Source organism: Pectobacterium colocasium, assembly GCF_020181655.1.
Lineage (GTDB): Bacteria > Pseudomonadota > Gammaproteobacteria > Enterobacterales > Enterobacteriaceae > Pectobacterium > Pectobacterium colocasium.
This window is the reverse complement of the sequence record NZ_CP084032.1, coordinates 2,880,633-2,938,303: the sequence shown is the minus strand read 5'-3', so window position 1 is coordinate 2,938,303 and position 57,671 is coordinate 2,880,633. Positions and strand designations below refer to the sequence as shown.

The window sequence follows — 57,671 nt, the reverse complement described above, 5'->3', positions numbered from 1 at the left end:
CGGCTTTCAAAACGCTGCTGAATATCCAGCCAGAAGCGCTCGGCGCTCTGTTCGATATTGCCGGTATTGACGATCAGCGTATTGTCCGGGAAGTAGCTGAACAGCGACGGCAGCGGTTCGCCAAAGAATAACGGCTGCCAGTATTCGATCCCCGCGGGCCAGACGCCTTTGCTGACCTGTTGGTAAAGGTGCTCGGCGTCGCGCCGTACCTCAAACTGTTCGCGCCACTGGCTGCGAAAAAGCTCGATGGCGGCTTTATCCGTCGGGAACTCGTGGGCAGGCAGCAGATTAATGTGCGGCACTTCATTCAGCGTGCGCTGTGTATCCACATCGAACAGACGCAGGCTGTCGATCTCATCATCAAAGAAATCAATACGGTAGGGCTCTTCGCTCCCCATGGGGAACAGATCCAGCAGTGCGCCGCGCGTGGCATATTCACCGTGTTCCATGACCTGATCGACACTGCGGTAGCCCGCCTGCTCCAACTGTGAACGCAGCTTATCGCGCGAAAGACGCTGGCCTTTTTTCAACACCAGCGCATGGCCGTGCAGGAAACTGTGCGGACAAACGCGCTGCATCAGCGTGTTGACCGGCAGTATCAGAACGCCGCGTGTCATGTTGGGAAGTTGGTACAGGGTGGAAAGGCGGGTCGAAATAATTTCCTGATGCGGAGAAAAACTATCGTAGGGCAGCGTTTCCCAGTCAGGTAGCGTAGTGACGTGCTGGTCGGTAAATTGCTGAATCTCATCGCGTAAGCGCAGGGCGTTTTGCATATCAGGGGCGATAAGTACCACCAGCCCAGCGTGGCGTTCAATAATTTCTGCACATTCAACGGCGCAGGCAGCGCCGGTTAACTGGCCCAGCAGGCGCTGCTCACCGGCTTTTGATGGCAGCGAATAACGGTAATTTTCAGGCATCATCTGATTATCGGGTCTCGCCTCCCTGCATCCGGCCAGGAATAAGAAAAAGCCGTAGAGTGAGGGTGTTAGGGTTCCATAAAGCAGTACTACCCTTTATTATCCTTGATCACTTTGCTTTGGCAACCTTATCCAGACGGATTTCATGTATCAACCTGTCGCTTTATTTATTGGCCTACGCTACATGCGTGGGCGCGCATCAGACCGCTTCGGCCGGTTTGTCTCCTGGTTATCCGCCATTGGTATCACGCTGGGCGTGATGGCGCTGGTCACCGTGCTTTCCGTGATGAATGGCTTCGAGCGCGAACTGGAGGGCAATATTCTGGGCGTGATGCCTCAGGCGGTCATCACTACGCCGCAAGGTTCGCTGAACCCGGCGTTGATTCCTGCTTCCTCCTTAGACTCGCTGGAAGGCGTGACGCGCATTGCGCCGTTGACGACGGGTGATGTGGTGCTGCAAAGCGCCCGTAGCGTCGCCGTAGGCGTGATGTTAGGGATTGATCCTGACGAGCAGGAACCGCTGTCGCGTTATCTGGTTAATGTCAAACAGCAGCAACTGCAATCCGGTCAATATCAGGCCATTTTGGGCGAGAAACTGGCCGAACAACTGGGGGTCAAAGCGGGCGATCAGATTCGCATGATGGTGACGAGCGCCAGCCAACTGACGCCGATGGGGCGTATTCCCAGCCAGCGTATCTTCACCGTTGCTGGCACCTTTGCCGCGAACAGCGAAGTGGATAGCTACCAACTGCTGGTGAACCAGCAGGATGCCTCTCGCTTGATGCGCTACCCGGCGAACGACATTACCGGCTGGCGTCTGTGGCTGGAAAAGCCGCTGTCGGTTGATACGCTGAGCACGCAAACGCTGCCGGAAGGCACGGTCTGGAAAGACTGGCGCGAACGTAAAGGCGAACTCTTTCAGGCCGTGCGTATGGAGAAAAACATGATGGGGCTGTTGCTCAGCCTGATCGTGGCGGTGGCCGCTTTCAATATTATTACCTCGCTGGGTTTACTGGTGATGGAAAAACAGGGTGAAGTCGCCATTTTGCAAACGCAGGGGCTGACTCAACGCCAGATTATGGCGGTGTTTATGGTGCAGGGGGGCAGCGCTGGCGTGATTGGCGCGTTGTTAGGGGCATTGCTGGGAACGCTATTGGTCAGCCAACTGAATACGCTGATGCCAATATTGGGCGTATTGCTGGATGGTGCCGCGTTGCCAGTGGATATTGACCCCGCGCAGGTGGTGACTATCGCCATTTCCGCGATGGTGATTGCCCTCTTATCGACACTTTACCCGTCATGGCGCGCTGCCGCCGTTCAACCCGCTGAGGCTTTACGTTATGAGTGATTTACCGTTATTGCAGTGTAATAACCTGTCCAAGCGCTATCAGGACGGCAACCTGTCTACCGATGTGTTGCGCGATGTCTCTTTCGAGATGGGGTGCGGGGAGATGATGGCGATCGTTGGGAGCTCGGGGTCGGGTAAAAGTACGCTACTGCATATGTTGGGCGGGTTGGATACGCCAACGTCAGGCGAAGTCATCTTCAAAGGTCAGCCGCTAGGTACGCTCTCGGCAGCGGCAAAAGCCGATTTGCGCAATCGCGAGCTGGGCTTCATTTATCAGTTTCATCACCTGCTACCCGATTTTACCGCGTTGGAAAACGTCGCAATGCCGCTGCTGATTGGCAAAGTGCCAACATCGCAGGCGCAGGATAAAGCACGCGAAATGCTGGCGGCTGTCGGGCTGGAAGCGCGCAGCCACCACCGTTCGTCTGAGCTGTCCGGCGGTGAGCGGCAGCGTGTCGCCATCGCCAGAGCGCTGGTTAACAGCCCGTCGCTGGTGCTGGCGGACGAACCAACGGGTAACCTCGATCAGCGCACGGCGGATACTATTTTTGAACTACTGGGAGAGCTGAACGTCCGGCAGGGCACCGCTTTTCTGGTGGTGACACACGATCTGCAACTGGCTAGCCGACTGAATCGCCAACTGGAAATGCGCGACGGTCAGTTGCAGCAGGAACTGACCCTGATGGGGGCGCGGCAATGACATTTACTCCGCTCTCGTTGCTGATTGGCCTGCGCTTTAGCCGTGGCCGTCGGCGTGGCGGCATGGTTTCGCTGATTTCGGTCATTTCGACGCTGGGGATCGCCCTCGGCGTCGCGGTGCTGATTCTTGGCCTGAGCGCAATGAATGGCTTTGAGCGTGAACTGAATAACCGCGTTCTTGCCGTGGTGCCGCACGGTGAGATCGCACCGGTCAATCAGCCTTTTGACGGCTGGCAGGACATGCTGCCGAAAATAGAGCAGGTGCCCGGCGTGGCAGCCGCGGCGCCTTATATCAATTTCACCGGGCTGTTGGAGAACGGTGCCAAACTTCAGGCGGTTCAGGTAAAAGGCGTCGATCCGCAGCAGGAGAAACGTCTTAGCGCGTTGCCCAACTATGTGCTTAATGATGCCTGGCAGCGGTTCCGCGCGGGCGAACAGCAGGTCATTATTGGGCAAGGCGTGGCAAAGGCGCTGAATGTGGCTGAAGGGGATTGGGTTACGGTGATGATCCCGAACAGCGATCCGGAAATGAAGCTGATGCAGCCTAAACGTATCCGGCTGCACGTCAGTGGCATTTTACAACTGAGCGGCCAGCTCGATCACGGTCTGGCGCTGATTCCGCTTGCCGATGCCCAGCAGTATCTGGATATGGGACAGAGCGTAACGGGTATCGCGATCAAGGCTAAGGATGTTTTTTCTGCCAATAAACTGGTGCGCGATGCGGGCATGGTCACAAAGGCCTATGTCACTATTCGCAGTTGGATTGGCACCTATGGTTATATGTACCGAGACATCCAGATGGTGAGAACTATCATGTATCTGGCGATGATCCTGGTGATTGGTGTGGCCTGTTTTAATATTGTTTCAACGCTGGTGATGGCGGTGAAGGACAAAAGCAGCGATATCGCCGTCCTGCGTACGCTGGGGGCGTCAGACGGGCTGATTCGGTCTATCTTTGTATGGTACGGGTTATTGGCTGGGCTGCTGGGCAGCGTGATTGGGGCGGTGATCGGTGTGATCGCAACCTTGCAACTCACCCCGATTATTCATGGTATTGAAGCACTTATTGGCCATAAACTGCTGTCTGGTGATATCTATTTTATTGATTTTCTGCCGTCGGAATTGCACCTGATGGATGTCTTTATCGTATTAGGAACCTCACTGGTGTTGAGCCTGATTGCCAGTTGGTATCCGGCACGGCGCGCCAGCCGGATTGACCCTGCCCGCGTGCTGAGCGGACAGTAAGCCAAGCCAACGCACATGCGGCTTGAGAGATGACGGGGATAGTCCCTATCGTGTGAGACGCGATCACACCCTAAGGAGCAGTCATGTACTACGGTTTTGACATGGGCGGCACGAAAATTGAGCTGGGCGTGTTCGATGCGGCGCTGAACAACGTGTGGCAAAAGCGGGTGCCGACCCCACGCAATCATTATGATGAGTTGCTCACCACGCTGGTTGATCTGGTTCATGAAGCGGATGCACAAACCGGAGTACAAGGAAAGGTCGGTATCGGCGTACCGGGGGTACAGACTGGGCGGGAAGGGACGCTATTTACCGCTAACCTGCCTGCGGCGATGGGGAAGCCGTTACGTACGGATTTGTCACAGCGTTTGCAGCGGGATGTTCGCCTCAGCAACGATGCCAACTGTTTTGTACTGTCTGAAGCCTGGGACGCGGAGTTTCGTTCGTATCCTGTCGTGTTGGGGATGATTCTGGGCACGGGGTTGGGGGGCGGTCTGGTAATTAACGGGCGTCCGGTTGAAGGGCGCAACGGCATTGCCGGTGAGTTTGGCCATATCCGCCTGCCGTCCGATGCGTTGGATATCATCGGTGCCGACATTCCCCGCGTGAAGTGCGGCTGCGGGCAATTTGGCTGTATTGAGAATTATATTTCCGGGCGCGGTTTTGAGTGGCTGTACGAACATCTGTATGGCGAAGCCCTGCCAGCCGTGACCATCATTCGACACTATCGTGGCGGCGAGGAAAAAGCGCTGGAGTTTGTCGATCGCTTTATGGATTTATTGGCGGCCTGTCTGGGTAATCTGTTGACCCTGTTCGATCCGCATTTGCTGGTGCTGGGCGGCGGTTTGTCGAATTTTGATGAAATTTATCAAATTCTACCAACGCGTCTTCCTGCACGACTTTTACCGATTGCGAAACTGCCACGCATAGAGAAAGCGCGTCACGGTGATGCGGGCGGCGTACGTGGCGCGGCGTTGCTACACTTAATGGATAACTAGCTGGAGAAAGTATGTATACGCGTCAACGATTAGGGCGTTTTCATAAGGGAAAGCGTATGCGGCAACAGCGTCTTCGTGCGCGTATTTTCCATCGTGATTATCTGGCGGCAAGCGAAGTGAAAAAACCGCGTGTGGTGGTACTGACGGGGGCAGGTATTTCAGCGGAGTCGGGCATTCGTACCTTTCGTGCGGCCGATGGCCTATGGGAAGAACATCGCGTTGAAGATGTCGCGACGCCTGAAGGTTTTCAGCGTAACCCTGAGCTGGTGCAGGCATTTTATAACGCCCGTCGCCGTCAACTACAGCAGCCGGAAATTGTGCCGAATGCCGCGCATCTGGCATTGGCGAATCTGGAAGCGATGCTGGAAGATAACTTCCTGCTGATTACGCAAAACATCGATAACCTGCATGAACGTGCCGGTAGCCAGCGCGTCATTCATATGCACGGTGAGCTGCTGAAAATACGCTGTAGCCAAAGCGGGCAGATTTTTGAGTGGACGGACGATCTTGCCGTCGGTGAACGTTGCCACTGCTGTCAGTTTCCCGCGCCTTTACGTCCTCATGTGGTGTGGTTTGGTGAAATGCCGCTGCACATGGACAAAATTTACCATGCGCTGTCGCAGGCAGATTATTTTATTGCGATTGGCACATCGGGGCATGTGTATCCCGCTGCTGGCTTTGTCCATGAGGCGCATTCGCACGGTGCCTACACGCTGGAACTGAATCTGGAACCCAGCCAGGTAGAAAGCCAGTTTGATGAAAAAATCTACGGCCCCGCCAGTACCGTCGTGCCTGAGTTCGTCGCGGCCTGGCTGACGCGTGGTCAATGCATCACGTTTTAAACGTCAGCAAAAAGTGAAAACGTCATGAATCGTATGAGGACGGCGTTTTCTCTTTCCTATCGTTGCCGCAGCAGCATTCGTCAAGCTGATCGAACGGCAACATGGCGGTATGGTTAAAGAAACAATATTCACTCTCGCTACAGCGCGTATGCGCCGCAGTTTCTGTCGGCGAATCCGCCTGCGGCTGTTGGCTGTCATGGCGTGATGATGTTCCATGATGTGGCCGTGTTCCATGAAAAGATAAGGTTCGTCGGAAAAAGCCTAGCATAGCGTTACCCCCTCGGTATCCCATCACGGTATTAATGAGATACTTTCCTTAATGAGAGTTGTTCTCATCAATGTAAGCTAAGCGTAGTTGATTATCCGGTAAGGCGGGAATGACAATTGTCAAAATGTATATCCAAAATTGTTCTATTCACTCGTTATGCCTGAGTCGACAAAGGGTTAGATCGATTAGAACGTCCGTCTGGCTTCTGCCGCCAGCTCTTTTAGATAATGCAGGTTGCACAATTCCACCTGATGGCCCCGATAGGTAATGTGGCCTTGTCGCTTCCAGTCGGACATCAATCGGCTCAATGTCTCACCGCGCATCCCTAATGAAGTCGCAAGTTGCCCTCGGCTCACCGGTAATGTCAGTTGCTGAGTTTGCTGAATATGGTGCTGCCGCAGCAGATAATCTGCCAGACGCTGTGGCGCGGAGCTGGACGTCAGCCAGTCGATTTGGTTGATCGTCGAGTAGAGTTTCTTACCCAGATAGTTGAGTAAACGCAGCGCCAACTCCGGGCGCTGTAAACAGAACTGGTGAATATCCTGCCGTGGAATCATCAGCGTATGGCCGTCGCTCAGCGCGCGGATATTCATCGGGAAGCGGCCGTGCTCCATAAACACCGCCGCGATGGCGACAAATTCTCCGCGTTCAAACTGGCCGAAAATCTTCTCATCGCCGCCATAGGTATGGCGAAAAGCCTGCAACTTTCCCGTTTCAACCAGCAAACAGTGCTGCATTTTGTCGCCTTCGCGAAACAGGATGTCATCTTGCCGGAAAAACAGACGCTCGCTTTTTGCCAATAATTCGCACACCACATCGCTGGATTCACCGCGCATCCAGTCATGCTGAAACAGCACCTCGCCGTATTCATCGGGCGATAGCGCCTTTTTGACAAATGTCATTTGTCCTCCCAGAGAGGGGTATTACCATCAAGCTAGTAAATGAAAATAATAATCACTTGCATGGATTCGGCAAGCAAAATCACGACGCGCTGAATCGAAAATAGCGGAGCGTTTCCATGAAAGAAAGCACCCTTCCTATGGTACAGGCGCTGGCTTTGCATGAGTCGATTACCCCACTGAATTAAGGAGTGACAGTATGAGCGATCATGAAGCAGGGCATAAATTTTTAGCCCGGTTGGGGAAAAAACGTCTGCGCCCCGGCGGTAGGAAAGCAACCGAGTGGCTGCTCAGTCAGGCCGGGTTCCAGCAGGACAGCGTAGTGCTGGAGGTCGCTTGCAATATGGGTACGACGGCGATGGAAATCGCGCGCCGTTTTGGCTGTCAGGTTATCGGCGCGGATATGGATAAAGCAGCGTTAGAGAAGGCGCAGGAAAATGTCGCGGCAAACGGCCTGGCATCGCAGGTCACGATTATGCAGGCGAATGCGCTGGAGCTGCCGTTTCCCGATAATCACTTTGACGTAGTGATTAATGAAGCCATGCTGACGATGTATGCTGACAAGGCCAAAAGCCGCATCATTGCCGAATATTATCGCGTGCTGAAACCGGGTGGCCGCCTGATTACCCACGATATTATGCTGCTCTCCGAGAAGGATACCGGCGCATTACAGGCGGTGGAACAGATGCATAAAGCGATCAACGTGCATGCGCAGCCGATGCTGCGTGAGCGCTGGGTGACGCTGTTTCAGGAATGTGGTTTTAGCAAGGTCAGCTACGATAACGGTGCTATGACGCTGCTGACGCCACAGGGGCTGATTTATGATGAAGGGCTGGTTGGCGCGGCACGTATCGTAAAAAATGCGCTGAAGAAAGAAAACCGAGGCATGTTCTTCAACATGTTCCATACCTTCCGCCGCAATCGGAACCAGCTTAATTATATTGCGGTATGCAGCACGAAGTAGTGGCCGTATTCCTTTTGGCCGTGTAGCGGTAACAAGGAAAAAGCGTGTAAGGCAGGCGAAATCGTTTAACATACGTGACAGAACGTTATCTTAATTGCGCTTTTTTATTGCGCTGGATTCCTTGTTACGGTGAACAATGCAGCCATTATCGCCGGGTGATACCCCGCTAAAGCACGCGACGCCGTTGCCTCACTACAGTCAGCTAAAACAACAGCAGTACAGACGCGATCGTCGGAGTCTGGTACTGCTGTTGGCGTTTCTTGCGCTTACGCTGGCCGTCAGTCTGTGCGCCGGAGAACGCTGGATTTGGCCGACGGCCTGGCTGGATGACGCTCAGCAACTCTTTGTCTGGCAACTGCGTTTGCCCAGAACGCTGGCTGTAATGCTGGTGGGCGCCAGTCTGGCGATGTCAGGCACCGTGATGCAGGCGGTTTTTGATAACCCATTGGCGGAACCAGGGCTGCTGGGCGTCGCGAACGGCGCAGGCGTAGCCTTAGTGCTGGCGGTACTGCTGGGACAGGGATTGCTGCCCGTCTGGACGTTAAGCCTGAGCGCGATTGCAGGTGCGCTGCTGATTACCTTTCTGTTGCTCCATTTTGCCCGCCGTCATATTTCCAACACTCGTTTATTACTCATTGGCATTGCGCTCGGGATTATCTGTAGCGCGGTGATGACCTGGGCCGTCTATTTCAGTACTAGTCTTGATTTACGCCAGTTGATGTACTGGATTATGGGGGGCTTCAGCGGCATTGACTGGCGGCACGGCTGGCTGATGTTGGCGCTCTTGCCGCTGTTGCTGTGGTTGAGCCGTCAGGGAGCCGTGCTGAACGGGTTGACGTTGGGTGAGATTCAGGCGCGTCAGTTGGGCATTCCGGTCTATCGCTGGCGTACGATTCTTGTACTGGTTATGGGCGTACAAGTTGGGCTGAGCGTGGCGCTGGCTGGCATCATCGCGTTTATTGGCTTGGTGATCCCACACATGTTGCGGCTGTGCCGGTTGACCGATCAGCGTTATTTATTAACTGGCTGTGCGTTGGCTGGCGGTGGTGTTCTGCTGCTGGCGGATACGGTCGCGCGCGTAGCGCTGAGTTCAGCCGAGTTGCCGATCGGCGTGGTTACCGCTACGCTGGGATCGCCATGGTTTATCTGGTTGTTATTACGTAATCGGCTGTAGCGATAGGTCCTGTTTTATCCATTCTTATTGATCATTAAAGGGAGCAAAACGATGAGCACTGAAATCTATGCTATTCCGCTGACCACTATCGACGGGAAAGCGACAACGTTTGAGGCGTTTAAAGGGCAGGTGGCTTTAGTTGTTAACGTCGCATCGCAATGCGGCCTGACTAAGCAATACGACGCGTTGGAAAAACTCTATGAGACCTATCGTGACAAAGGTCTGGTTGTGTTGGGATTCCCTTCCAATGAGTTTGCCGGGCAGGAACCGGGCTCAGAAGAAGAGATTCAGGCATTCTGCCGTGGGACGTTTGGCGTTCAGTTCCCGATGTTCAGCAAGATTGAAGTGAATGGCGAGAACCGTCATCCGCTGTATCAGCGCCTGATTCGTGAACAGCCGGAAGCCAACGGAACCTGGAAAAGTGACTTTTTTGCGCGTTTGGTGAATAAAGGTCGTAAGCCTAAGAACCCGGAAGATATCCTGTGGAATTTCGAAAAATTCCTGGTGGATCGCGAAGGGTGTGTGATTGATCGTTTTGCACCGGATATGGCACCTGATCATGACACTATCGTGAAAGCGATCGACGATGCGCTGGCAAAATAATTGACGCGGCAGACTTCCCCGGTATTACAGCTGCGGCAGGCTGGCGTCTCGCCACGTTTGTCGCCGACAACGGCGGCGTGTCGTCGCGGTGAGTTGCTGCATATCATTGGCCCGAACGGGGCAGGGAAGAGTACCCTGCTGGCAAGAGCGGCAGGCCTGCTGGCGGGGGAAGGCGAGATCGATCTGGCTGGCACGCCGCTGTCGCAGTATACGGCGGCGGATTTAGCCGTACGACGCGCCTATCTGGCACAGCAGCAACCTCCTCTGGCGCTGATGCCGGTGTTTCAGTATTGGCAGTTGCATCAACCGCCGCTGGCTCAGGAAAACGCGGTCGAAAAGGTGGTGCATTTGCTGGCAGAACGCCTGATGTTAACCGATAAGCTGGCGCGCCCGCTCACGCAGCTGTCGGGAGGCGAGTGGCAGCGCGTTCGGCTGGTGGCGGCGCTGTTGCAGATTTGGCCGACCCTCAATCCGAATGCGTGTTTACTGCTGCTTGATGAACCGACTAATAGCCTCGATGTGGCGCAGCAGGCGGCACTGGATGTGCTATTGAACGAACTCTGCCGTTTAGGGATTGCGGTCGTGGTTTGCGCCCACGATCTGAACCATAGCGCTCACCATGCGGATCGCGTATGGCTGCTGTCGGCTGGCGCTGTGGTGGCACAGGGCGAGACGGCTGAAGTCATGCTGCCGGAGGTGCTGTCTCCCGTATTCGGTGTCGCGTTCCAGCGGCACGTGGTTGATGGTAGAAATTGGATCATCACGCGCAGCGCCTGACGGCTGATGCGAGAAAATCGGCGTCGTCAGAAAATAGGAAAAATCGCCTTTACTTGCCAGTTACCCCGATTAAACGCTAAATTAATCCAATACCTAGCATTTTCAAACGCTAGAGGCCTATGGCCTCGGCGGTTTTATGGTAATCGCGATGATACGTTTACGACATGCTTTGATCCTCGCCAGCCTGATTTTAGTCGGCTGTAGCAGTAGCCGGCATAATAATCCGCCGCCGAATGCGCGCCTGAGCGATTCGATCATGGTGATGGTGCAGCTAAACGATCAACTTGGGCAATGGTACAGAACGCCTTACCGCTATGGCGGACTGGATCGTAACGGCGTCGATTGTTCCGGTTTCGTCTATCTGACGTTTCGCGATAAGTTCGGCATGCAGTTGCCGCGCACCACGGAAGAACAAACCGAACTGGGCGAGCGCGTTGACCGCGATAATCTGTTACCGGGTGATTTGGTCTTTTTCAAAACGGGCAGCGGCAGCAGTGGGTTGCACGTCGGTATTTATGACAAAGACGACCAGTTTATTCATGCCTCCACCAGCCAGGGCGTAATCCGTTCGTCTTTGGATAACGTGTACTGGAAACGGGCTTACTGGCAGGCTCGCCGCATCTAATTTTCCTTCCTTATTCTGTTTTGTTGACAGCATGGAGCTATCCACTCATGTCCTCTCTGCGTTTACTCATCTCTGACTCTTACGATCCTTGGTTTAACCTGGCCGTTGAGGAGTGCATCTTTCGCCAGATGCCCACCACGCAGCGAGTGCTGTTTTTGTGGCGCAATGCGGAAACGGTGGTGATTGGTCGCGCCCAGAACCCGTGGAAAGAGTGCAATACGCGGCGGATGGAAGAGGATGGCATCAAACTGGCACGGCGCAGCAGCGGCGGTGGGGCGGTCTTTCACGATCTCGGGAATACCTGTTTTACCTTTATGGCCGGCAAACCGGAGTACGACAAAAGTGTTTCAACGCAGATCGTTCTGGATGCACTCAGTGCGCTTGGGTTAAAGGCCAGCGCGTCGGGTCGTAACGATCTGGTGGTGGAAACCGCAGACGGCGTGCGCAAGGTATCCGGTTCTGCCTATCGCGAAACCAAAGATCGCGGCTTTCATCATGGCACGCTGTTGCTGAATGCAGATCTCAGTCGCTTAGCGGACTATTTGAACCCGGATGTTAAGAAGCTACAGGCGAAAGGGATTACATCCGTGCGTTCCCGAGTTGCTAATCTGGTGGAATTGCTGCCCTCTGTCGATCACCAGATTATTAGTCAGGCAGTGACGCAGGCCTTCTTTACTTATTTCGGCGAACAGTGTGAACCGGAAATTATTTCGCCTTCTGCCCATCCAGATCTACCGGGATTCAGCGAACAGTTTGCACGTCAAAGCAGCTGGGAATGGAATTTCGGTCAGGCGCCGGATTTCTCGCATTTACTCGATAACCGCTTTACCTGGGGCGGCATTGAATTGCATTTCGATGTGGAACGCGGCGTGATTGTCCGTGCGCAGATTTATACCGATAGCCTGAATCCCGCGCCGTTGGAAGCACTTGCTTGCGCATTACAGGGAACGGCATATCGCCCGGAAAATATGGCTGCTACGTGTCAGACGCTGATTAGCGCTTTCCCCGAACAGCAAAATGAATTGCAGGAACTGGCCGACTGGCTGGAGCAGAGTTTGCGTTAACGCGTGACATTCGCTGCTAAACACGTCCTGTTACATAGCAGAAAGGCACTTTTCGTGCGTTATACGGACAAGTGCTATAGATTCATATATAATAATAACGTAATGTGATTATTATTAATTACTATGCAGTACAGGATCATGCGTATCCATCTTGCTGTTGACTACACCAGTGACTATGTTTTTTGGCCGATATTCAGGTTGGATGGAACGCTACTGGCTGTCGAAATGATAAGCCATTTTAATGGCCTTTCGGGCAAGTTGAGCATGCCTGCCGATATCCTCCTCATGCAATTGAATTCGCGTCAGAAGCAGGATTTGATTCATGAACAGCTGCTTTTTATCAAAGAAAAATCCGCATGGTTTATCGATAACCACATCCAATTACTGCTGAAGGTGGGGAGTGAAATAGCAGACATTTTGCTCAACTCCGACGTGCTACGCGCTGAAATAAAGCGTCTTGATTTTGTCCTGTTGGAAATTAATGAGTTTTTCCCACAACTTGCGCAGGGAAAAGAAAACGCCGCACTGCTGAATCTGAGCCAAGCCTTTCCTTTGTGGCTGGATAATTTTGGTTCTGGAAAGACAACGCTGAAACCTTTGCATGATGGCCTGGTGCAAGGTGTGAAGCTGGATCGTCAGTTTATTGGACAATTGTTATCGCGTCCGGCAAATATGTTGATGATGGAGCCGCTGCTACGGACGATTAAAAATAGCTATTCAGGCATCAGTATTGTCGCTAAGGAGATCGATACCGTAGCGATCCTGAATAAAATGAGATTGCTGAGCATTGATGCCGTTCAGGGTCAAATGTGGCCCGCCGTACATTTTGATAGGCTTGAGCAACGCACGGCACTTATTGGTTAATTCAATCGACCCAGCCGCTTTTCGGGGAGAGGGGCTTTCTGAATACTGCTCGTGAAAATAATACCCCTGCTTTTCCTCTGTGTTAATTTCATTACCATCCCTCTACACTTTCTGCATACCCGTTAGTCGATGTGTGGTGAGCGTATGGCTCTCTTCACCTGAACAGGGTGGTACTAGGGAGACAGGATGCAGCAAACACCGTTATTCAAAAATCACTACTTTGACCAACTGCCGGGGTTCTACACTGCGCTACAGCCGACGCCGCTGCATGGCGCTCGCCTGCTTTATCACAGCGAGGGGTTGGCCGCTGAACTCGGGTTATCTTCCGACTGGTTTACGCCAGAACAGGATGCCGTCTGGAGCGGCGAGCGTTTGCTGCCGGGAATGGAGCCGTTAGCGCAGGTGTATAGCGGCCATCAGTTTGGTATGTGGGCCGGCCAACTGGGCGACGGGCGCGGTATTCTGCTTGGGGAACAGCAACTGGCGGATGGCCGCAGTATGGACTGGCACCTGAAAGGTGCAGGGCTGACGCCGTATTCGCGCATGGGGGACGGTCGTGCTGTGCTGCGTTCAGTTATTCGCGAATTTCTGGCCTCGGAAGCGATGCACTATCTGGGGATTCCCACTACACGGGCGCTGACGATTGTCACCAGTACACATCCGGTGCAGCGTGAGCTGGAGGAAAAGGGCGCCATGCTGCTGCGCGTGGCGGAAAGCCATGTGCGGTTCGGCCATTTTGAACACTTCTACTATCGCCGTGAGCCGGAAAAAGTGCGTCAACTGGTGGAGTATGTCATTGCTCGTCACTGGCCGCAGTGGGAGCACGACGAGCACCGCTATGAGCTGTGGTTCGGCGATGTGGTAGAACGTACCGCCCGGTTGATCACCCATTGGCAGGCGGTCGGGTTTGCACACGGCGTGATGAATACGGATAACATGTCGATTCTGGGGCTGACTATCGACTATGGTCCTTACGGCTTTTTAGATGCTTATCAGCCTGATTTCATCTGTAATCACTCCGACCACCGCGGGCGCTACGCGTTTGACAATCAGCCTACCGTAGGCCTGTGGAATCTGCATCGTCTGGCGCAGGCGCTGTCGGGGCTGATGGACACCGACACGCTGGAGCGTGCGCTTGCCCGCTATGAGCCGGCGCTGATGCAGCACTATGGCACGCTGATGCGCGCCAAGCTGGGCTTGTTTACCGCGAGCGCAGAGGATAATGACGTGCTGGTAGGGCTGTTGCGTCTGATGCAGCAAGAGGGCAGCGATTATACCCGAACATTTCGTCTGCTGGCAGACTGTGAGAAACAGGCATCACGCGCGCCGCTCCGTGATGAGTTCATCGATAGGGCTGCGTTCGATAGCTGGTTTGCGACCTATCGCCAGAGACTCATGCAGGAAGAACAGGGCGATGAAGAGCGTCGTCAACTGATGAATGCGACGAACCCGAAGTACATTCTGCGTAATTATCTGGCGCAAATGGCGATTGAACGGGCGGAAAGCGATGATATCAGCGTGTTGACTCGTCTGCATCAGGCACTGTGCCGACCGTTTGACGAGCAGCCGGATAAGAACGATCTGGCAGCGTTACCGCCAGAGTGGGGTAAGCATCTGGAGATTTCCTGCTCCAGCTAAGCCGGAGCAGGAATGATGGCTATTGCCGTCTAATATTATTGCCGCAGATAAACCTGCGGAATGGTGTAGTCCGGGTGTGAACCGACGCTGAGGTCGGCGCGATACCAACGGGTCAACGTCTCTGCCTGTAGCACTTGCGCAGGCGTACCCTGTGCGACCAGCTTTCCTTCGTGCAACAGCAGGATGCGATCGGCATACAGCGCCGCCAGATTCAGATCGTGCAGGACGCAGCATACGGATAACGGCTGTTCACGCGTGAGTTGCTTAAGCAACCGCAAGAGGTGCTGTTGATGGTATAGATCTAGCGCCGAGGTCGGTTCATCGAGAAATAACCAGCCTGGCGTCGGTTCTGGGTGCCACAGTTGCGCCAACACGCGAGCAAGCTGCACACGCTGCTGCTCTCCGCCGGAAAGGTGGCGATAGTCGCGCGCCGCCAAATCCAGACAGCCTGTTTGCGCCATGACCTGCTGAATCACATCATCGTTTTTCGAGTAGCGCCCATGCGGGGAACGCCCCATCGCGACGACATCCCGCACGCTAAACGCGAACGCCATGCCACTATGTTGACGCATCACCGCGCGCGTTTTTGCCAGTGCGCCGGGCTGCCAGTGCGAAAACGACTGTCCGGCTAACAGACATTCGCCGTCATCGGGCGTCAAATAACCGGTCAATAAACGGAGCAGGGTCGACTTTCCCGCGCCGTTAGGGCCGATAATCGCGACGATTTCCCCACAGTGCAGTTCCAGAGAAACATCATCCGTCAGAGTGCGACCGTTGGTCTGAAAGCGTAGATGACGTGCGACTAACGTCTGGTCGAGCGCTGAGTCAGTCATTGCTACGTCCTTTGTGCTGAACGATCAGCCATAAGAAATACGGCCCGCCAATCAGGCTACTTAACAGCCCTACGGGCATTTCCGCTGGCGCAAGTAGCGTACGAGCCAGCGTATCGGCAAACAGCAGCAGGCAGGCACCACCGAGGATAGAACCGGGAATGAGCCAGCGATGATCGGCACCCACATGCAAACGCATCAGGTGGGGGATAATGAGCCCGATAAACCCGATTACGCCGCTGACCGCCACCGCCACACCCACCAGCAGTGAACTCAGTAGCAGCAGCGCGTACTTGGTACGCTTTACATTGATGCCAAGGTAATGCGCCTCTTCATCTCCCAACTGCAACACATTCAGACGGCGCGCGTAGTACAGCGTGGCCAGCATGCCGGGAATCGCCAGTGTGCTGGTAACCAACAGCATCGGCCACTGCGCCTGTCCGAGACTGCCCATGCCCCACAGTGAGAACTGGCGCAATTGTTGGTCGGTGCTGATGTAGGTCAAGACGCCAATCAGCGCAAGGCACAATGCATTAAGCGCGATGCCTGCCAGCAGTAATCGCGTTAATCCCCCTTGTTCGGAGCGGCTGAGGATAAAAATGATAGCGGTAATCGCCAGACTACCCGCGAAAGCGGCAAACATCGGGCTGTAAAGCGCCAGCAGAGGCGGAAGACCGAGCGGCAGCACGATAGTGAGTGCCACGCAGAGCGCGGCGCCGCTGCTGATACCAAGTAGGCTGGGATCGGCCAGTGGGTTACGAAACAATCCCTGCATAATCGTGCCTGAACAGGCCAGCGCGCCGCCGACGAGTATCGCCAGCAGCACGCGGGGAACGCGGATGTTCAGCCAGATATGCCAGAGTGGATCGTCAAAAGGCGTCTGCCATAGCGTCTTGAGTGATAACGTCAACGCGCCCATGTTGGCGGCACCCACCATCAGTACCGCCATGAGCAACAACAGCGCGATCAACCAGGTTCGTGGATGAAACCGTGACGTCATTTGATCGCTTCGGCGGTCTGACGCAGCGTTGCCATCAACGCTGGCGTTTCGAGCGTAAAGCCCAGCATTGCCATATCGTCGACAACCAGCAGACGCTTGTTCTTACCTGCCGGAGTCAGTGCTAACCCAGGTAATTTCCAGACTTGCGCTTCGCCGCCTAATGTCTTCAGCCCTTGGCTGGAGATCAGAATCAGATCTGGCGCACTGGCAATGACACCTTCCTGAGACAGCTGTTGGTAACGTTCAACATTCTGCATGGCATTCTGTAACCCAGCGTGGCGAATGATCGTGTCTGGTGGCGTATTTTTTCCTGCGCCCATCGCACTCATACCGCCATGGTTGAGAATAAACAACGTCTTGACGGGCAATGGCGCGGTTTTGACCGCCGCCAACTGCTGCTGATAGGTTTCCGTCAGCTTTTTACCTTCGGTGTCTTTACCCAATGCCTGTGCGATGGCGCTAATTTTCTGCGGCACCGCATCCAGCGTTGGTTGAGCGGAAACGTGAACCACTTTGGTGCCGCTGTCCGCAACCTGCTGTAAGACCAGGGAAGGCTGAGACAGATCGCTGGCAAGAACCAGAGAAGGTTTCATCGCCAGAATACCTTCCGTATTGAGGTGGCGCATGTAGCCCACGTCAGGCAGTTTCTTCACGGATTCCGGGTGCAGGCTGGTGCTATCGCGTGCCACCAGATCATTCTCTGCGCCCAACGCATAGATGATTTCGGTGACGTCGCCGCCGATAGAAACGATACGTTCGGCAGCAGACACCCCCAGCGGGAGTGTCAAAAGCAGGGGGAATAGCCAGTTTTTCATGCAGCGAGATCCTTATGCGGTTTCAGGGAATCGACTTGGTTGCGCCACTGTTGTTGTTCCGGCGTACCTTCGGTACGTTGCCCGAAGAGCTGTGCAATTTGGGAGCCGTCTGCGGCATAGAGTTCGAGGCTGGTCACGATACCGTCAACCGTCGGTTTGCGCGTCACCCAGCTTTCAGCAATCGCACCTTCGATCAGATGCAGGGTAAAGTCTTTATTAAAGATGTTAATCCATTCCGCGTGTTGCTCCATGCGCTCTACACGCTCAAGCGTACCGGTGAAGATTTGCACACAGCCGCGGTTGCCGACAAACACCATGATTTCGTTCTGATCTTCACGCGCGGCAAACAGAATCTGTGACAGCGCATCGTTGTCTACCCGGTAAGCCAAGTCGTCAGCGACGGCGTTAAATGCCTGCTGGCGCGTCAGGTTATAGCGCTTGAGCAGAATGAAGAAATCATGCACGTCCTTCATGGCACGCCAGTCTGCTTCAAACTGAGGATTATGGGCAATGGCCTGTTCAGCCGCCGCACCATTGGTGGCCGGACGGTGTACCAGTGCGGGGTTTTCGCTGCTGGCAAATTTTTCAATGAACAGCTGCCAGGCGGCCATGTCCGTGGTGTCGGTCGTGTAGACCTTCAGAATGGCATCGCCCTGATGATCGAAGAATTGAATGCTCTGACGTTCGCCGCGTGCGGTGTTTTCACGCAGTGCAAAAGCCGAGGCCCACTGAGAGAGGAACAAACGGAGATCCAATCCGCGCGGATTGAGGATCAGGCCAGCATGCCCATCCAGCGTCTGGTTTTGATAATAACCCGTATGCTCATGCACGGCGTACTCGTTGCGCGTGATCGACTTGGTATTACCAACCTGCTCCAGCGCGCTTAACCAGACTTTGGCATCACCTTGCAGACGCTGCGCATCGTGTCCGACACGGGCGTGAGTCAGTTCCGCTTCGCTGATGCCGAGTAACGCAGCCAGATCGCGGGCATATTTACGCGGATGTTCAACTTTAGCCTGGAGGTATTGTTGGTAAATGGACGTCTGCATCTCGTTCGTTCCCTTAATCGTTGTCGTATTGATTATAGCAATGAATGAGAATCATTTTCATGTAACAAAAACGCAACCTCAAGTGAAGTTTTCTTAATAAGTGGAATAAGAGGAATCGTAAGATGAATTTACGTGCTGCGAGAGCGTGGGAGAGGTGGCGTAAAAAGAGGAAACTGGCTGGCACACTACCGGAGAAGATGAGTGTGCCAGCGTATATCGGATTAAAAACGGCTGTCGACGGCGTCCGCCAGACGTGCCAGCAGCGTTTCGGTGTCCTGCCAGCTCAGACAAGGATCGGTAATGGATTGCCCGTATGTCAGTACCAGAGGATTGAGCGCCGGCTGGTTGCCTTCAATTAAGAAACTTTCCGCCATGATGCCCGCGATAGCGCGTGAACCCGCACGAATTTGCTGACAGATGTCATCAGCCACATCGAGCTGACGACGATGCTGTTTCTGGCAGTTAGCATGACTAAAATCGATCACCAGATGCTCGGGCAGCGAGAATTCACGCAGGTGAGCGCAGGCGGCAGTAATGTCTTCCGCGTGGTAATTCGGCGTTTTCCCGCCGCGCATAATAATGTGGCCAAACGGGTTGCCCTGCGTTTTGTAGACCGACATGAAGCCCTGCTTATCCGGCGAGAGGAACATATGCTGAGCACGGGCGGCACGAATAGCGTCGACGGCGATTCGCGTGTTGCCGTCTGTACCGTTCTTGAAGCCGACAGGGCAGGAGAGCGCCGAGGCCATTTCTCGGTGAATCTGGCTTTCGGTGGTTCTTGCACCAATCGCACCCCAGCTAATCAGGTCGGCAATATATTGGCCGGTGACCATATCGAGGAATTCCGTCGCGGTTGGCAGTCCAAGCTGGTTGACGTCCAGCAGCAGACGGCGGGCAATCTCCAGACCGTCATTGACCTGAAAGGTGCCATTCAGTGCCGGATCGGAAATGAGTCCTTTCCAGCCCATGACCGTGCGCGGCTTTTCAAAATAGGTGCGCATGACGATTTCCAGTCGATCCTGATACTGCGTACGTAGCGCAGCCAGACGGCGTGCATAATCTAACGCGCTGTCGGTGTCATGGATCGAGCAGGGGCCAATCACGACGAGCAGGCGAGGATCCTGACCGGTTAGAATGGCTTCGATTTTCTTACGTGACGAGGTGACATTTTCGGCAACGGCAGGGGTAATCGGGAGTCTGGCGAGTAACGTTTGGGGCGTCACCAGACTCTCGATGCGCGCGCTCCGCAGTTCATCTGTTTGTAGCATGTTTTGTCTCTGAATGCGGTCAAGCCGAAAACCTGTCTTTACTGAAAAAGCGTGGACATGATAGGTCTTTCAGACCAGGGCAATGTTTTCGAATAACGGCAATGTTTTCGAACCACGACAATATTTTCAAACCACGACAATGTTTTCAGACACGGTTTTCAGGCTATGTTTCCGACTAAAAGGTTGCTTCGCAGCGGCGAAATGCCGGGAAGTGATGGAGCACACAATAAACGAAATGGCGCACATTACAACCGCATTAGGACAAAAAAACTATTATGTACTAGTACATTCTTCGACTCATGCCGAGAATGTCGATGATTTTGGCGGAAATTTCCTCAACGGAATAATTGGTCGTATTGAGATATTTAATCTGGTGTTTGCGAAACAGCGCCTCAACTTCGCTGAGCTCCATGCGGCACTGACGCAGTGATGCATAACGACTGTTACCCCGACGCTCTTCCCGAATGGCTGCCAGCCGTTCAGCATCAATGGTGAGCCCGAATAGCTTGTGCTGGAAGGGTTTCAGCGCATCGGGCAGGCGCAAGTTATCCATATCATCAGCAATAAAAGGATAGTTGGCGGCGCGAATGCCAAATTGCATCGCCAGATACAGGCTGGTCGGCGTCTTGCCACAGCGTGACACGCCCAGCAGAATGACCTGCGCCTGATCGAGATTGCGCAGCGAGATGCCATCATCGTGTGCCAGCGTGTAGTCGATGGCCGCAATACGGGCGTCGTATTTGCTCAGATTATTGGCGGTCAAGCCATGAGTACGGTTAGCCACTGGCGTCGGCGGCGTGTTCAGTTCTTCCTGCAAGGGGGCAACCAGCGCTTGTACGATGTCCTGGCAAAACCCTTCACTGCTGGTAATAATGTTACGCACGGTCGGGGTGACAATGGAATAAAACACCAGCGGACGTACACCGGTTTGCTGATACAACGTATTGATTTGTTCACACACGGCTTTAGCGCGGGCTTCACTTTCAACGAAAGGTAAGGTATAGCTAACCGTGTTCACGGGGAACTGGGACAACACTGCATGGCCGAGCACTTCTGCCGTAATGGCCGTACCGTCCGAGACATAAAATACGCTTCTTTCCACATAACCCCCTTGTGATATTTCCGACAGCTCGAACACGTTAACCTCGTCAAAAATTGTGTTTTACGAATACTTTTATTAAAACACCATTTCATTATCTTTATGATAAAGAATACTAATCTTCTACGATATTGGATTTTTACCGTGTTAAGCAATCATTCGCCGTGAAATCAGTTTTTTTTCATAGGTTGATCGATTCACCTGTCCATGTTCATCAAAACGCTATGCTAACCTGATTGCGTTGAGGCGATTCTCAACCGAACTCTTTCATACCCTAATTGTATGCAGAAAGGATTATTTTCGATGTCCAATAACGGCCCTGATTTGCGTAATGTCCTTTGGTATAACCAGCTCGGTATGCACGACGTTGAAAGGGTGGGGGGCAAAAATGCCTCTCTGGGTGAAATGATCACCAACCTTTCAGGATTGGGCGTAGCCGTTCCCAACGGCTTTGCGACAACGGCGCAGGCGTTTAATGATTTTCTTAATCAAAGCGGGATTAACCAGCGCATTTATGAGCTGCTCGATCGCACCGACATTGACGATCTGAATCAACTGGCCAGCGCCGGTGCGCAGATTCGCCAGTGGATTATTGATACGCCATTCCAGCCGGAGCTGGAGCAGGCGATTCGTGACGCCTATCAGCAACTGGCCGATGGTGAGAAAGATGCTTCGTTTGCCGTGCGTTCCTCTGCCACGGCAGAAGACATGCCGGATGCGTCTTTTGCCGGCCAACAGGAAACCTTCCTGAACGTGCAGGGCATCGACGCGGTGATGGTCGCGGTGAAGCACGTGTTTGCATCGCTGTTTAACGATCGCGCGATCTCTTATCGTGTGCATCAGGGCTATGACCACCGTGGCGTGGCGCTATCGGCGGGCATACAGCGTATGGTGCGCTCCGATCTGGCGTCTGCGGGTGTGATGTTTACCATTGATACCGAATCCGGTTTTGATCAGGTGGTGTTCATCACGTCGGCTTACGGTTTGGGTGAAATGGTGGTGCAGGGTGCGGTGAACCCGGACGAATTCTATGTTCACAAGCCGACCTTGCAGAACAATAAACCTGCGATTGTGCGCCGTAACATGGGATCGAAAAAAATCCGTATGGTCTATGCCGCAAGCCAGGAACATGGCAAGCAGGTGCGGATTGAAGATGTGCCTGCAGAACAAACGACGCGTTTCAGCCTGACGGATGATGAAGTACAGGCACTGGCGCGTCAGGCACTGCTGATTGAGAAACACTATGGCCGCCCGATGGATATTGAGTGGGCGAAAGATGGCCACACTGGCAAACTCTATATCGTGCAGGCGCGCCCGGAAACGGTACGTTCTAACGGCCAGGTGATGGAACGCTACCACCTGCCTGCCAGCGGCACGGTGCTGGTGGAAGGTCGTGCTATCGGCCACCGCATCGGTGCGGGCGAAGTCAAAGTGATCCAGGACATCAGCGAGATGCACCTGATCAACGCGGGCGATGTGCTGGTAACCGACATGACCGACCCAGACTGGGAGCCGATCATGAAGAAGGCCGCGGCGATTGTGACCAATCGTGGTGGACGCACCTGTCATGCCGCCATTATCGCGCGTGAGCTGGGCATCCCTGCCGTTGTGGGCTGCGGTGATGCGACCGAGCGTTTGCGCAAGGGGCAAAAAGTGACCGTTTCTTGCGCGGAAGGTGACACGGGTTATGTGTATCAGGATCTGCTGGACTTCTCCGTGAAGAGTTCACAGATTGATGAAATGCCTGCACTGCCGCTGAAAATCATGATGAATGTGGGTAACCCTGACCGTGCGTTTGATTTTGCTTGCCTGCCAAACGATGGCGTCGGTCTGGCGCGTCTGGAATTCATCATTAACCGCATGATTGGCGTGCATCCGCGTGCGCTGCTGGAATTCGATCAGCAAACCCCGGAACTGCAACGTGAGATCAAAACGCTGATGCAGGGCTACGACGATCCGGTTGAATTCTATGTCGGTCGGCTGGTGGAAGGGATCGCGACGCTGGCTGCGGCATTCTCACCGAAGCGCGTCATCGTCCGCCTGTCCGATTTTAAATCGAACGAGTACGCCAATCTGGTCGGCGGTGAGCGCTATGAGCCGGAAGAAGAAAACCCGATGCTGGGCTTCCGCGGTGCGGGTCGCTATGTGTCGCCGGACTTCAAAGCCTGTTTTGCTCTGGAATGTGAAGCAGTCAAACGCGTGCGTAACGTGATGGGTCTGAAGAACGTCGAGATCATGATCCCGTTCGTTCGCACTGTGGCGCAAGCGGAAGCGGTGATTGCCGAACTGGCGAGTCAAGGCCTGCGCCGTGGCGAAGACGGCCTGAAAATCATCATGATGTGCGAAATTCCGTCCAACGCGCTGTTGGCCGATGAATTCTTGCAACACTTTGATGGCTTCTCCATCGGTTCAAACGACATGACGCAGTTGGCGCTGGGGCTGGACCGCGACTCCGGCGTGGTATCGTCGCTGTTTGACGAACGTAACGATGCGGTGAAGGCGCTGCTGTCGATGGCGATTAAAGCCGCCAAGAAACAGGGTAAATACGTCGGGATTTGTGGGCAGGGGCCGTCAGATCACGAAGATTTCGCGCTCTGGCTGATGGAACAGGGCATTGATAGCCTCTCGCTCAACCCAGACACCGTGGTGCAAACCTGGCTGAATCTGGCTGAGGACAACTAGTGCTGCGATGAATTTTTAGATACCAATGTATTGTTTTTAAAGTTTTTAGTCGCGTAATAATCGTGCTGAGGTGGGAGTGACAGCCGGGTGAGCGGCAAGGACGCCGCGAAAGCCAGTGCCGCGCAGGGAGCGCGTCAATGGCGGCCCGAGTTGCGGTCACTAACGCCGAAGGTATCGCGTAGCGACACGATTTCGCGAAAAGCCTGGGGTCATGGGGCGGTGGCGATTGAACCGCCCCATGTCGGGCGCGTGCTGCGACAGCTCTAAAAATTGACTGAAGTTAGTGCGCACGAAATTTTCACTGTGGTTACAGAAATTTATTTCCCGGATTTGTGGGGCAATCCTCAATTTATAGGGCTGTATTCACAGCGTCTTTACGATCTATCCATTACCACCGCTCGACCGCCGCTGATCGCAAGCTGTGCTGAAAATCACGGTGCCGCAATCAGGAAGGATTTAAACTGCGGCGTCATTACCGCGCTAAAGCCCTTATCCGTTTTGGTAATCAGATAAACCGCCAGCCCTTGCTGTTCCGCCAGCTTTAACGCTTTCTCCGTGCCCAATACCATCAAACCGGTATCCCAGCCATCGGCTTCCAGTGCGGTCGGTGCAATCACGGTCGCGGAAACCAGATGATGAGTAATCGGTCTGCCCGTCTCGGGATCGATAACGTGAGAATAGCGCTTGTTGTCCTGCTCAAAATAATTTCGGTAGCTGCCGGAGGTGCTAATGGCATAACCCTGCAAATTCACCGCTGCCTGTACCGCATTTTCCTGGTCGGTTGGCTTCTGAATTGCTACACGCCACGGCGTCCCTTCGGCGTTCACGCCACGGCTGGAAATCGCGCCGCCGACGGAAACCAGATAGTTGGTGATCCCTTTACGTGTCATTAACTGCGCAAGAACGTCCGCACCGTACCCTTCACCCAACGTGGAGAGGTCGACATACAAATCCGGGAGATCCTTCTGAATCCATTCCCCTTTTTCATCGCCAATCAATTTCAGGTGACGCAACCCAACGTTTTGCCGCGCTAAGTCGATCTGCTGTTGGCTGGGGATGCGTGTAGGCTGCTTCTGCGGGCCGAATCCCCAGAGGTTAACCAACGGGCCGACGGTGATATCCATCGCGCCGTGGGTCGCTTTACCGATACGCAACGCAGCCAGAATGATATCCGCCATGCCGTTGCTGATAGGCTGTGGCTCCGTTCCCCGATACTGATTAAAACGTGATAGCACGGAATCGTCACGGTAGGTGGAGATGTCATTATTGGCCTGCTCCAGCAAGGCATCGATTTCTCGTTGCAACTGCGTTTTGTCTTCGGTGATGTCGCCGCTAATTTTTACGCTGTAAAACGTCCCCATCGTTTTACCTTCGATGGTTAACAAGGGGCGCTGTGCCGTCGGTGTTGGATTGTCGCAGGCGGTCAGAAGGCTGAATAAGCCACAGAGTAGTAATCTCTTCGCGGCGAGAGGCGTCATGAAAAACTCCTGAAAAACTGAACTGAGAGTAGGCAGACAGGAGAGTAACAAAAAAGGGAGGAAGCGTAATTGAATGGAAGAGAAATGAAAGGAAAAAAAGGCCCATCTCAGGGGATGGGCAAAGACTACACACAGCAATTCGTTACTAACTCTGACGAGGAGGAAACCTCATTGACAAACAGTAGGTTAATACTAGCTCCGGTATTTATCCTATGGATTATGTCCTATTTCGTCATTAAGAATCATCCTAATAGTTAATTATCTTTTAAGAATTACTCTCTCGGAGTTTTTATATTGTCAATAATATTGATGAATTAGAGAAATGATATCAAGATTTTTAGGACTAATCCCTAAGAATAGAGGCTTAATCATTAGCTATTTTTATCTATTGAAAAAGTGGGGGAAAGGCGTCGCCACGGAGACGTGATGGTGAGAATGGGCAATGCTTGGGCGGCGCACCGCCCACGGGAAAGACGAAACAGTGCTACTGCCCTTATTGTTTATTGGGTTTGCTGGACGTATTAACGGAGAGGATGCTCTGCGGTTCGGGGATTTCACGCATCCAGGCAAACAGCAGACGATAAGAAACGGCAAGGACGACCGGGCCAATGAATAGCCCTATCATGCCAAAGGCCAGCAATCCGCCAATTACGCCGGAAAGAATCAGCAGCATAGGAAGATCGGCTCCCATCCTGATCAATACTGGGCGGATCACGTTATCGATAGTGCCAACGACGCAGCTCCAGACCAGCAAAACTGTGCCCCAGGTGGCATCACCCGTCCAATATAGCCAGATAATGGCAGGAATCAGTACCGGAAGTGGCCCCAATTGCGCCAGACAAGACAGAAACATCAGTACAGTCAGTAGTGTGGTATGGGGAATACCGGACAGCCCCAGCCCAATTCCGCCCAACACCGACTGCACGATAGCGGTAACCACCACGCCTAGTGCGACAGCGCGAATCGACTGTGCTGCCAGAATGACAGCGGCATCGCCACGCTCTTTCCCCAGCCGGATAGCGAAATGTCGCACGGCTCTCGCCACGGCTTCCCCTTTGTAATACAGCAGGGCACTGAAGATCAGCATCAGGGAGCAATGCATCAGAAAGCGACCGATATTGGCCGCTTGTGCCACTAACCAGGTCGCCGTTTTACCAAAATAGGGTTGCACTTTGGCGAACAGACCGCTACCGCCGCTTTGCAACAATGTCTGCCAACTGTTGAATAATTTTTCACCGACGAAAGGAATAGACGTCAGCCACTCGAGTGTCGGTGGTGAAAAGTTTTCCTGTCGGGCTCCCCAACTCATTAACGCTGAGCTGTTATCCACTACGCTGCTAACAAGAACGGCAATCGGGACAATAAATAGCAGAATAAGCAGTAGCGTCATGACGATCACGGCCAGAGAACGTCGCCCCCACAATAGCGCCTGAAACTTAATCAGCACTGGCCAGGTGGCAATCACCACCATACACGCCCAGGCGAACCCCAGAATGAAAGGCTGAACCACCCAAAAACAGGCAATTATCATGATGGTAATAAACGCCAGACTGAACAGGATTCTGGCCAGATCAAATCGTGGCGGCTGAGAATGTTTGCTCAATGAATCGTTCCTCAATAGCAAAAGGGAAGGCTGAAGGCGAGCTGGCCTGCGCTAAGTCATGTCATCACCGATCATCATGAGATATTTCCGGGGGTTTTGACAGCTTGTTGAACATTTTGTTGGTGAAACGACGGTTCGCCAATACGCTGTATGTTTTTGCCGATCCGGGAGCGCACACGATTGCGAAATATGATAAAACGTCATGTCCCCGATGAAAGGGCGGCTATAGCAGGCACATCACGACATATTGGCAAACACATCATGTACGGACAGGGTCAAAAAATAATGATCCCACAGATCATGCAATCTCCCGGGCTGGTTCAGCCGGTGCTTAATTTTTTGGAAGCATTGAAGAAAAATGGGTTTACGGGTGATACGGCGACCAACTATGCCGATCGTCTGACGATGGCAACGGATAACAGCATCTATCAGCTTTTGCCGGATGCGGTGGTTTTTCCCCGTTCTACCGCCGATGTCGCGATTTTATCGCGGCTGGCGGGCGAGGAACGTTTTTCAGGGCTGACCTTTACCCCGCGCGGAGGTGGGACGGGAACGAACGGACAGGCCCTGAATCGCGGCATCGTGGTCGATATGTCGCGTTATATGAACCGTATTCTGGAAATTAACCCTGAACAGGGGTGGGTGCGCGTCGAGGCTGGTGTCATTAAAGATCAGCTTAACCAGTACCTGAAGCCTTATGGCTATTTCTTTGCGCCAGAGCTGTCGACCAGTAACCGGGCGACGCTGGGCGGCATGATCAATACCGATGCATCGGGACAAGGCTCGCTGGTGTACGGCAAAACCTCAGACCATGTGCTGGGGCTGCGTGCGATATTGCTGGGCGGCGAGATGCTGGATACGCATGCGATGCCGGTCGCGCTGGCAGAGAAGCTGGCGTTAGAAGATTCCTCTATCGGTCGCATTTACCATACGGTGCTGCACCGCTGTCGCGAACAGCGCGCGTTAATCATCGACAAATTCCCTAAGCTGAATCGTTTTCTGACGGGTTACGACCTGCGTCATGTGCTCAGCGACGATCTCCAGACCTTCGACCTGACGCGAATTCTGACCGGTGCTGAAGGTACGCTGGCCTTTATCACCGAAGCGAAGCTCGATATCACGCCGTTGCCAAAGATTCGCCGTCTGGTGAATATCAAATATGACTCCTTTAACTCAGCGCTGCGCAATGCGCCGTTCATGGTGGAAGCGAAGGCGCTGTCGGTTGAAACCGTGGACTCTAAGGTATTAAACCTTGCCCGCGAGGATATCGTCTGGCATTCCGTTAGCGAATTGATTACCGATGTGCCTAATCAGGAAATGCTTGGCCTGAATATCGTTGAGTTTGCGGGTGATGATGACGCGCTGATTAACGGGCAGGTCGACGCGCTCTGTCAGGGGCTGGATACGCTGCTGGCGAGCGGAGAAGGCGGGGTCATTGGTTATCAAACCTGTAACGATCTGGCCGGCATCGAACGTATTTACGCCATGCGGAAAAAAGCTGTAGGCCTGCTGGGCAACAGTAAAGGGCAGGCGAAGCCGATTCCATTCGCGGAAGATACCTGCGTGCCGCCACAGCATCTGGCTGATTACATTGAAGAATTCCGCGCATTGCTGGATAGCCATAACCTGACGTACGGTATGTTCGGTCATGTAGACGCCGGGGTGCTGCACGTCCGCCCGGCGCTGGACATGTGCGACCCGCAGCAGGAAATGCTGATGAAACAGCTTTCCGACCAGATTGTCGCGCTGACGGCTAAATATGGCGGCCTGCTGTGGGGGGAACACGGCAAAGGCTTCCGCGCCGAGTACAGCCCTGAATTTTTTGGACCGGAGCTGTATGCCGAACTGCGCCGCATCAAAGCGGCGTTCGATCCAGATAACCGACTTAATCCCGGGAAGATTTGTGCGCCGCTGGACGTGGATGCGCCGATGATGAAAGTCGATGCGGTCAAGCGCGGCACGTTCGACCGCACCATCCCGCTGACGGTACGTACGGCGTTCCGTGGCGCGATGGAATGTAACGGTAACGGGTTGTGCTTTAACTTTGATGCGCGTAGCCCCATGTGCCCGTCGATGAAAATCAGCGGCAACCGTATTCATTCGCCGAAAGGTCGTGCGACGCTGGTGCGTGAATGGTTACGCCTGCTGGCGGAGCAGGGCGTCGATCCGGTGGCGCTGGAGAAGGCATTGCCGCAGCAGAAACTCAGCCTGCGGGCGTTTATCCAGAAAACCCGTAATACCTGGCAGGCGAAGCAGGGGGATTACGATTTTTCCCACGAAGTCAAAGAGGCGATGTCGGGCTGTCTGGCGTGTAAAGCCTGTTCAACGCAGTGCCCTATCAAAATTGACGTGCCCGGTTTCCGTTCCCGCTTCCTACAGCTTTATCACACGCGCTATCTGCGTCCGGTTCGTGACTATCTGGTTGCGGGCGTTGAAAGCTATGCACCGCTGATGGCGCGCAGTCCGAAGACGTTTAACTTCTTCCTGAAAATGCCGCTGCTGAATAATCTGAGCCGCAGCCAGATCGGCATGGTCGATTTACCCTTGTTGTCATCCCCGTCGCTGCGTCAGCAGTTTGCCGGGCATAGCGGCGTTAACACCACGCTGGAACAGCTGGAACAGTTGCCGGAAGCAGCGCGCCAGCAGTACGTGTTAATCGTGCAGGATCCGTTTACCAGCTATTACGATGCGCAAGTGGTGGCAGATTTCGTCCATCTGATCGAAAAACTGAAGCTGAAACCAGTACTGTTACCGTTCTCGCCAAACGGGAAAGCACAGCATATTAAGGGTTTCTTGCAGCGTTTTGCCAAAACAGCGTCAAAGACGGCTGATTTCCTGAACCGCGTGGCTAAACTGGGGATGCCGATGGTAGGCGTCGATCCGGCGTTGGTACTGTGCTATCGCGATGAATACCGTGAAATCCTGGGTGAGAAACGCGGTGATTTCCAGGTGCAACTGGTGCATGAATGGCTGGTGACGGCACTGGCCGACAGCACGCCGCAGCCTGCCACTGGCGAATCCTGGTATCTGTTAGGGCACTGTACGGAAACCACGGCGCTGCCTATCAGCACGAAACAGTGGTCCGACATTTTCTCGCGCTTTGGTGCCAGACTGGAGAATGTCAGCGTCGGATGCTGCGGCATGGCGGGAACCTACGGTCATGAAACCAAGAACCTCGCCAACTCGCAGGGTATTTATGCGCTATCCTGGCAACAGGTGTTACAGAAATTACCCCAGAAACGCTGCCTGACCACCGGCTATTCATGCCGCAGTCAGGTGAAACGTATGGAAGGCCGCGCACTACGCCATCCGCTACAGGCCCTGCTGGAGATTATCTGATGCTATGGAAACGACAGGTTACGCTTGAGCAACTTAATCGACAGAGTCAGGCGTGCATGGTGGGCCATGTCGGTATTCGCTATACCCATATTGCAGATGATGTTCTGGAAGCCGTGATGCCAGTGGATGCACGCACGCGTCAGCCGTTTGGCTTACTGCACGGCGGTGCGTCCGTTGTGCTGGCGGAATCGTTGGGGTCGGTGGCGGGCTATTTGTGCTCAGAGGGCGATCAGCAGGTGGTAGGGCTTGAAATCAATGCCAATCACCTGCGAGCTGTGCGCGAAGGCGAAGTACGTGGCGTGTGCCGCGCGCTGCACGTTGGCCGCCGTAGTCAGGTATGGCAGATTGAGATTTTTGATAATCAGAATCGCCTGTGCTGCATTTCTCGCCTGACAACATCGGTTATTACGCCGTAAACACGAAGCAAACACTGAACCAGACTGCCAGATGGTCTGGTTCGGTTATTCAGGGAAGAAACGGCACGCGCTTAACGAAGTCGGTCTGAAACGCGGTCGCTTTATCCCATGAACCTTGCATGCTTAGCTGATGGCAAATCGATTTCAGCGTGTTACGGGCAAAGTAGTAGCTTTGCACCCGAAAGAGGTGGCAACGCCCTTCATTATTAATCTCTTTAATCAACCGATTGTGCAGCTTGACCAGCGCATGCAGATAGCTGTCGTCATCGCCATTTCTCAGACAGAGTTCAACCATATCCATGCAGGCGTTATGATAGCGACGTAAATGGTCAATATTGCTTCCAGGGCGATTCAGGCGCGCTTCCGCCATGTAAAAATCAACGGTGGCATCGCGAATCTGGAATTTATATTCGTCAATCTGGTGGTGCAGCCAGGCAGTCACGGAAAGCATGGTGAACGATCCTGAAAATGAAATGATAATCATTATCATATTGATAAAAAAGGCGGTGATCAATGGGCAAAATGTGCTTTAACGCCAAAAAATACGATCGGGAATCACATAAATCTTCATATACCTTCCCTGTTTTATAAATAGGTATCACCGATAAATGTTATAATAATGATAACGAGATGATAATTATTATCTGGCTGTAACGTGTAGTGATGATGAATACAATTCCTTTTAAATCAATACATTAATTGATTTTTTATCGCGTTGTTTGGCACGCCCGAGACGTGTAAAATGACGCTATTGGCTTGCTAAAAACTGAAATGTTACGAATAGCCCTGCGAAACAAGAGGTTGAAGCTAGTTTCATTATCACTAACATTAGGGGAAACCAGCCTAAAACTGGTACCACACGTAATGAGGTATTCCATATGCAAGCGGAAAATGTAGGGACGTTTTCACTGGATGAAAATGTCTGGCAAGGATTGACGCTGACAGAAAGCGCCGTGAAGCAGATTAAGAATCTGATGAAGCAGGATGAGGCCGTGCAAGGACTGCGGCTCAGCGTTAAACAATCCGGCTGTGCGGGATTCGGCTATGTGCTGGATCTGGTACAGGAGTTCGAAACCGACGATCTGGTCTTCGAACGTGATGGTGCAAAACTGTATGTCCCACTGAAAGCGATGCCTTTCATTGACGGCACAGAACTCGATTTCGTCCGGGAAGGGCTGAATCAGATATTCAAGTTTAATAATCCCAGAGCGCAACATGCTTGTGGATGTGGCGAAAGCTTTGGCATTTAAGTGATGAAAAATTATGGCACGTAGCACGGTAGATGTACCTGATGATGTCCAGATCTGGATGGGTGATGGACGCTATAAAGAAGGTTTCTTTACGCAATTGGAAACCGATGAGCTGGCGCATGGCATCAATGAAGATGTCGTACGGGCGATCTCGGCGAAGCGTAATGAACCTGAGTGGATGCTGGAATTCCGTCTTAACGCCTACAAAGCGTGGCTGGAGATGGAAGAACCGCATTGGCTGAAAGCCCATTACGAGAAACTCGACTATCAGGACTATAGCTATTATTCCGCGCCTTCCTGCGGTAACTGCGACGACAGCTGCGGCTCTGAGCCCGGTGCCAAGCAGCAATCCGGGATTACGGATGTGAATAATTACCTGACCAGCGAAGTAGAGAATGCGTTTAATCAGTTGGGTGTTCCTGTCCGTGAAGGCCAGAAAGTCGCCGTCGATGCAATTTTCGACTCCGTATCCGTTGCGACCACGTATCGGCATGAGCTGGCTGAAAAAGGCATTATCTTCTGTTCATTCAGCGAGGCGATTCAGGAACATCCCGATCTGGTTCGCCAGTATCTTGGTACGGTTGTACCCGCGAACGATAACTTCTTTGCGGCGCTGAACTCGGCGGTCGCTTCTGACGGTACGTTTGTGTACATCCCGAAAGGCGTGCGTTGCCCGATGGAACTGTCGACCTATTTCCGCATCAATGCGGCGAAAACCGGCCAGTTTGAGCGTACGATCCTGATTGCCGATGATGACAGTTATGTCAGTTATATCGAAGGCTGTTCTGCGCCCGTTCGTGACACCTACCAGCTGCACGCCGCCGTGGTGGAAGTCATCATCAACAAGAATGCCGAAGTGAAATACTCCACGGTGCAGAACTGGTTCTCCGGTAAAGATGACGCAGAAGGCGGAATTCTGAACTTCGTGACCAAGCGCGCGCTGTGTGCTGGTGAGCATTCAAAAATGTCATGGACGCAGTCAGAAACTGGCTCCGCGATCACCTGGAAATACCCGAGCGTTATTCTGCGCGGTGATTACTCCGTCGGCGAATTCTTCTCTGTTGCCTTGACCAACGGTCGCCAGCAGGCCGATACCGGCACCAAGATGATTCACATCGGTAAAAACACCCGTTCGACCATCATCTCCAAAGGGATTTCCGCCGGACGCAGTGAGAACACCTACCGTGGTCTGGTGAAGATCATGCCAAGCGCGACCAACGCCCGTAACTTCACTCAGTGTGACTCTATGCTGATCGGCAGCGAGTGCGGCGCACATACCTTCCCCTACGTGGAAGTGCGCAACAATACCGCGCAGTTGGAGCACGAAGCGACGACCTCGAAAATTGGTGAAGATCAGCTGTTCTACTGTCTGCAACGCGGTATCAGCGAAGATGACGCCATCTCGATGATCGTGAACGGATTCTGTAAGGACGTCTTCTCTGAATTGCCGCTGGAATTTGCGGTAGAAGCACAAAAGTTACTGGCGATTAGCCTGGAACACAGCGTCGGTTAATTCGGCGGTTACCGGGATTTTCACAGACGAATAATGAGAATCATCGGTCCCGGAATTCATTAAGCGCTCGCCACATTGGGCGTTGGAAGGAATAAGCATGTTAAGCATCGAAAATTTAAAAGTCAGCGTAGAAGGCAAAGAGATCATCAAAGGGCTTAATCTCACCATTAAGCCGGGTGAAGTCCACGCGATTATGGGCCCGAATGGCTCAGGAAAGAGTACGCTCTCCGCAACGCTGGCTGGACGTGAAGAATATGAAGTGACCGACGGTTCGGTGAGCTTCAAAGGGAAAGATCTGCTGGAGTTGTCCCCAGAAGATCGCGCGGGCGAAGGCGTCTTCATGGCGTTCCAGTACCCTGTCGAGATCCCCGGCGTCAGCAACCAGTTCTTCCTGCAAACCTCCGTTAACGCGGTGCGTAAATATCGTGAACAGGAACCGCTGGATCGCTTTGATTTCGCCGATTTTATCGAAGAGAAGATCAAACTGTTGAATATGCCGGAAGATCTGCTGACCCGTTCGGTCAACGTGGGCTTCTCCGGCGGTGAGAAGAAGCGTAACGATATTCTGCAAATGGCGGCGCTGGAGCCGGATCTGTGCATTCTGGATGAGACCGACTCTGGGTTGGACATCGATGCACTGAAAATCGTCTCTAACGGCGTGAATTCCCTGCGCGACGGCAAACGTTCGTTCATCATCGTCACGCACTACCAGCGTATTCTTGATTACATTAAACCGGATCACGTCCACGTTCTGTATCAAGGGCGCATTGTGAAATCCGGTGATTTCTCGCTGGTGAAACAGTTGGAGGAGCAAGGCTATGGCTGGCTTACCGACGGGCAATAATGTGGCGAGCGAGAACGCGACGGGTAAAACCGGCATCGCACAGAAACAAGAGAAGGCATTGCAGCAATGGCATGGCTTGTTTGAACGCGATGCGTCACGCCGTTCTGAAGAAGCGAACCAGCATTGGCAGGACGTGGTGCGTCTTGGCTTACCGCACCGTAAGCACGAGCACTGGAAATACACGCCACTGGATAGTTTGCTGAGCAACGAGTTTGTTGCGCCGCAGGCCCAGTCTCTCGATCGCGCAGCGGTGGAGTCACTGGCTTTAGCGGTGGATAGCTGGCGTCTGGTGTTTGTCGATGGTGTATTCAACGCTGAGCTCAGCGACAGCGCATGGGGCCCTTATCAGGTTGACGTGCAGGCGTCGCGTGCGCAGGGCGTGTTGCCTGCGGCCATCCAGTCCGAGGTGTTCCTGCATTTGACCGAAAGTCTGGCGAGTGAAAGCACGCTGATTCGTCTGGCTGCCGGACAGCAGGCGGACAAACCGCTTTACCTGTTGCACATCAGCAGCAGTCAGGCGGCGGCATTGAACACCGTTCACCATCGCCATCATTTGAACGTTGAACGCGGTGCGAGTGCGGAAATTATTGAGCACTACGTCAGTCTGGATGAGCATGCCCACTTTACCGGCGCACGCCTGACGGTGAATGCGGCGGAAAACAGTCAGGTGAGTCACTATAAACTGGCGTTTGAAGCGGCAGCGAGCTACCACTTCGCGCATAACGATTTGGTGCTGGCACGTGATGCACGGGTTCGTAGCCACAGCTTCCTGCTGGGAGCGGGGCTGACGCGTCACAACACTAGCGCTCAGTTGAATGGCGAAGGCACCAATCTGTCCATGAACAGCCTGATTCTGCCGGTTGGCAGCGAAGTGTGCGATACGCGAACGTATCTGGAACACAATCAGGGTTACGGCGAAAGCCGTCAGTTGCATAAAGTCATCGTCAACGATCGCGCCAAAGCGGTGTTTAACGGCATGATAAAAGTTGCGCCTCATGCGCTGAAAACTGACGGGCAGATGACCAACAATAACCTGCTGTTGGGCAGACTGGCTGAGGTTGATACCAAGCCGCAGTTGGAAATCTACGCGGATGACGTGAAATGCAGCCACGGTGCCACTATTGGCCGTATGGACGAAGAACAACTGTTCTATCTGCGTTCCCGTGGTATTACGCAGCAGGATGCGCAACAGATGATCATTTTCGCCTTCGCGGCGGAAGTCACAGAAGCGATTGAAAACGACTCTCTGCGAGATGTGGTTTTGCAACGTATCGCACAGCGTTTGCCAAACGCGCTGGCGAATGCCGGCAAGGCGGTATGATGAGTTATCCTATTGAGCGGGTTCGAGCCGATTTTCCGGTGCTGGCAAATGAAGTTAACGGCCAGCCGTTAGCCTATCTTGATAGCGCGGCGAGTGCGCAAAAACCGCAGTCGGTTATCGAACGTGAAGCAGAATTCTATCGCCATGAATACGCGGCGGTGCATCGCGGCATTCACACGCTGAGCGCGCAGGCGACCAGTGCGATGGAAGCCGTGCGCGAAAAGGTGGCAGCCTTTATCAATGCCGCTTCGGTAGACGAGATTGTCTTTGTTCGCGGGACGACGGAGGCCATCAATCTGGTGGCTAACAGCTATGGCCGCACCTTCATCCAGCCGGGCGACAACCTGATCATCACCGAGATGGAACACCACGCGAATATTGTTCCCTGGCAGATGCTGGCGGAAGCGCGTGGCGTTGAGGTTCGCGTATTGCCGTTGGCCGAAGATGGCTCGCTGGATGTTGCACAGCTTCCCACATTGCTGGATGAACGTACTCGCCTGCTGGCGGTGACGCACATCTCTAACGTACTCGGTGCGTTGAATCCGGTTAAGGCCATGATCGCACAAGCAAAAGCGGCTGGCGCAGTCGTGTTGGTTGATGGCGCGCAGTCGATTATGCATCAGCCTGTCGATGTGCAGGATCTGGACTGCGATTTCTTTGTCTTTTCAGGACATAAGATCTACGGCCCTTCAGGTATTGGTGTGCTGTACGGCAAACGTGACCTGCTTCAGGCCATGCCGCCGTGGGAAGGCGGCGGGGCGATGATTCGTCAGGTTAGTCTGCGTACAGGCACCACCTATGCGGATTCACCGTGGCGCTTTGAGGCCGGTTCGCCCAACACGGGCGGCATCATGGGCTTAGGTGCCGCGTTGGACTATGTGACGGCGCTGGGACGGGAAGAGATTCAACGTTATGAATCCTCACTGATGCAGTATGCGCTGGAAGCGCTAACGCAGGTGCCCGATCTGACGTTGTACGGCCCTGTTGAGCGTCACGGTGTTATTGCGTTTAATCTTGGGCAGCACCACGCCTATGATGTTGGAAGTTTCCTCGATCGTTACGGTATTGCGATTCGCACCGGCCACCATTGCGCGATGCCGCTGATGGAACACTATGGTGTTCCCAGTATGTGCCGCGCCTCGCTGGCCGTTTATACTACACGCGAAGAAATTGACCGGCTGGTTGCCGGATTGCAACGTATCCATCGATTGCTGGGCAGTTAAGCGCCGCGCGCATACTGTTCGGGGAGGAAAACATGGCGAGTCTGCCAGAACCGCAGAAACTGGCGCGCAACTTTGCACGCTGTAATGACTGGGAAGAGAAATATCTTTATATCATTGAGTTAGGTGAGCGACTTGATCCACTGACTGATGAATGGCGTAATTCAGATAACCTGATTTCGGGGTGCCAGAGCCAGGTTTGGATTGTGGCACAGCCTGATGAGCAGGGCGTTATCACTCTGCACGGCGACAGCGATGCCGCTATTGTGAAGGGACTGATTGCGGTGGTTTTCAGCCTGTATCAGGGGCTGACAGCGCAGGAAATCGTTGAGCTGGATGTGCGACCTTTCTTTGAATCGCTGGCGTTGAATCAACATCTGACGCCATCTCGCTCCCAGGGGCTTGAGGCGATGCTGCGCGCGATTCGTGCGCATGCCGCAGCACTGCTTTAATTTTCTTCCCTGTTTTCTGCTTTCCTGAAGTGTAAAAAAGCGCTGTGACGTAAAAAACGTCCAGCGCTTTTTTGTTTTTTTACTTACTGGTTTTTATCAACGGTATGTTATTGCTTTCCGGTATATTTATTAACTCGCTGATATTTCAGAATTCGTCCCGTATATTTATTTCCCGTTAAATTTTATGCTGACTCTGCTTTGTAAAGAATTGAATATCAATGCTTTGATTTTTAAATAAAATATTCTTTTGTTACAACAATGCTAATATATACCCATGTTCGGTGGAGAGAGGCAGTAATAGCCGGATTGACACCCGATCAAGAGGTATAGCCGGATAGTACATTCTGGGTGCATAACCAGATGTTATTGATTGTAGGGAACCTAATATGAAACGCGCGTTAACTTTACTTGGTATGGCCTTCGCGGCATATCTGGCCAGCACCGCCGCCAAAGCGACGGAATATCCGCTACCGCCACCAAATAGCCGCCTTATCGGCGAGAATATCGCTTATACGGTCCCCAATGATGGTCGTCCGCTGGAAGCTATCGCAGCGGATTTCAAGATTGGTTTATTGGGCATGATGGAAGCGAATCCTGGCGTGGATCCTTACCTGCCGACCGCGGGTTCCACACTCACGATCCCCACGCAAATGCTGCTGCCGGATACCCCGCGTGAAGGTATTGTGGTCAATCTTGCTGAGCTGCGTCTCTACTACTACCCGAAAGGGAAGAATACCGTCATTGTTTACCCAATCGGCATCGGTCAATTGGGGCGCAATACGCCACTGATGACGACCAGCGTGAGTGAGAAGCGTGAGAATCCGACCTGGACGCCAACGGCGAACATTCGTAAACATTATCTTGAAGAGCAGGGCATTAAACTGCCCGCTGTCGTTCCGGCTGGCCCGGATAACCCGATGGGATTACATGCGTTGCGTCTGTCTGCGCACGGCGGCGTTTATCTGCTGCACGGAACGAATGCGGACTTCGGTATCGGCATGCGTGTGAGCTCCGGCTGTATTCGTCTGCGCCCGGATGACATTAAAGCGCTGTTCGACAATGTGCCAGTCGGTACGCGAGTGCAGATTGTTAACGATGCGATTAAAACCTCCGTTGAACCGGACGGCAAACGCTACGTTGAAGTGCATCAGCCTTTATCCAAGACCGATAAGGACGATCCGCAAACCATGCCGATTCCGCTGACGGCGAAGACGCAGAAGTTTGTCAAAGATGCAGAAACGGACAGTAAAGCGGTTGCTGATGCGATTGTGCGTCGTTCAGGGATGCCGATCGTGGTGAGCGTAGGGCAAGATATCAATACCTATCAGCCACCGGTAGAATCATCGCCAGAAGCGCCTGGAACGCATCAGGCAGCGCCGATCACGGCTATCAGTACCACCGCTCGCTGATAATGAAATAAATTGGCCAGATGCGTTTAGGCGCATCTGTGCTGGCTTAGAGATAGCGAGGAAGGATGAACAGGCGACAAAGGGATTGAAAGGGAAAGCTGAAAGCGTAAAACGCAGGCAAAAAAATGGCGCACAATGTGCGCCATTTTCACTACTTAACCAGCTCGATTACTTTTTGTAAGTACGAACTTGGTTGTCCAGACGCTGGTTAGCACGAGCTGCGTCGTCTTTAGCAGCTTGTACGTCAGAGCGGATTGCGTTCACGTCGTTGCTCAGTTGGTCAACTTTAGCGTTCAGAGTCTGAACGTCAGAAGACAGCTGATCAATTTTAGCGTTGCTTGAACAACCAGCAAGCAGAGTAGAACCCAGGATTACCGCGCCCAGTACCAGTTTAGTACGATTCATTATTAATACCCTCTAGATTGAGTTAATCTCCATGTAGCGTTACAAGTATTACACAAACTTTTTTCTAATGAGAATAAATTTTTGATGAGAACATGCTTAATTTTGATCGTTCGCTCAAAGAAACAGCGAGTTTTACATATTCATTAAAAAAGTAAGGAAAACAGTGCTATTTTTATCGGATAACTCCGAGGCTTTAGGCTATTAAATGGCGTGTTACGCAAACGCATTAATTAGGTTATCGCACTGTAGAAAGTCGTTTCAGAATATAAAAAAAGCGCCATTAAGGCGCTTTTTACCGATCTGATTATTGGGATCAGAGGCGGTGTACGGAAGAGGTGTTGGTGGTGCCGCTGGAAACCAGTGCGCCAGAAACCATCACCACAACATCGCCAGCTTGCGCATAACCGCTGTTCAGCGCGGCTTCTTTACCGATGCGATAGAAGTCATCGGTAGAAGCGATTTCTTTCACCAGCAGCGTATCAATGCCTTTGCTCAGCAGCAGTTGACGCGCAGTGACTTCGTTCGTGGTCAGCGCCAGAATGCGGGCATTCGGGAAGTATTTGCGGATTGATTTGGCAGACTTACCGCCGCTGGTTGCAACGACAATCAGCGGCGCATCCAGTTTCTCTGCAGTTTCTACCGCACCGCGGCAGACCGCTTCGGTGATACGCAATACTGGAGGCGTCTTGATGCTATCCAGACGGCTTTTCATCACAGAATCTGTGCGCTGACAGATCGTTGCCATAATGGTAACGGATTCCAGCGGGTATTTCCCTTTCGCACTTTCACCAGACAGCATCACAGCATCGGTACCATCGATGATGGCGTTAGCAACATCGCCGGCTTCTGCGCGGGTAGGGCGTGGGTTTTTGATCATGGAGTCCAGCATTTGCGTTGCGGTGATTACCACTTTGCGTGCCAGATTACATTTTTCGATCATCATTTTCTGCGCGAAGATCACTTCTTCTACAGGGATTTCAACGCCCAGATCGCCACGAGCGACCATGATACCGTCAGACGCTTCCAGGATTTCGTCGAAATTGTTCAGGCCTTCCTGGTTTTCGATCTTGGAGATGATCTGGATGTGTTCGCCACCGTGTGCTTTCAGGTGAGCGCGAATTTCTTCAACGTCGGAACGCTTACGAATAAAGGATGCGGCAACGAAATCGACACCTTGCTCGCAACCGAAAATCAGATCGCGCTTGTCTTTTTCAGCCAGTGCCGGCAGTTGGATGGAAACGCCAGGCAGGTTGACACCTTTATTCTCGCCCAGATCGCCGTTGTTCAGCACTTTACAAACAACATCGTTGCCGTTGATTGCCGTAACCTGCATACCGATCAGGCCGTCATCAACCAGAACGGTGTTGCCGACGCTCAGATCTTCAGTAAAACCCGCGTACGTGACCGCGACGCGATCTTTGTTACCTACCACGCTCTGATCGGTGGTGAACGTGAACGTCTGACCCGCAGTCAGCGTTACGTCAGCGCCGTTTTCCAGCTTCATGGTGCGGATTTCCGGGCCTTTGGTGTCAAGCAGGATAGCGGCTTTCTTGCCGGTTTTTTCCATAACGGCACGCAGGTTCTTGATGCGTTGACCGTGTTCTGCGTAATCCCCGTGCGAGAAATTCAGGCGCATAACATTCATGCCGGCAGACAGCAGGTTGCTCAGCACTTCTTCTGACTCTGTTTTCGGCCCGATGGTACAAACAATTTTTGTCTTTTTCATACGATAGTTTCTACAAGTTGTGATGGATAAAAAAACGAGTGAACCAGTGGCGATGTGAGACAAGCCGCTGGAAAGAATCAATGAGGAAACAGTATAGAAAAGGTAAGTATAGATGGTCGTCGTGAATGGATGATGATGTGCGCAGTCGCTCGTCGCATGGGATTAGCGGAGTTCGCGTTGGCGATGCCGTTGATAATAATGTTATTGATAGTGGCACGTTGTTTAGCTGAAACCATTCAATTGAAACGACGTTCCGTATTATAGTTATTAAGCGACGAGAAACAAGGTGGTAAAAGGAATGAAATTGAATATTTTGTCGCGTTTACGCAAAAAACTGAGCGATTTGGTGTTTTTCCCTAACTTTGTTGCGCAACTGCCTAAGTCATTCGCGGCAGGAATGCGCGATTACAGCGAACCGAGGCAAGTGAGCAATTCTTGTAACAGCGGGCAATAAATAAAGAAAATACGTGTAAGCAGCGCGCTTTTCTGTCGATCCGTATCACGTTTTTGTGTCATGCTTCTTGAGAAGATGAAGGCAGATGGTAGTTTAGCTGCCATTGCGGATTGTTACTGCGTAAGCAGGCAAAACCAGATGCTCGTTCTTGCTACGGGTGTCTGGTTTTTTTGTTTCCAGGGTTTGAAAAATGAAGATTGCCAAAATACTCAACAATAATGTCGTTACCGTAATCGACGAAAACAATAATGAGTCGGTTGTGATGGGACGCGGGCTGGGCTTCAAAAAGCACTCTGGCGACCTGCTGGACGAAACGCTGATTGAACGTGTGTTTGTGATGAAATCCGGGGAACTGACATCACGTCTACAGGAGTTGCTGTCAGAGATTCCGATGGAGGTCATTACGACAGCAGATAAGATCATTTTGCTGGCAAAAGATCGTTTGCCGGGGAAATTGCAAAACAGCGTCTATATCTCTTTAACGGATCACTGTCATTTTGCGATAGAGCGCCATAAACAAGGGGTGGATATCCGCAATGTGTTGTTATGGGAAATAAAGCGTCTGTACCCAAAAGAGTTCGCTGTCGGCCTGGAAGCGCTGGATATTATTGAGCAGCGTTTGGCCGTGCGCTTACCGGAAGATGAAGCCGGGTTTATTGCTTTGCATCTGGTGAACGCGCAGCTCGATAGCGAAATGCCGGAAGTCCTGCAAATTACCAAAATCATGCAGGAAATACTGAATATTGTAAAATATCAGCTGAATCTGGATTATAACGAACACGCATTAAGCTATCACCGCTTTGTGACGCATCTGAAGTTCTTCGCACAGCGGTTAATAGGAAAAAGCACGGTATTTAGTGATGATGAGTCATTACATGATGTCGTGAAAGAACGATATCAACTGTCTTATCGCTGTGCGGAAAAAATACAGGCACACATTATTCAAAAGTACCACTACACGTTAACGAAAGAAGAGTTGATGTTTTTAACGATTCATATTGAACGTGTCCGGACAGAAGGTCAGGATAAAATAGAACCCGGTGATGGGGAATAATTTCTGCTAATTTGCTTTTCGTCACAAAATAGCCGTATGGCAAGGTAAATATTCTTGCATACGGTGAAAGTGAAAGCATAAAGTATGTGGAAAGCAAATTATCAGATGAAGTAAGTTTTATTGTCGGCACAGTCGTTGTGCGGGCACATAAACAGGATTGTTACTGTCAGGCTAGTCTCGGCGGGCAGGCAAAACCTAAATCGTTTTCTCAATGCTTATTGGGAAAAGCGATTTAGGTTTTTTTTTGTCTCAAACAGAACTGGCAATCTTAAATTATTGATATTTAAGTCTGTTTAGCATTAAGGATAGACGATGGAATACAAAGCATTAGCAAGCGAGATACTCGATGGTGTCGGCGGACGCGGCAACATCATTAGTGTAATACACTGTGCAACCCGATTACGTTTTAAATTAAAAGATAACAAAAAAGCGGATGCCGCAGCGCTGAAAGATAACTCAGGCGTGATCATGGTGGTTGAAAGCGGCGGACAATTTCAGGTCGTCGTAGGCAATCACGTCAGCGATGTCTATCGCAGCTTACTGGATATTTCCGGGTTGCGCGACCAGACTGATTCCGAAAATGTTGGGGACGACTATGAGAAGAAAGGAAATCTTCTTTCCCGCTTTATCGATATTATTTCTGGAATATTTACGCCGTTAATTGGTGTCATGGTTGCTTCCGGTATTTTAAAGGGGTTTTTAGCACTGAGTTTAGTGTGCGGATGGATGGTTGAAGCCAGCGGAACGTATAAAGTTCTGTTTGCGGCAAGCGATGCATTATTCTTTTTCTTCCCGGTGGTGTTAGGGTATACCGCAGGGAAAAAATTTGGTGGAAATCCATTCGTTACAATGGTGATTGGCGCCACGCTGGTACATCCTTCCATGATCGCCGAATTTGGCGCGATGCAGAATGCGAATTATCAGCAGCTGTATTTCCTGGGTATTCCGATCACCTTTATTAATTATGCTTCTTCTGTTATTCCGATTATTTTCTCAGCCTGGCTATCTTCACGTTTGGAAAGGCCTCTGAACGCCATATTGCATATCAATATTCGCAATTTCTTCACGCCGCTGCTGTGCCTCTGTATCACGGTCCCCGTCACGTTCCTGCTGATTGGGCCAGCGGCAACCTGGCTTGGACATATGCTGGCTGGTGGCTATCAGTTGATCTACGGATTGAACTCCACGATTGCGGGCGCACTGATGGGTGCGCTGTGGCAGGTGTTCGTGATCTTTGGTCTGCACTGGGGCTTGACGCCGCTGATGATCAACAACCTCAGCGTGTTGGGCCACGACACACTGCTGCCGCTGCTGACGCCTGCGGTATTAGGGCAGGCGGGAGCGGTGCTGGGCGTGCTGCTGCGTACGCGTGATATGAAGCTGAAAGGGATTTCTGGTTCGGCATTTTCGGCAGCAATCTTTGGTATTACAGAACCTGCGGTGTATGGGGTCACGCTGCCGCTGAAGCGTCCTTTCATCTTTGGCTGTTTGGGCGGTGCAATCGGCGCTGGTGTGCTGGGGTATTTCAACACCACGATTTATTCCTTCGGCTTCCCGAGCATCTTTACCTTTACCCAGGTTATCCCACCGACAGGTGTCGATAACACGGTCTGGGCCGCCATTATTGGTACGGTGATTGCCTTTACCTTCGCGGCGGTAGCAACCTGGGCGTTTGGGATTCCGGCGCAAGAAAAAACGACAGACGCTAATGCTCCTGTGGCTGCACCGCAAGCGACACCACGCCAGAGTGATGCGACGCGTAAGCAAGAGATAAGCAGTCCCATCGAGGGCACGGCGCTGCCGCTTGAACAGGTTGGTGATGAAACGTTCGCCAGTGGGTTGATGGGAAAAGGCATTGCGATTAAGCCGCAGGCCGGGCGCGTGGTTTCACCTGTGAATGGCACGGTCGCCTCGCTGTTCAAGACCAACCATGCCATTGGGCTCGAATCGGAGGAGGGGGCTGAGGTGCTCATTCACGTCGGTATCGATACGGTGAAATTGGATGGTCAGTATTTCACTGCACACATCAAGACTGGCGATGTCGTGAAGCAGGGCGATCTTCTGGTGGAGTTTGATTATCAGGCGATTGAGAAGGCCGGTTATGACACGACAACGCCCGTCATTATCACCAATAGCGAAGATTACGTTGATGTTCTGCCTACCGCCGGAAACACCGTGCAGGAACAGGGCGCGTTACTGACGTTAATCCGCTGACATTGAAATTTATGACCCAATTGGGAGGAGAAAAGATGAGCCATCAGTTTCCGAAAGCATTCTTGTGGGGCGGCGCGATTGCAGCCAATCAGGTTGAAGGCGCGTACTTAACGGACGGCAAAGGGTTATCAACGTCCGATTTACAGCCGCAGGGTATTTTTGGTGAGATCGTCACGCGCACGCCGGGCGACAGCGGAATTAAAGATATCGCGATCGATTTTTATCATCGCTATCCCGAAGACATCGCGCTCTTTGCTGAAATGGGCTTCAAATGCCTGAGAATCTCAATTGCCTGGACGCGTATTTTCCCGCAGGGTGATGAAACCCAGCCGAATGAGGCAGGGCTGGCTTTTTACGATCGCCTGTTCGATGAAATGGCAAAGTACGGTATTCAGCCTTTGGTGACACTGTCCCACTATGAAATGCCGTATGGTCTGGTGAAGAATTACGGCGGCTGGGGAAGTCGTGAAACGATTACGTTCTTTGAGCGCTACGCTCGCACGGTATTCCAGCGCTATAAAGACAAAGTGAAATATTGGCTGACGTTCAACGAAATCAACTGTGCGTTACATGCACCTTTTACAGGAATTGGTTTACCGACTGAGAGCAGTAAGCAGGATATTTATCAGGCGATCCATCACCAGCTCGTGGCGAGTGCTAAAGCGGTGAAAGCGTGTCATGACATCATTCCTGATGCCAAGATCGGCAATATGATGCTGGGTTCCATGTTCTATCCGTTAACCTGCAAGCCTGCGGATGTTATGGAAACGATGCAGCAGAATCGCGATTGGCTGTTCTTCGGTGATGTCCAAGCCCGAGGATACTACCCAGCGTACATGAAGCGTTTCTTTGCGCAGCACGGTATTACGCTGACGGTAACGGAAGACGATAGCCAGTCGCTAAAAGAAACCATCGATTTCATTTCTTTCAGCTACTACATGACGGGCTGTGTGACGACAGATGAAGAGGTAAACCAGAAAGCCCGCGGCAATATTTTGAACATGGTGCCGAATCCGCATCTGGAAAGCTCCGAGTGGGGCTGGCAGATCGACCCGGAAGGGCTGCGCTATTTGCTGAACTATCTGTATGACCGCTACCAAAAACCGCTGTTCATTGTGGAAAACGGTTTGGGTGCCAAAGACAAACTGGAAAGCGATGGCAGCATTAACGATGACTATCGCATCAAATACCTGAACGATCACCTCTACCAAGTGGGTGAAGCGCTGGAAGATGGCGTTGAGGTGATGGGGTATACTTGCTGGGGGCCTATCGATCTGGTGAGTGCGTCAAAGGCCGAAATGTCCAAACGCTACGGCTTCATTTATGTCGATCGTGATGATGAAGGGAACGGCACATTAGAACGTCGGCGTAAGAAAAGTTTCTACTGGTATAAAGAGGTCATTTCCTCTAATGGTGAAACGTTGAAATAAATCATCGCATCGATGAGTGATTTACGCATTCATTCTCAGAGAAATACAATCTGGAATGAATGCGAACTCTATTTTTTTTACTATCCATGGGAAAGATGGCAAGGGAATAAAATGAAACGGGAGGGCGTGGACTAGCCATTAAATTATATAAACGGTTATGTGGGTTTGAAAAAATTTATAAATAGGCGGACTTGCGGCTAGCGTCGCGAGAGGGTTTTCTCAACTTAAAACCGCTGTTTTCAATGTTAACATGTACCCTACTCGGATAATAATCATGCGTAAAAAATTCCCTGTAAAGATGATGGTATTACTGATGTCGTCAGTGTTTTTGTCTAATGGTGCTATGGCTGCAAAATTGACCGTAGAAGAAAGACTGGAACTTCTGGAGAAAGAACTGGCGGCAAATAAAGCTGAATTGCAGTCAACGAAAAAAGAGTTTCGTGAATATAAGACGAACGCAGAAAATAAAGCACGTCTTGCAGCAAACTCTGTGGCAAAAGATAAACCGCTGGTTGTTGCTTCTTCTGGCACGTCATCGGCTAATCAGGTGGTTCTTGCACCTGTTGTCCAACCCGCCACAAATACGACTGATGCCGCGACAAGTTCACAACAGAAGCCATTAACGTTAGCTGAAGTGAGTAAGTTCGTTAAGGATGATATTGGTTTTAGCTATACGGGGTATTTCCGTTCTGGATGGGCCAGCGCCGATCATGGTTCACCAAAATCTTATGCCATTGGTTCATTAGGGCGTTTCGGTAATGAACACAGTGGCTGGTTTGACCTTACGCTGAGCCAAAAGGTCTTTGCTGAAGGCAACAAACGTGTTGATGCAGTGGTGCAATTGGATGGCAACGTAGGGTTACAATACGGTAGCGCTTGGTTTGGTGAGGATTCTGATAATGAAAATAAACTGCAATTCTCTCAGATGTACGTCAATACAAAAGGGTTCTTGTCCTTTGCCCCCGATGCTGATTTTTGGGTAGGTAAAAATACCCTACCGGTGTATGAAATTCAGATGCTGGATTGGAAAAGTCACCGTTCGGAATCTGCTGGCGGTATCGGTATCGAAAACTGGCAGGTTGGGGTGGGGCAATTTGATATTTCTTTGAATCGTGAAGACGTCAATGCACGTAGGTCAAATTACAATCCATCAATTACAACCGCACAGGATAAACAACAGGTCAACACCAATTCAGTGGATTTACGTTATAAAGGTATTCCATTGTGGAATAATGCGACACTGACGCTGATGGGGAAATATGTTCGAGCCAATAAAAGCACGTTGCAGAAAAACAGTGAGAACGATGGCACATATTATGATCTGAAGGACTCATGGCTCAGTTCTGTTGTGTTGAAACAAGGGTTGTATAACGGTGGCTTCAATGAATTTACCGTACAGGCTGCTAACAATTCTATCGCTAGCGGATTCGCTAATGTAAATGATGCTAATCCAGTCTATGCTAATAATGGAAATTATTACGGAGACCATTCAGGCCATTCATTTCGTTTGATTTCACAAGGTGAGCTGTACTTACGTGACGATGTCGTTATGGCGAATGCATTAGTTTACTCACAAGGTAGTGGCATTTATAGCTATGCAACAGGTGAAAATACAGACTTCAATAGTATTCGAGCCGTGCTTCGCCCTGCCTATATATGGGATAAATTTAACCAAACAGGGGTTGAATTGGCCTACTTTAATCAGACCAATAAAGTGAATGGTGTGAACTATCATGAGTCTGGATATAAAACAACGCTTTATCACGCTATTAAGGTGAATACGAGTCTCCTGACATCAAGACCAGAAATTCGTTTTTATGGCACCTATCTGAAAGCTGAAGATACCGATATCAGTAATGCGACTTTTAATGACAGTAAGAGCGATCAATTCTCCGTGGGTGTTCAAGCGGAAGTCTGGTGGTAATACCTGTCACCACGCCGGCACCGCTTCGGCGGTGTCGCTACATTTAGCAAAAACAGACTCGATTACGTGATATTCGGGATGGGATTATGCGAATGAACATGAAGAAAATAGCGTTATCATTATTGGCCTTGAGTGTATTGGCGGGGATGTCTGGCAACGCTTCGGCGCTACCCGCTGATTTTCCTGTTATGCCGTCGGCAACGGTTCCCGTGAGTCAGTATGTGACTGCGGTGAATGCGGATAGCAGCATTACTTTCCGCCTGTTTGCGCCAACGGCGAAACAAGTCAGTGTTTTTACCGGTTCGACGCCTGAGAGCATCGTGTCCCATGCGATGACGAAAGATGAATCTGGCGTGTGGTCGTTCAAGACGCCCGCGCTGGCACCGAACCTGTATGAATATTTTTTCAGCGTGGATGGGTTTCGTACCATTGATACGGGGACGGCGTTTACTAAACCGCAGCGTCAGGTCAATACCAGCCTGATTCTGGTGCCGGGAAGCATTCTGGATGTGCGTCAGGTGCCACACGGCGAACTGAGAACGCTGACTTATCACTCTAAAGAATTGAAATCAGAGCGCCAGATGTATGTCTGGGCGCCGCCGGGTTATAGCGAGTCGTCAAAACCGCTGCCGGTACTTTACTTCTATCACGGCTTTGGCGACACAGGAGCATCGGCTGTGCTTCAGGGGCGGATACCGCAGATGATGGATAACCTGCTGGCAGAGAAAAAGATTGAGCCGATGCTGGTTGTCATTCCTGATACGGAAACGGACGTGCCCGGCATCATCCCTGAAGAGTATCCACCGCAGGAGCGTCGCAAGGTGTTCTATCCGCGCAATGCGCTGGCGGCGGACAGGGAGCTGATTCATGACATTATCCCCGAGATCGGCAAACGCTTTAACGTCCGTCAGGATGCCAACGGCAGGGCGCTGGCCGGGCTGTCTCAAGGCGGCTATCAGGCGTTGGTATCCGGCATGAGCCATCTGGATCATTTCGGCTGGCTGGCCACTTTCAGCGGCGTAACCACCGAAACGGTGCCGAACACGGCCGTTGCTGCACAGCTTGAACGGCCTGAGCAGATTAATCAGCAACTGAAAAACTTTACGGTGGTGATTGGCGAAACGGACAACATCACAGGTAAAGATATTGCCGGTCTGAAAACGACGCTGGAGCAGAAGAATATCCGGTTTGACTACCGCCATTATCCGAATCTCGGTCATGAAATGGATGTCTGGCGACCGGCCTACAGCGAATTTGTTCAGAAGCTTTTTAAGTAGCGTCTTCGTGCTGCGGGCGCGTTGTCATCTGCCCGCTTTCTCTGATGGTCGCCTGCGTCGTCAGGCTGCCATATCAACGACTGCCAAGCACCGTTAAGGATAATCATGTCTATTCACAGATATTTTTGCCGTTTCGCCATGTTGATCGTGGCATTGCCTTGCCTCACTGCGCTCACCGCGCAGGCGCAAACTTCACCTTTTGACGTGGCCGATCATAAACAGATTCGCGTCATCATCAGTGCCGATGCCAAAAATGAGGCTGATGATGATTTTGCCGTTGCCCATGCGGTGCTGACGCCGACCATGCAGGTGAAAGGGCTGATTGCAGCTCATTACTCCCGTACTGCGCCGTTGATGAAACGCGATGGCGAAAACAGCATGATGGAGAGCTACCACGAGCTTCAGCGGCTGATGAACGTGATGGGGAAAACTGACATTCCCGTTTATCGCGGTGCGACACAGGCACTGAAAGCCGATGGTGGCGCGCCGGCATTGAGTGAAGGGGCGCAAGTGCTGATCAAGGAAGCATTAAAAGACGACCCGCATCCGCTGTTTGTGTTGGTTATGGGGCCGATTACGGATATCGCCGCTGCATTGCAGGCTGAGCCGAAGATCGCCAGCAAAATGACGGTGGTGTGGATTGGCGGTATGCCTTATCCGAAAGGCGGCTGGGAATACAATATGTTTAACGATCCGGTCGCGGCGAACAGCGTATTCACATCTCAGGTGCCGCTGTGGCAGGTGCCGCATAATGTCTATATGTCCGTGCGCGTCTCGCTGTCTGAGCTTGCCGTGCGCGTGAAGCCGCAGGGGAAAGTCGGAGAGTACCTGTGGCAACAGCTGATCGCGTTTAATCGCGCGATTTCCGAAACCATCAAGGACGTTCCCTGGCCGAAAAGCGAAGTCTGGGTATTGGGTGATAACCCCTCGGTTTCTCTGCTGCTGGATGACCATGAATACCACTACACATTGGTTAATGCGCCGCAGTTAAACGACGATCTGACCTATGCACCGCAGGACAATGCGCGCCAGATTCGAGTGTATAACGCCGTTGATGCCCGCTTCACGCTGGAAGATTTCTACGCCAAGCTGGCGTTGGCCTATGGACAGGTAAAGTAGACGTACGGAAAGGCATATTTCGTTTAGTTAACGGTTATTTTGGGCTGTGTTGCTCGACATATTCGTATGTGCCTCAGCCCATGATGAACCGTTGCCCGCTGCGTTCCAATTTGCCTTTGGACGATTTGTCATTCACCCGAATCACTCACTTGATTAAGTGATTCGGTTTTTTTTCTGCAACATGAATGAATCAGTGCCAACGCCTCTGACGATGTCGCACTATTTGCTTGTGCTGGCTTTCACTTTGACTGAATGCTTGCCAGCGCGTTGCCTATCTCTCGGCGGCGACCATTATCGGCAATGTCACGTCCTTGCCGGGCAGGGGCGTGAAGTGCTTTTTCCAGATAACGTTTCGCCTCATCGGCGTTTCCCTCTTTCAGCAGAAAGTCACCATAAAAATAATTGGCATCAATACCATCAGGATTGATCGCCAGCGCTTTTTTTAGCATCTCGTCGGCTTTTTTCTTGTCACCAAAACCGACGGGCCAGCCGGGAACCTGATAATAAAGCACCCCGAGGCTCGTCCAGGCTGACCCGTCAAGCGCATTGGGGTCGATGGCGATCGCTTTTTCAAGCGATGTGCGAGCCTGCTTAACCAGACTGAGAGCACCCAAACCGCCTTTTGCGCCAGCCCAACTGCTATCGATAATGCCTGACCAAATCAACAGCGTTGCATCGTTATCGTTTTTGGCACGGCTCGCTTCATGCGCTTGCTGGCTTAATGTGCTAAAACATCCTTCTTTTTGTGCTTCCAGCGTTTGATACTGACAAACGGACCATGTGTTTTGTAACGCACTCAGGGATGTATTTGCTTGCACAGACACTGACACCGCGCTGGTTAATGCGACCATCAGCATATTGCGTGTTCTCATTTATTTTCCCCTTTAGGTGAATGTCGGGCGAATGCTTGAATCACGGGTAATTTTTTGTTTAGTGCCCGGTCAACAAGCGCCGGAAACCAGGCGTTAATTTTGACAAACAGCCGTTCCATGACGCCAAAACGGTATCGCTTTTGTTCCGTTTCAAGGAGGCGGACAATTTGGGTAGCAACCACGTCTGGGGAATCGTGACGGTTACCGAGCTTGTGGTTCAGTGCATAGACCTCTTCGCTGTTGAGTGCGGTTTCTGTGGCCCGAGGGGCGACATACAGTACAGAAATCCCGCTACCCTGTAACTCACGGCTTAGGGCTTCGGAAAAACGATGCATAGCGGCTTTTGTTGCGCTGTATACGCTCCATGCGGGATGCCCAATTTCCCCAAAGATAGAACCGATATTGAGGACAATGCTTTGCTGACTCAATTTCTTTAATAATGTACGCGTGAGTAATGTTGGAATTTCAATATTAGTCCGGATTTGTTCACGAATATCATCGAAAGATTGCTGTTCAAACAACGCAAAATGGCTGCATCCTGCGTTATTAATGAGGATGTCCAGCTTACGACTTTCATTAAACCTGGCGGCAAGAGTAATGATTTCAATCTCTGAATAGGTTTTCATCAGAGCGATGCTGTGCCGTTCTGGATGGGGCAATTGCTGTTGCAGACGCTGCATCGCCTGTTCATTACGTCCTACAAGGTAGAGGATTGCCCCTTTTTCCGCTAAGGCGTGCGCGAGTGCTTGACCAATTCCGCCACTCGCCCCTGTCAGCAGAATGGTCTTATTATGCAGATTCACTTGTGCCATTCCCCAGTTGATTGAGCATCTGTGTGTACAGGTGATAAACGCGGCGAGCCGTGTGAATAATGGCGTCCTGATCTCGTTTATCCGTGACCGTATTCATCAGTAAGGCAAAAAATTTCAGGTGATCCTGATCGAGCTCGCCGTGAGAACGCAGATAGGTGGTCGCTTCTTTTGGTAGCCCCAGCGTCTGTTCAACACGTGCGGCAATGGATGACGCGATGGACACGCTCGTCCCTTCCAAAACCCACACCATGCCAAAAATGCTCATTGGGTTAACTCGTTCAATGCGGTAATAAAGAAAGGCAATCATCATTTCAATGGGCACGCCGGGCGTCCCTAATCTGACCTTTTCTGCATCTCCGCCACAGGCGCGGATATCATTCAGAATCCACTCCTGATGGCCGTATTCTTCCTCGATATATTCAGCAATGGCGCCGTGTATAGATTCATGTGATGACGGAAGGCGGCTACCTGCACACATCAATAACGGGACGGTATGGCTGACGTGATAGTAGGCCTGGGTCAAAAATTCGATATACATCTCGCGTGAAATGTTGCCATCGAGGCAACGGGCGATAGCTGGAGACGAAAGCAACTGTTGACGTTCAGTCGTCGTTTTGTTTTGTAATTGTTGATAAAAATCCATTATTGCTCCTCCTCACTACGGGTGAGAATCTGATGTTGTAGGGTTTGCCATATGGCATTTCGGCGAGGACGGCCATTGGCCGTTAACATATCGGGTGATGAAATCGTGTGGGTAAACAGTAATCGGTGCAGTTGCGCGTAATCCGGCAACCGCGCGGAAAGTGCTATCAACTGCGCCTGGGCGAGCTCCTGTTGCCCGTCAAAGGCGTCGACCAGTGCGACATTACGTACTAAGCCTTCACCGAAAATCACAATGCGGCGGACTGCGGGACAGGCCATGGCTTCCGCTTCTGGCCATTCAGGGGAAAAATTGCGGCCAAAGGCGTTGATTTGCACGTTTTTCATGCGTCCCTGGATATGGATGAAACCATCATCATCGACGCTGCCGAGATCGCCTGTCGCGACCGTCAATACGGGAGAAGAGTCCCCCAGATAACCCAGCGCATTGGCTGGACTGGACACGAGCAGTTGCCGGTCGCCATCAACCGACAGCTGGATGCCTGGCAAGGCTTTGCCTACGCTGCCCTGTCGTGTGGCGCCAGGTCGATTCAGCGCCACGACGGAACCACATTCCGACAGTCCATAGCCTTCAAAAATGGGGAGTCCGCTTTGGGCTGCAAGTTCCAGCAGTTGGGTTGAGATTTTGCCGCCACCTGCGGCAATAAAGCGCAATGACTGGGTGCTTTCCTGAACCTGCTGATGCAACTGTAACAGTACGCGCAGTAGTTCGGGCACCAGTACCAAACTCTCTGGGTGCCAGCGTAGTAGCGCCTGCAAAAATTGCGTCGCATTGAACTGGCTGGAGCCTTCAAAACCGATGTGTGAAGGTGGCAGCACCACGGTTTCTGCCCCCAGCAGCAGCGGGATGTAAATGCCACATAGGTTCTCAAGCAGAATACTGAGCGGTAATGTCACCAAATGCTTTTGTAAGTGTAGGGAGTGCAATTCACTCGCAAGGGTTTGGGCCGTCCACGCCATGCCGCTTAGGCTTAAGCACACTCCTTTCGGTTCCCCTGTCGTGCCAGACGTATAGGTAATTTTGGCTGTACCGAAAGGCAGAGAAACCGGTTCATTGACGGTTCGGGTTTGCAGTTGGCCGAGAGGAAAATCACACGTTTGCCACTCTGCCAGAGGCGCACCACCGATCCGTGCATCAATAGACGCAGATGACATGACCCAGGCTTTTTGTCCGGCGCTGAAGAAAGGGGGAATGGGGACGATCACAATCCCGCTAACAAGACAGGCAAGATCGATCATGGCCCACTCTGGACTATTTTCTAATTCAAGCGCTAGCCGCTTTATGCCGAGTGACGTTAAGTGTTCTGCAATCGCCATGACGGTTTCGTGGTATTGCTTCCAACTCCATGTCCGACCGTCACCCTGTAAAGCGGTGGCATCGGGGCACTGTTGTGCGAGGTGTTCAAGCCTGTCCAGAAACATAGGGTTCTCCCGTCGTGGTTACCCAGGGGGCATCAGGTAAAGTGGTAAACAGGTTAAGCAACATGCTTGTCTGCCTTAACGTGGTTTTTCCGTTCATGAGCTCCCCGGCCATCACCTGCGGGTCATGCTGGTAGTATTCCCCCCATTCTTGTGCCGTATCGCCCAGCCGTGCAGCGCTGGCTGGCGTCAGTAGCGTGGGTTGCAGATGGAGTCGATGAAAGATGTTGCGGATTTTCCTGGTGCCGGTGAAGACAATCCACGAGTAGTGATATTGATTAAGTAATAAACAGAGTGCGGCATACATAATGCGTGCTGAAGCGCCGTCATGCGCGGTGAAGTTTCCTATTTCGACGATTTTTTCCCGCGAAACGGGGAGGTTAATACGGGCGGACAACATCGTTTCAACAGGAACGTCAAGATACTGCTCCAGATAGAAGGCCCCTTGTGAAGCCGTCTGGACACCGCAGGCGGCTTTCAATTCACCTTTGGTGTCGTACATGCCGAGAAGCCAAGGCATACAGTGGGAAAGTGAAGCATGATAAGTCTGGCGATAGCTTTCACGTATCGATGCTGAAACATCATTATGCTCGTCTCCGCCATGTAGCCATTTTAATGTGAAGGGTGACATTATTCGCATAATATGTACCTCTGCTGAAAATAAGGTCATCCTGGCAGTGAATTATTATGTCAACCTTAAGAAAGTTGTCGGGAATGAAATTTTTTATATTAATGTACGCTTAAGGTTTTAATTCTATAAATGGCTTACTGTTAATCGGCGAGTATTTGAAAATGAAAAAAACCTATGCGACTAGCCAAATCATTTTTCACTGGCTTGTTTTTATCATGGTAGTGATTACCTATGCCGCGATGGAGCTTAAAGGGTTTACGCCAAAAAACAGCCCTGAGCGAGCAACCATGGCGCTGATGCACTATACGGCGGGTTCCTGTGTGTTAGTTTTCATGCTAATCAGAGTGTTGCTGAAAATGAGATATCGCGACCCTGCTATTGTCCCACCGCTACCGCGCTGGCAGCATATAACGGCGAAAATAACACACGGCGTGTTATACCTTATTTTTATTTCGTTACCGGCTCTTGGGATCGCCTCGCTTTATTACGGGCAGGTGGAATGGTCTTTCTTGGGAATAGCAATGCCTGTTACTCATGTATTGAATGAAAATATTCAGCACAATTTGAAATCGCTGCATGAATTGATAGCCAATACGGGTTATTTTATTATTGCTATTCATTCTGCCGCGGCGTTATTTCACCATTATATCGTGCGGGATAATACGCTGGAAAGAATGTTGCCCCTTCGCAAGGGCAGAATGTCCGAGTAGCGTTAGGGGCTTGTCCGGCACCCAGTGGGTGACTATAAGCTTCTGTTTCAGCCACGGGGTATCAGAAAGGAGTCTGGAAGCACCCGTGGCGACCTCTGTTCGTGTTTCACCGTGTGCGCCATCCTGCCGTGACTGAGACAATCCTCATATAACTTTCGATACGATTCATTACTTTTCTTTACCTTTGATCAAAAACAATATTTTGAATGCATCTTTTTGTTATTCATAGGGCGAGTAATGTCACGACAGTTGTTGTGGTTTCTGTCAAATAGATAACTAAAATGACCGCCAGCAGGCGGCTTAAATTGGACACAAACGCATGGTCAGGATAAGCACGTCAATCTCCTATCTGTGGGGCATGGTAGCCAGTCTTTTTCTTATGATGCCCGCCTATTCCGCTGATGCTCCGGCGTCACCCCCTCCTGCTCCAATAGAAGCAAGAAATTCCGTCTTCACCGCGCAACACCCCGACCAATTCAACTCGTGGAAGGCAACCCGCGAGCAGTCAGAACGCCACGATGCGCTGGCAGAAGACCCTATGATGGTGATCCTCTGGGCGGGATATCCTTTCTCCAGAGACTATAACAAGCCACGCGGCCATGCCTATGCCATCACGGACGTACGTGAAACGCTACGTACCGGCGCACCAAAGACGGCGGAAGATGGCCCTCTGCCGATGGCGTGCTGGAGTTGTAAAAGCCCGGATGTCGCCCGCTTGATTCAACAAGAAGGTGAGGACGGTTACTTCAAAGGCAAGTGGGCGCGAGGCGGGCCGGAGATGACTAACGATCTCGGCTGTGCGGACTGCCATGATACCGCATCCCCGGATTTTGCTCAGGGCAAACCGGCGCTGACGCTGTCCCGCCCTTACGCTGAGCGCGCAATGGAAGCCATTGGCAAACCGTTTGATCAAGCCAGTCGATTCGGGCAGCAGTCTATGGTCTGTGGACAGTGCCACGTTGAGTACTATTTTTCCGGTAAAGACAAAGCGGTGAAATTTCCCTGGGATAACGGCACGAAAGTCGAAGACATGGAAAAATACTATGACGCTATTTCCTTCTCCGACTGGACCAATACGCTCTCCCGCGCACCGATGCTGAAAGCCCAACATCCAGAATATGAAACCTGGAGCATTGGTATTCACGGTAAGAACAATGTGACCTGTATCGACTGCCATATGCCGAAAGTGAAAAACGCGGACGGCAAGCGGTATACCGATCACAAGATAGGTAACCCTTTCGACAATTACGGCGAAACCTGCACCAATTGCCACACGCAGGATAAAGCGGCGATGCAGAAGGTGGTTGCTGAACGCAAAACGGCTATTCAGGACTTAAAACTGAAAGCAGAAGAGCAATTGGTTCACGCGCACTTTGAGGCCAAAGCGGCCTGGGATGCCGGGGCAACCGAAGCCGAAATGCAGCCGATTCTGATGGATATCCGCCATGCGCAATGGCGCTGGGATCTGGCGGTTGCCTCTCACGGTATTCACATGCACGCGCCGGATGAAGGCTTACGGATGCTTGGCACCTCGCTGAGTAAATCCGCCGAGGCGAGAACCAAGCTGGTGCGGCTGTTGGCACAAAAAGGTGTGACTGGGGAAGTCAAGCTGCCGGATATCTCGACGAAAGAAAAAGCACAGCAGGCGATTGGGCTCAACATGCAGCAAATCAACGCCGAAAAACAGGATTTCCTGAATACGGTAGTGCCGCAGTGGGACGAGCAAGCGCGTAAAGCTGGACGACTGAGCCAATAACCCCATCGCCCGTGGACGCGGGCGAACATAGAGTGGAGTGGATATGAGCGTATTACGTTCGTTATTGACTGCCGGGGTGCTGGTATCAGGCATGCTTTGGGCATTGCCAGGGCTGACGCAGCCCGCACCTCAGGCGGAAAAAGGAGAGCGGTGGGAGGTTATGCCCCAGCGTAATCCCGATGAGGCTTGTCTACAGTGCCATAAACCGGAAGAGGATGGCATGAAGGGTAAACATGCCACCGCCATCAATCCGCATAATCAACAGCAGTTGACCTGTACTAACTGCCACGGCAAACCGTCGCTGCTGCACCGCGAAGGCGTTAAAGATGTCATGCGCTTTAACGTCCCAATGTACAAGGTGGAAGAGCAAAACAGCGTTTGTATGTCATGCCATACGCCGGAACAGTTGCAAAAATCGTTTTGGCCGCACGATGTGCACGTAACAAAAGTGGCGTGTGCCAGCTGCCACCAGTTGCACCCTACGCAGGATAGTATGCAAACGCTGAACGACAAGAGTCGCATCAAACTGTGCGTGGACTGTCATAGCGAGCAGCGCAATAACCCCGATTTCAACCCAGCCTCAGTGCATCTGGGTAATAAGAGGCAGCCATGAGTTGCTCTCGTCGTCAATTTATTGCCCGTATGGGGGGGTTAATTGCCCTCACCAGTACGGCGGGGCAAGTCGTCGCACAGAC

52 protein-coding genes and 1 other RNA gene (2 of these 53 cut by a window edge) are annotated in these 57,671 nt (G+C 52.0%); 34 read left to right on the top strand and 19 right to left on the bottom strand.

The window, feature by feature from the left end:
* Positions 1-920 carry the 5' end (the start) of a transcription-repair coupling factor gene (mfd, locus tag LCF41_RS13140; protein WP_225084999.1) on the bottom strand. It extends 2,533 nt beyond the left edge of the window, so the window shows 920 of its 3,453 coding nt (coding positions 1-920); it begins with the start codon at positions 918-920; its stop codon lies off the left edge, out of view.
* Positions 921-1,062: 142 nt separating this feature from the next.
* Between mfd and lolC the strand changes: the two genes are divergently transcribed.
* The 5 genes from lolC (at position 1,063) to cobB (ending at position 6,049) form a co-directional block, all read left to right on the top strand.
* Complete coding sequence (gene lolC / locus LCF41_RS13135; protein WP_225084998.1) at positions 1,063-2,265, top strand: lipoprotein-releasing ABC transporter permease subunit LolC; 1,203 nt, start codon at positions 1,063-1,065, stop codon at positions 2,263-2,265.
* Positions 2,258-2,965, top strand: a complete 708-nt coding sequence (gene lolD / locus LCF41_RS13130) for a lipoprotein-releasing ABC transporter ATP-binding protein LolD (RefSeq protein ID WP_225084997.1) — start codon at positions 2,258-2,260, stop codon at positions 2,963-2,965. The genes lolC and lolD overlap by 8 nt, the downstream gene beginning before the upstream one ends.
* On the top strand, positions 2,962-4,209 hold the full coding sequence (lolE, locus tag LCF41_RS13125; protein ID WP_225084996.1) for a lipoprotein-releasing ABC transporter permease subunit LolE: 1,248 nt from the start codon (positions 2,962-2,964) through the stop codon (positions 4,207-4,209). Before lolD ends, lolE begins: the two co-directional genes overlap by 4 nt.
* Positions 4,210-4,292: 83 nt before the next feature.
* Complete coding sequence (nagK, locus tag LCF41_RS13120) at positions 4,293-5,207, top strand: N-acetylglucosamine kinase (protein WP_225084995.1); 915 nt, start codon at positions 4,293-4,295, stop codon at positions 5,205-5,207.
* A gap of 11 nt (positions 5,208-5,218) precedes the next feature.
* Positions 5,219-6,049, top strand: a complete 831-nt coding sequence (gene cobB, locus LCF41_RS13115; RefSeq protein ID WP_225084994.1) for a Sir2 family NAD+-dependent deacetylase — start codon at positions 5,219-5,221, stop codon at positions 6,047-6,049.
* Positions 6,050-6,502: 453 nt separating this feature from the next.
* Here the strand turns inward: cobB and LCF41_RS13110 are convergent, their stop codons facing one another.
* Positions 6,503-7,219, bottom strand: coding sequence for a Crp/Fnr family transcriptional regulator (locus LCF41_RS13110; RefSeq protein WP_225084993.1), 717 nt, complete (start codon positions 7,217-7,219; stop codon positions 6,503-6,505).
* 196 nt (positions 7,220-7,415) lie between these two features.
* Between LCF41_RS13110 and LCF41_RS13105 the strand changes: the two genes are divergently transcribed.
* The 8 genes from LCF41_RS13105 to LCF41_RS13070 all read left to right on the top strand — a co-directional run bounded on the left by LCF41_RS13105 (position 7,416) and on the right by LCF41_RS13070 (position 14,925).
* Positions 7,416-8,180, top strand: coding sequence for a class I SAM-dependent methyltransferase (locus LCF41_RS13105; protein ID WP_225084992.1), 765 nt, complete (start codon positions 7,416-7,418; stop codon positions 8,178-8,180).
* Positions 8,181-8,316: 136 nt separating this feature from the next.
* A complete protein-coding gene (btuC, locus tag LCF41_RS13100; protein WP_225084991.1) occupies positions 8,317-9,354 on the top strand; it encodes a vitamin B12 ABC transporter permease BtuC in 1,038 nt (345 codons plus the stop codon).
* Positions 9,355-9,405: 51 nt separating this feature from the next.
* Entirely contained in the window at positions 9,406-9,957 is a 552-nt protein-coding gene (locus LCF41_RS13095; protein WP_225084990.1) for a glutathione peroxidase, read from the top strand.
* A complete protein-coding gene (gene btuD, locus LCF41_RS13090) occupies positions 9,958-10,734 on the top strand; it encodes a vitamin B12 ABC transporter ATP-binding protein BtuD (RefSeq protein ID WP_225084989.1) in 777 nt (258 codons plus the stop codon).
* A 148-nt stretch (positions 10,735-10,882) separates the two neighbouring features.
* Complete coding sequence (locus tag LCF41_RS13085; protein ID WP_220467019.1) at positions 10,883-11,359, top strand: NlpC/P60 family protein; 477 nt, start codon at positions 10,883-10,885, stop codon at positions 11,357-11,359.
* 47 nt (positions 11,360-11,406) lie between these two features.
* Positions 11,407-12,423: a lipoate--protein ligase gene (lplA, locus tag LCF41_RS13080; RefSeq protein ID WP_225084988.1), complete on the top strand. Its 1,017-nt coding sequence runs from the start codon at positions 11,407-11,409 to the stop codon at positions 12,421-12,423.
* 138 nt (positions 12,424-12,561) lie between these two features.
* Entirely contained in the window at positions 12,562-13,287 is a 726-nt protein-coding gene (locus LCF41_RS13075; protein WP_225084987.1) for an EAL domain-containing protein, read from the top strand.
* 186 nt (positions 13,288-13,473) lie between these two features.
* The gene (locus LCF41_RS13070) at positions 13,474-14,925 is read left to right on the top strand and encodes a protein adenylyltransferase SelO (protein ID WP_225084986.1); all 1,452 of its coding nucleotides are present in this window, start codon (positions 13,474-13,476) and stop codon (positions 14,923-14,925) included.
* Positions 14,926-14,960: 35 nt separating this feature from the next.
* On the opposite strand, the gene LCF41_RS13065 is transcribed toward LCF41_RS13070, so the two are convergent.
* The 6 genes from LCF41_RS13065 to ppsR all read right to left on the bottom strand — a co-directional run bounded on the left by LCF41_RS13065 (position 14,961) and on the right by ppsR (position 20,989).
* The gene (locus LCF41_RS13065; protein WP_225084985.1) at positions 14,961-15,758 is read right to left on the bottom strand and encodes a heme ABC transporter ATP-binding protein; all 798 of its coding nucleotides are present in this window, start codon (positions 15,756-15,758) and stop codon (positions 14,961-14,963) included.
* The gene (locus LCF41_RS13060) at positions 15,751-16,755 is read right to left on the bottom strand and encodes a FecCD family ABC transporter permease (protein WP_225084984.1); all 1,005 of its coding nucleotides are present in this window, start codon (positions 16,753-16,755) and stop codon (positions 15,751-15,753) included. Before LCF41_RS13060 ends, LCF41_RS13065 begins: the two co-directional genes overlap by 8 nt.
* Positions 16,752-17,570: a heme/hemin ABC transporter substrate-binding protein gene (locus tag LCF41_RS13055; protein ID WP_225084983.1), complete on the bottom strand. Its 819-nt coding sequence runs from the start codon at positions 17,568-17,570 to the stop codon at positions 16,752-16,754. Before LCF41_RS13055 ends, LCF41_RS13060 begins: the two co-directional genes overlap by 4 nt.
* On the bottom strand, positions 17,567-18,619 hold the full coding sequence (locus LCF41_RS13050; protein WP_225084982.1) for a hemin-degrading factor: 1,053 nt from the start codon (positions 18,617-18,619) through the stop codon (positions 17,567-17,569). Before LCF41_RS13050 ends, LCF41_RS13055 begins: the two co-directional genes overlap by 4 nt.
* A 221-nt stretch (positions 18,620-18,840) precedes the next feature.
* On the bottom strand, positions 18,841-19,887 hold the full coding sequence (locus LCF41_RS13045; protein ID WP_225084981.1) for a 3-deoxy-7-phosphoheptulonate synthase: 1,047 nt from the start codon (positions 19,885-19,887) through the stop codon (positions 18,841-18,843).
* Positions 19,888-20,167: 280 nt separating this feature from the next.
* Entirely contained in the window at positions 20,168-20,989 is an 822-nt protein-coding gene (gene ppsR / locus LCF41_RS13040; protein WP_225084980.1) for a posphoenolpyruvate synthetase regulatory kinase/phosphorylase PpsR, read from the bottom strand.
* Between the two features lie 300 nt (positions 20,990-21,289).
* On the opposite strand from ppsR, the gene ppsA reads away from it, so the two are divergent.
* Entirely contained in the window at positions 21,290-23,668 is a 2,379-nt protein-coding gene (gene ppsA / locus LCF41_RS13035; protein WP_225084979.1) for a phosphoenolpyruvate synthase, read from the top strand.
* A 431-nt stretch (positions 23,669-24,099) separates the two neighbouring features.
* On the opposite strand, the gene apbE is transcribed toward ppsA, so the two are convergent.
* The 3 genes from apbE to ydiK form a co-directional block, all read right to left on the bottom strand.
* A complete protein-coding gene (gene apbE, locus LCF41_RS13030) occupies positions 24,100-25,146 on the bottom strand; it encodes an FAD:protein FMN transferase ApbE (protein WP_225084978.1) in 1,047 nt (348 codons plus the stop codon).
* 90 nt (positions 25,147-25,236) lie between these two features.
* An RNA gene (gene rprA, locus LCF41_RS13025) (antisense sRNA RprA) lies at positions 25,237-25,348 on the bottom strand.
* Between the two features lie 291 nt (positions 25,349-25,639).
* Positions 25,640-26,749, bottom strand: coding sequence for an AI-2E family transporter YdiK (gene ydiK, locus LCF41_RS13020; RefSeq protein WP_225084977.1), 1,110 nt, complete (start codon positions 26,747-26,749; stop codon positions 25,640-25,642).
* Between the two features lie 285 nt (positions 26,750-27,034).
* On the opposite strand from ydiK, the gene ydiJ reads away from it, so the two are divergent.
* Positions 27,035-30,088, top strand: coding sequence for a D-2-hydroxyglutarate dehydrogenase YdiJ (ydiJ, locus tag LCF41_RS13015; RefSeq protein WP_225084976.1), 3,054 nt, complete (start codon positions 27,035-27,037; stop codon positions 30,086-30,088).
* The gene (gene menI, locus LCF41_RS13010; protein ID WP_225084975.1) at positions 30,088-30,504 is read left to right on the top strand and encodes a 1,4-dihydroxy-2-naphthoyl-CoA hydrolase; all 417 of its coding nucleotides are present in this window, start codon (positions 30,088-30,090) and stop codon (positions 30,502-30,504) included. The genes ydiJ and menI overlap by 1 nt, the downstream gene beginning before the upstream one ends.
* A 49-nt stretch (positions 30,505-30,553) precedes the next feature.
* Here the strand turns inward: menI and LCF41_RS13005 are convergent, their stop codons facing one another.
* The gene (locus LCF41_RS13005; RefSeq protein WP_225084974.1) at positions 30,554-30,955 is read right to left on the bottom strand and encodes a hypothetical protein; all 402 of its coding nucleotides are present in this window, start codon (positions 30,953-30,955) and stop codon (positions 30,554-30,556) included.
* Positions 30,956-31,382: 427 nt separating this feature from the next.
* Here LCF41_RS13005 and sufA point away from each other — a divergent pair, with 427 nt between their 5' ends.
* The 7 genes from sufA (at position 31,383) to LCF41_RS12970 (ending at position 38,513) form a co-directional block, all read left to right on the top strand.
* Positions 31,383-31,754, top strand: coding sequence for a Fe-S cluster assembly scaffold SufA (gene sufA, locus LCF41_RS13000; RefSeq protein WP_015840661.1), 372 nt, complete (start codon positions 31,383-31,385; stop codon positions 31,752-31,754).
* 13 nt (positions 31,755-31,767) lie between these two features.
* On the top strand, positions 31,768-33,267 hold the full coding sequence (sufB, locus tag LCF41_RS12995) for a Fe-S cluster assembly protein SufB (RefSeq protein ID WP_225084973.1): 1,500 nt from the start codon (positions 31,768-31,770) through the stop codon (positions 33,265-33,267).
* Between the two features lie 97 nt (positions 33,268-33,364).
* Positions 33,365-34,111 carry a Fe-S cluster assembly ATPase SufC gene (gene sufC / locus LCF41_RS12990; RefSeq protein ID WP_014700368.1) on the top strand — a complete coding sequence of 249 codons (747 nt, stop codon included), beginning with the start codon at positions 33,365-33,367 and terminating at the stop codon, positions 34,109-34,111.
* Positions 34,086-35,432: a Fe-S cluster assembly protein SufD gene (gene sufD / locus LCF41_RS12985; RefSeq protein WP_225084972.1), complete on the top strand. Its 1,347-nt coding sequence runs from the start codon at positions 34,086-34,088 to the stop codon at positions 35,430-35,432. The genes sufC and sufD overlap by 26 nt, the downstream gene beginning before the upstream one ends.
* On the top strand, positions 35,432-36,655 hold the full coding sequence (gene sufS, locus LCF41_RS12980) for a cysteine desulfurase SufS (RefSeq protein ID WP_225088174.1): 1,224 nt from the start codon (positions 35,432-35,434) through the stop codon (positions 36,653-36,655). The genes sufD and sufS overlap by 1 nt, the downstream gene beginning before the upstream one ends.
* Before the next feature lie 32 nt (positions 36,656-36,687).
* A complete protein-coding gene (gene sufE / locus LCF41_RS12975) occupies positions 36,688-37,104 on the top strand; it encodes a cysteine desulfuration protein SufE (protein ID WP_225084971.1) in 417 nt (138 codons plus the stop codon).
* Positions 37,105-37,490: 386 nt separating this feature from the next.
* The gene (locus LCF41_RS12970; RefSeq protein WP_225084970.1) at positions 37,491-38,513 is read left to right on the top strand and encodes a L,D-transpeptidase family protein; all 1,023 of its coding nucleotides are present in this window, start codon (positions 37,491-37,493) and stop codon (positions 38,511-38,513) included.
* A gap of 168 nt (positions 38,514-38,681) precedes the next feature.
* On the opposite strand, the gene LCF41_RS12965 is transcribed toward LCF41_RS12970, so the two are convergent.
* Together LCF41_RS12965 and pykF are read right to left on the bottom strand one after the other, a co-directional pair.
* Complete coding sequence (locus tag LCF41_RS12965) at positions 38,682-38,918, bottom strand: major outer membrane lipoprotein (RefSeq protein ID WP_005970385.1); 237 nt, start codon at positions 38,916-38,918, stop codon at positions 38,682-38,684.
* A gap of 313 nt (positions 38,919-39,231) precedes the next feature.
* On the bottom strand, positions 39,232-40,644 hold the full coding sequence (gene pykF, locus LCF41_RS12960) for a pyruvate kinase PykF (RefSeq protein ID WP_225084969.1): 1,413 nt from the start codon (positions 40,642-40,644) through the stop codon (positions 39,232-39,234).
* Positions 40,645-40,942: 298 nt separating this feature from the next.
* On the opposite strand from pykF, the gene LCF41_RS12955 reads away from it, so the two are divergent.
* The 7 genes from LCF41_RS12955 (at position 40,943) to LCF41_RS12925 (ending at position 50,116) form a co-directional block, all read left to right on the top strand.
* A complete protein-coding gene (locus tag LCF41_RS12955; protein WP_225084968.1) occupies positions 40,943-41,098 on the top strand; it encodes a hypothetical protein in 156 nt (51 codons plus the stop codon).
* 190 nt (positions 41,099-41,288) lie between these two features.
* Positions 41,289-42,152: a BglG family transcription antiterminator LicT gene (gene licT, locus LCF41_RS12950; RefSeq protein ID WP_225084967.1), complete on the top strand. Its 864-nt coding sequence runs from the start codon at positions 41,289-41,291 to the stop codon at positions 42,150-42,152.
* A 312-nt stretch (positions 42,153-42,464) separates the two neighbouring features.
* Positions 42,465-44,366, top strand: a complete 1,902-nt coding sequence (gene bglF / locus LCF41_RS12945) for a PTS beta-glucoside transporter subunit IIABC (protein WP_225084966.1) — start codon at positions 42,465-42,467, stop codon at positions 44,364-44,366.
* 35 nt (positions 44,367-44,401) lie between these two features.
* On the top strand, positions 44,402-45,796 hold the full coding sequence (locus tag LCF41_RS12940) for a glycoside hydrolase family 1 protein (protein ID WP_225084965.1): 1,395 nt from the start codon (positions 44,402-44,404) through the stop codon (positions 45,794-45,796).
* 274 nt (positions 45,797-46,070) lie between these two features.
* Positions 46,071-47,720: a carbohydrate porin gene (locus LCF41_RS12935; RefSeq protein ID WP_225084964.1), complete on the top strand. Its 1,650-nt coding sequence runs from the start codon at positions 46,071-46,073 to the stop codon at positions 47,718-47,720.
* A 92-nt stretch (positions 47,721-47,812) separates the two neighbouring features.
* Positions 47,813-48,997 carry an alpha/beta hydrolase-fold protein gene (locus LCF41_RS12930; protein ID WP_225084963.1) on the top strand — a complete coding sequence of 395 codons (1,185 nt, stop codon included), beginning with the start codon at positions 47,813-47,815 and terminating at the stop codon, positions 48,995-48,997.
* Positions 48,998-49,102: 105 nt separating this feature from the next.
* The gene (locus tag LCF41_RS12925) at positions 49,103-50,116 is read left to right on the top strand and encodes a nucleoside hydrolase (RefSeq protein WP_225084962.1); all 1,014 of its coding nucleotides are present in this window, start codon (positions 49,103-49,105) and stop codon (positions 50,114-50,116) included.
* A gap of 239 nt (positions 50,117-50,355) precedes the next feature.
* Here LCF41_RS12925 and LCF41_RS12920 read toward each other — a convergent pair whose 3' ends face one another.
* The 5 genes from LCF41_RS12920 to LCF41_RS12900 are packed head-to-tail and all read right to left on the bottom strand — an operon-like array spanning position 50,356 to position 54,519.
* Positions 50,356-50,988, bottom strand: a complete 633-nt coding sequence (locus LCF41_RS12920; protein ID WP_225084961.1) for a tetratricopeptide repeat protein — start codon at positions 50,986-50,988, stop codon at positions 50,356-50,358.
* The gene (locus tag LCF41_RS12915) at positions 50,985-51,800 is read right to left on the bottom strand and encodes an SDR family oxidoreductase (RefSeq protein ID WP_225084960.1); all 816 of its coding nucleotides are present in this window, start codon (positions 51,798-51,800) and stop codon (positions 50,985-50,987) included. The genes LCF41_RS12920 and LCF41_RS12915 overlap by 4 nt, the downstream gene beginning before the upstream one ends.
* Positions 51,778-52,443 (bottom strand): iron-containing redox enzyme family protein, encoded by a 666-nt coding sequence (locus LCF41_RS12910; protein WP_225084959.1) that lies wholly within the window; start codon positions 52,441-52,443, stop codon positions 51,778-51,780. The genes LCF41_RS12915 and LCF41_RS12910 overlap by 23 nt, the downstream gene beginning before the upstream one ends.
* Positions 52,443-53,882, bottom strand: a complete 1,440-nt coding sequence (locus LCF41_RS12905; protein ID WP_225084958.1) for an AMP-dependent synthetase/ligase — start codon at positions 53,880-53,882, stop codon at positions 52,443-52,445. Before LCF41_RS12905 ends, LCF41_RS12910 begins: the two co-directional genes overlap by 1 nt.
* Positions 53,863-54,519 (bottom strand): thermostable hemolysin, encoded by a 657-nt coding sequence (locus LCF41_RS12900; RefSeq protein ID WP_225084957.1) that lies wholly within the window; start codon positions 54,517-54,519, stop codon positions 53,863-53,865. The genes LCF41_RS12905 and LCF41_RS12900 overlap by 20 nt, the downstream gene beginning before the upstream one ends.
* Positions 54,520-54,671: 152 nt before the next feature.
* Between LCF41_RS12900 and LCF41_RS12895 the strand changes: the two genes are divergently transcribed.
* The 4 genes from LCF41_RS12895 to nrfC all read left to right on the top strand — a co-directional run.
* Positions 54,672-55,220: a cytochrome b gene (locus tag LCF41_RS12895; RefSeq protein WP_225084956.1), complete on the top strand. Its 549-nt coding sequence runs from the start codon at positions 54,672-54,674 to the stop codon at positions 55,218-55,220.
* Positions 55,221-55,599: 379 nt separating this feature from the next.
* Positions 55,600-56,976 carry an ammonia-forming nitrite reductase cytochrome c552 subunit gene (gene nrfA / locus LCF41_RS12890; RefSeq protein ID WP_225088173.1) on the top strand — a complete coding sequence of 459 codons (1,377 nt, stop codon included), beginning with the start codon at positions 55,600-55,602 and terminating at the stop codon, positions 56,974-56,976.
* Positions 56,977-57,019: 43 nt separating this feature from the next.
* Positions 57,020-57,589 carry a cytochrome c nitrite reductase pentaheme subunit gene (gene nrfB / locus LCF41_RS12885; RefSeq protein WP_225084955.1) on the top strand — a complete coding sequence of 190 codons (570 nt, stop codon included), beginning with the start codon at positions 57,020-57,022 and terminating at the stop codon, positions 57,587-57,589.
* Positions 57,586-57,671: the 5' end (the start) of a cytochrome c nitrite reductase Fe-S protein gene (gene nrfC, locus LCF41_RS12880; protein WP_225084954.1), read on the top strand. Its footprint extends 586 nt past the window's final position; 86 of the gene's 672 nt are visible here — the first part of the coding sequence; the start codon lies at positions 57,586-57,588; its stop codon lies beyond the right edge, outside the window. The genes nrfB and nrfC overlap by 4 nt, the downstream gene beginning before the upstream one ends.

Bases quoted from the DNA above. Each gene is read 5' to 3' on its own strand.
- lolD (WP_225084997.1), top strand. From the start codon at position 2,258: ATGAGTGATTTACCGTTATTGCAGTGTAATAACCTGTCCAAGCGCTAT.
- LCF41_RS12910 (WP_225084959.1), bottom strand. From the start codon at position 52,443: ATGGATTTTTATCAACAATTACAAAACAAAACGACGACTGAACGTCAA.
- sufE (WP_225084971.1), top strand. From the start codon at position 36,688: ATGGCGAGTCTGCCAGAACCGCAGAAACTGGCGCGCAACTTTGCACGC.
- LCF41_RS13075 (WP_225084987.1), top strand. From the start codon at position 12,562: ATGCGTATCCATCTTGCTGTTGACTACACCAGTGACTATGTTTTTTGG.
- lplA (WP_225084988.1), top strand. From the start codon at position 11,407: ATGTCCTCTCTGCGTTTACTCATCTCTGACTCTTACGATCCTTGGTTT.
- LCF41_RS13095 (WP_225084990.1), top strand. From the start codon at position 9,406: ATGAGCACTGAAATCTATGCTATTCCGCTGACCACTATCGACGGGAAA.
- LCF41_RS12895 (WP_225084956.1), top strand. From the start codon at position 54,672: ATGAAAAAAACCTATGCGACTAGCCAAATCATTTTTCACTGGCTTGTT.
- nrfB (WP_225084955.1), top strand. From the start codon at position 57,020: ATGAGCGTATTACGTTCGTTATTGACTGCCGGGGTGCTGGTATCAGGC.
- LCF41_RS13070 (WP_225084986.1), top strand. From the start codon at position 13,474: ATGCAGCAAACACCGTTATTCAAAAATCACTACTTTGACCAACTGCCG.
- nagK (WP_225084995.1), top strand. From the start codon at position 4,293: ATGTACTACGGTTTTGACATGGGCGGCACGAAAATTGAGCTGGGCGTG.
- LCF41_RS12925 (WP_225084962.1), top strand. From the start codon at position 49,103: ATGTCTATTCACAGATATTTTTGCCGTTTCGCCATGTTGATCGTGGCA.
- sufB (WP_225084973.1), top strand. From the start codon at position 31,768: ATGGCACGTAGCACGGTAGATGTACCTGATGATGTCCAGATCTGGATG.
- LCF41_RS13060 (WP_225084984.1), bottom strand. From the start codon at position 16,755: ATGACGTCACGGTTTCATCCACGAACCTGGTTGATCGCGCTGTTGTTG.
- sufC (WP_014700368.1), top strand. From the start codon at position 33,365: ATGTTAAGCATCGAAAATTTAAAAGTCAGCGTAGAAGGCAAAGAGATC.
- LCF41_RS12905 (WP_225084958.1), bottom strand. From the start codon at position 53,882: ATGTTTCTGGACAGGCTTGAACACCTCGCACAACAGTGCCCCGATGCC.
- LCF41_RS12920 (WP_225084961.1), bottom strand. From the start codon at position 50,988: ATGAGAACACGCAATATGCTGATGGTCGCATTAACCAGCGCGGTGTCA.
- cobB (WP_225084994.1), top strand. From the start codon at position 5,219: ATGTATACGCGTCAACGATTAGGGCGTTTTCATAAGGGAAAGCGTATG.
- LCF41_RS13050 (WP_225084982.1), bottom strand. From the start codon at position 18,619: ATGCAGACGTCCATTTACCAACAATACCTCCAGGCTAAAGTTGAACAT.
- sufA (WP_015840661.1), top strand. From the start codon at position 31,383: ATGCAAGCGGAAAATGTAGGGACGTTTTCACTGGATGAAAATGTCTGG.
- menI (WP_225084975.1), top strand. From the start codon at position 30,088: ATGCTATGGAAACGACAGGTTACGCTTGAGCAACTTAATCGACAGAGT.
- nrfA (WP_225088173.1), top strand. From the start codon at position 55,600: ATGATGCCCGCCTATTCCGCTGATGCTCCGGCGTCACCCCCTCCTGCT.
- sufS (WP_225088174.1), top strand. From the start codon at position 35,432: ATGAGTTATCCTATTGAGCGGGTTCGAGCCGATTTTCCGGTGCTGGCA.
- LCF41_RS13065 (WP_225084985.1), bottom strand. From the start codon at position 15,758: ATGACTGACTCAGCGCTCGACCAGACGTTAGTCGCACGTCATCTACGC.
- LCF41_RS12970 (WP_225084970.1), top strand. From the start codon at position 37,491: ATGAAACGCGCGTTAACTTTACTTGGTATGGCCTTCGCGGCATATCTG.
- LCF41_RS13110 (WP_225084993.1), bottom strand. From the start codon at position 7,219: ATGACATTTGTCAAAAAGGCGCTATCGCCCGATGAATACGGCGAGGTG.
- LCF41_RS13085 (WP_220467019.1), top strand. From the start codon at position 10,883: ATGATACGTTTACGACATGCTTTGATCCTCGCCAGCCTGATTTTAGTC.
- pykF (WP_225084969.1), bottom strand. From the start codon at position 40,644: ATGAAAAAGACAAAAATTGTTTGTACCATCGGGCCGAAAACAGAGTCA.
- apbE (WP_225084978.1), bottom strand. From the start codon at position 25,146: ATGACGCCTCTCGCCGCGAAGAGATTACTACTCTGTGGCTTATTCAGC.
- LCF41_RS12955 (WP_225084968.1), top strand. From the start codon at position 40,943: ATGAAATTGAATATTTTGTCGCGTTTACGCAAAAAACTGAGCGATTTG.
- LCF41_RS13005 (WP_225084974.1), bottom strand. From the start codon at position 30,955: ATGCTTTCCGTGACTGCCTGGCTGCACCACCAGATTGACGAATATAAA.
- LCF41_RS12935 (WP_225084964.1), top strand. From the start codon at position 46,071: ATGCGTAAAAAATTCCCTGTAAAGATGATGGTATTACTGATGTCGTCA.
- lolC (WP_225084998.1), top strand. From the start codon at position 1,063: ATGTATCAACCTGTCGCTTTATTTATTGGCCTACGCTACATGCGTGGG.
- bglF (WP_225084966.1), top strand. From the start codon at position 42,465: ATGGAATACAAAGCATTAGCAAGCGAGATACTCGATGGTGTCGGCGGA.
- LCF41_RS12940 (WP_225084965.1), top strand. From the start codon at position 44,402: ATGAGCCATCAGTTTCCGAAAGCATTCTTGTGGGGCGGCGCGATTGCA.
- licT (WP_225084967.1), top strand. From the start codon at position 41,289: ATGAAGATTGCCAAAATACTCAACAATAATGTCGTTACCGTAATCGAC.
- lolE (WP_225084996.1), top strand. From the start codon at position 2,962: ATGACATTTACTCCGCTCTCGTTGCTGATTGGCCTGCGCTTTAGCCGT.
- LCF41_RS12965 (WP_005970385.1), bottom strand. From the start codon at position 38,918: ATGAATCGTACTAAACTGGTACTGGGCGCGGTAATCCTGGGTTCTACT.
- LCF41_RS13055 (WP_225084983.1), bottom strand. From the start codon at position 17,570: ATGAAAAACTGGCTATTCCCCCTGCTTTTGACACTCCCGCTGGGGGTG.
- ydiJ (WP_225084976.1), top strand. From the start codon at position 27,035: ATGATCCCACAGATCATGCAATCTCCCGGGCTGGTTCAGCCGGTGCTT.
- LCF41_RS12915 (WP_225084960.1), bottom strand. From the start codon at position 51,800: ATGGCACAAGTGAATCTGCATAATAAGACCATTCTGCTGACAGGGGCG.
- ppsA (WP_225084979.1), top strand. From the start codon at position 21,290: ATGTCCAATAACGGCCCTGATTTGCGTAATGTCCTTTGGTATAACCAG.
- LCF41_RS13045 (WP_225084981.1), bottom strand. From the start codon at position 19,887: ATGCTACAAACAGATGAACTGCGGAGCGCGCGCATCGAGAGTCTGGTG.
- LCF41_RS13105 (WP_225084992.1), top strand. From the start codon at position 7,416: ATGAGCGATCATGAAGCAGGGCATAAATTTTTAGCCCGGTTGGGGAAA.
- LCF41_RS12930 (WP_225084963.1), top strand. From the start codon at position 47,813: ATGAACATGAAGAAAATAGCGTTATCATTATTGGCCTTGAGTGTATTG.
- LCF41_RS12900 (WP_225084957.1), bottom strand. From the start codon at position 54,519: ATGCGAATAATGTCACCCTTCACATTAAAATGGCTACATGGCGGAGAC.
- btuC (WP_225084991.1), top strand. From the start codon at position 8,317: ATGCAGCCATTATCGCCGGGTGATACCCCGCTAAAGCACGCGACGCCG.
- sufD (WP_225084972.1), top strand. From the start codon at position 34,086: ATGGCTGGCTTACCGACGGGCAATAATGTGGCGAGCGAGAACGCGACG.